A 56,469-nucleotide genomic window follows, 5' to 3' on the forward strand; every position below is an offset into this window, starting at 1 on the left:
CCCGAGCAAACCGATCGGCCCGGTCTACGACAAAGCCGAAGCGGAAAAACTCGCCGCCGAGAAAGGTTGGGCCATCGCTCCGGACGGCGACAAGTTCCGTCGTGTGGTGGCCAGCCCACGGCCAAAACGCATCTTCGAGATCCGTCCGATCAAGTGGCTGCTGGACAAGGGCAGCATCGTCATCTGCGCCGGTGGCGGCGGGATTCCGACCATGTACGACGAGCACCGCAACCTCAAGGGCATCGAGGCGGTGATCGACAAAGACCTGTGCTCGTCGCTGCTCGCCGAGCAACTGGAAGCCGACTTGCTGGTGATCGCCACCGACGTCAACGCGGCGTTCATCGACTACGGCAAGCCGTCGCAGAAAGCCATCGCCGAAGCCCACCCGGATGAACTGGAACGCCTCGGTTTCGCCGCTGGCTCCATGGGGCCGAAGGTGCAGGCAGCCTGCGAATTCGCGCGTCATACTGGCAAGGTCGCGGTGATCGGTTCGCTCGCGGACATCGAAGCGATCGTCCAGGGCACTGCCGGCACACGCGTCAGCACGGCGAAGCCGGGCATCAGCTATCGATAATTAGAAACTCAAGGGCAGGCCCAGGGGGCTGCCCTTCTCCCATGCCTTGATCAGGAGAAACCCATGGCCATATTCAACCCCGGTCATTTGCACATCGAGCGACATGCGTTGACGCCAGATGACGTCAGTTACGACCTGTGCCTCGACTATGAAGTGTTCACCGATCCGCAAAAAGGCAAAGGGATACAGTTCACCCTGCACGGCAATATGCAGGGCAAGGACATGAAGGAAGCGTTTTTCCTGCCCAAGGAAGAGGCTTACAACTTCGCCCGCGACGTGACCCGGATTGCCGAGAAATACGGGATTCCAAAGGCTCACAGCCAGATCGGTTCGGTGCACAAACATTACGATCTGATGTTTGAGGACATCCGGCAGAAGTTGAATATGCAATCCGGGGATCCGGTTAATCCCGAGCATTTCGAGTAACCCCAAAAGCCCCCTCACCCTAACCCTCTCCCAGAGGGAGAGAGGACTGACCGAGTTGCTCGCTCAAGGTACACCGACCTGAAATAGCGAGCCGAACTCAAGTTTTGAAAAGCCCCCAATCTGCTCCCTTTCCCCCTCGCCCCTCTGGGGAGAGGGCTGGGGTGAGGGGTAGATCTCCAGCACGACAACAATCTCAAGATTTCACCCCAGTCCCCCATCAAGGCATACTTGCCCCCCTCCGCATTCCAGAACACTGAACCGCCCCATGCGTATCCACGTCAGCTTCATCGACCGCGTCGGCATCACCCAGGAAGTCCTGGCTATCCTCGGTGGGCGCAATCTCAATCTGGATGCGGTGGAGATGATTCCGCCCAACGTCTACATCGATGCACCGACCTTGAGCCCGCAAGTGCTCGAAGAGCTCAAAGATGCGTTGTTCCGGGTGCGCGGCGTGGAGGCCGTGGTGGTGGTCGACATCCTCCCTGGTCAGCGTCGGCACTTGCAGCTCGATGCGCTGCTCGCGGCGATGACCGATCCGGTACTTGCCCTCGATAGCGCCGGCAAGGTGCTGCTGGCCAACCCGGCACTGATTGCGCTGTACGGGCGTGAACCGGCGGGGGAAAGTGTCTCTGAGCTGTTCAACGATCCCGGCCTGCTGGAAACCCTGCTCGAACAAGGCTTCCGCCTGCCGCTGCGTGAGATCACCGTCAATGGCCAGACCCTGCTGCTCGACGCCACACCGATCACCGACGCCGGCGCGCTGCTGACCCTTTATCAGCCAAACCGCATCGGTGAACAGCTCTCGGCATTGCACCATGACCACGCCGAAGGCTTCGATGCGCTGCTCGGCGAATCCCCGGCGATCCGCACGCTGAAGGCCCGCGCGCAACGAGTCGCAGCCCTCGACGCACCGCTGCTGATTCAAGGCGAAACCGGCACCGGTAAAGAACTGGTGGCCCGCGCTTGCCACGCGATCAGTGCGCGGCACAGTGCGCCGTTTCTCGCGCTGAACTGCGCGGCGCTGCCGGAAAACCTCGCCGAGAGCGAACTGTTCGGCTACGCCCCCGGTGCCTTTACCGGCGCGCAACGTGGCGGCAAACCGGGGCTGATGGAACTGGCCAACCAGGGCACGGTGTTTCTCGACGAGATCGGCGAGATGTCGCCGTACTTGCAGGCCAAGTTATTGCGCTTTCTGAATGACGGCAGCTTCCGTCGGGTCGGCGGTGATCGCGAGGTGAAGGTCAACGTGCGGATCCTCAGCGCCACGCACCGCGACCTGGAAAAAATGGTCAGCGAAGGCCTGTTCCGCGAAGACCTGTTCTACCGCCTCAACGTGCTCAACGTTGAAGTGCCGCCGCTGCGTGAACGCGGTCAGGACATCCTGCTGCTGGCGCGTTACTTCATGCAGCAGGCCTGTGCGCAGATTCAGCGCCCGGTCTGCCGCCTCGCGCCCGGCACCTATCCGGCGCTGCTCGGCAACCGCTGGCCGGGCAACGTGCGGCAGTTGCAGAACGTGATCTTCCGCGCCGCGGCGATCTGCGAAAGCAGCCTGGTCGATATTGGTGATCTCGACATCGCCGGCACCTCGGTGGCGCGGCAGACCGACAGCGACGTCGACAGCCTTGAACAAGCCGTCGAATCCTTCGAAAAATCGCTGCTGGAAAAACTCTACGTCAGCTACCCCTCAACCCGCCAACTGGCCAGCCGCCTGCAGACTTCGCACACGGCAATCGCCCATCGCCTGCGCAAGTACGGCATCCCCAATAAACCGTAAGCCGCACGCGGTCAAAAATGTGGGAGCGGGCTTGCTCGCGAATGCGGTGGGCCATTCAACAGTGATGTCGACTGACCTGACGCTTTCGCGAGCAAGCCCGCTCCCACAGGGGGTTCATGTGACGGATTCGAAATCCGTTCAAAACCGACCTCCATCTGTACTGAAAGCGCTACAGCGGAACGATATCGATACACCATCCTCCGACCGCCGCTGCGCAAGGCTTTGATCCGCTTCAGCTTTTCTCCCCGCCCCAAGCTGTAGCGATTTCGCTACAGAAGCCCCATGCCCATCACAACCAGAAACATATAACTATTTGATTTATATAGACAAATACAATCTGGCCGCGTTCTTGCTAAGTAACCGCTCATAAAATCAGGGCTTTCATGCCCAAGCCTTCCACCGCGTCCACCAGACGAGTCTGGCCCCCTTAGGAGTTTCCATGAGCGAGTTGCGTTTTACTGAAGATCACGAATGGCTGCGCACCGAAGCTGACGGCAGCGTTACTGTCGGCATCACCGCTTTCGCGCAGAACGCTTTGGGCGACGTGGTGTTCGTGCAACTGCCTGAGCTGCAGGCTTACGAAAAAGGCGCCGAAGCCGCCACCGTGGAATCGGTGAAAGCCGCCAGCGGCGTGTACATGCCGCTCGACGGTGAAGTTGTGGAAGTGAACCCGGCACTGGACGGCAGCCCGGAACTGGTCAACGAAGATCCGCTGGGCGAAGGCTGGTTCTTCCGCTTCCAGCCAAGCGACGCCGCCGCTGTCGGCAAACTGCTCGATCAAGACGCCTACGACCGCCTGATCAAAGCCCAAGCCGAAGCCTGAGGAGTAACGACATGACCCAAGTAAACCTCAGCACTGCCAACGAATTCATCGCCCGTCACATCGGCCCGCGCGCCGGTGACGAGCAAGCCATGCTCAACAGCCTCGGCTTCGACTCGCTCGAAGCGCTGAGCGCCAGCGTCATCCCGGAAAGCATCAAGGGCACCAGCGTGCTCGGCCTGGACGACGGCCTGAGCGAAGCCGATGCACTGGCGATGATCAAATCGATCGCCGGCAAAAACCAACTGTTCAAGACCTACATCGGCCAGGGCTACTACAACTGCCACACGCCGTCACCGATCCTGCGCAACCTGTTGGAAAACCCGGCCTGGTACACCGCTTACACCCCGTACCAGCCGGAAATTTCCCAGGGCCGTCTCGAAGCGCTGCTGAACTTCCAGACCCTGATCAGCGATCTCACCGGCCTGCCGATCGCCAACGCTTCCCTGCTCGACGAAGCCACCGCCGCTGCCGAAGCCATGACCTTCTGCAAACGCCTGAGCAAGAACAAGGGCAGCCATCAGTTCTTCGCCTCGATCCACAGCCACCCGCAAACCCTCGACGTGCTGCGCACCCGTGCCGAGCCGCTGGGCATCGAAGTGGTGGTTGGCGATGAGCGTGAACTGAGCGACGTCACGCCGTTCTTCGGCGCGCTGCTGCAATACCCGGCGAGCAACGGTGATGTGTTCGACTACCGCGAACTGACCGAGCGCTTCCACGCCGCCAACGCGCTGGTGGCCGTGGCTGCTGATCTGCTGGCCCTGACTTTGCTGACCGCTCCGGGCGAGTTCGGCGCCGACGTCGCCATCGGTTCCGCGCAACGCTTCGGCGTGCCGCTGGGCTTCGGTGGCCCGCACGCGGCTTACTTCTCCACCAAGGATGCGTTCAAGCGTGACATGCCGGGCCGTCTGGTCGGCGTTTCGGTTGACCGCTTCGGCAAACCGGCCCTGCGTCTGGCGATGCAGACCCGCGAGCAACACATCCGCCGCGAGAAGGCCACCTCGAACATCTGCACCGCACAAGTGCTGCTGGCCAACATCGCCAGCATGTACGCCGTGTACCACGGCCCGAAAGGCCTGACCCAGATCGCCAACCGCGTGCATCACCTGACCGCGATTCTGGCCAAGGGCCTGAGCGCACTGGGCGCTCAAGTCGAGCAGACAAGCTTCTTCGACACCCTGACCATCGCCACCGGCGCACACACCGCCGCGCTGCACGACAAGGCGCATGCCGCGCAGATCAACCTGCGGGTGATCGACGCCCAGCGTCTGGGCCTGTCGGTGGACGAAACCACCACTCAGACTGATATCGAAACCCTGTGGGGTCTGTTCGCCAACGGCAAGGCCCTGCCGGACTTCACTGCACTGGCTACTTCGGTGCAAAGCACCATCCCGTCCACGCTGGTACGCCAATCACCGATCCTCAGCCACCCGGTATTCAACCGTTATCACTCGGAAACCGAGCTGATGCGCTACCTGCGCAAACTGGCGGACAAGGACCTGGCACTGGATCGCACCATGATCCCGTTGGGCTCGTGCACCATGAAACTCAACGCCGCCAGCGAAATGATCCCGGTGACCTGGGCCGAATTCGGCGCCCTGCACCCGTTCGCCCCAGCAGCGCAGAGCGCCGGCTACCAGCAACTGACCGACGAACTGGAAGCGATGCTCTGCGCCGCCACCGGTTACGACGCGATCTCGCTGCAACCGAACGCCGGTTCGCAAGGTGAGTACGCAGGCCTGCTGGCGATTCGCGCGTACCACCAGAGCCGTGGCGACGAGCGCCGCGACATCTGCCTGATCCCGTCGTCGGCCCACGGCACCAACCCGGCCACCGCCAACATGGCCGGCATGCGCGTGGTGGTGACCGCGTGCGATGCGCGCGGCAACGTCGATATCGAAGACCTGCGCGCCAAAGCCATCGAGCACCGCGAACACCTCGCGGCGCTGATGATCACCTACCCGTCGACTCACGGCGTGTTCGAAGAAGGCATCCGCGAAATCTGCGGAATCATTCACGACAACGGCGGCCAGGTGTACATCGACGGCGCCAACATGAACGCGATGGTCGGCCTCTGCGCGCCGGGCAAATTCGGCGGCGACGTCTCGCACCTGAATCTGCACAAAACCTTCTGCATTCCGCACGGCGGTGGCGGCCCGGGCGTCGGCCCGATCGGCGTCAAGTCGCACCTGACCCCGTTCCTGCCGGGTCACGGCCAGATGGCACGCAAGGAAGGCGCGGTCTGTGCGGCGCCGTTCGGCAGCGCGAGCATTCTGCCGATCACCTGGATGTACATTCGCATGATGGGCGGCGCCGGTCTGAAGCGTGCTTCGCAACTGGCGATCCTCAATGCCAACTACATTTCCCGTCGCCTCGAAGAGCACTATCCAGTGCTGTACACCGGCAGCAACGGGCTGGTGGCGCACGAATGCATCCTCGACCTGCGTCCACTGAAAGACAGCAGCGGCATCAGCGTCGATGACGTTGCCAAGCGCCTGATCGACTTCGGTTTCCATGCCCCGACCATGTCGTTCCCGGTCGCCGGCACGCTGATGATCGAGCCGACCGAAAGTGAATCCAAGGAAGAACTGGACCGCTTCTGCGACGCCATGATCCGCATCCGCGAAGAAATCCGCGCGGTGGAAAACGGCACGCTGGACAAGGACGACAACCCGTTGAAAAACGCCCCGCACACTGCTGCGGAACTGGTCGGCGAGTGGACCCACCCGTACAGCCGTGAGCAGGCCGTTTATCCGGTAACGTCGTTGATCGAAGGCAAATACTGGCCGCCGGTCGGTCGTGTCGACAACGTGTTCGGCGACCGCAACCTGGTCTGCGCCTGCCCGTCGATCGAAAGCTACGCTTAACCGAAGGAGGGGCAGGTTTACCTGCCCCGATTTTCAGCAACACCATAGATCCCAATGTGGGAGCGGGCTTGCTCGCGAATGCGGTGTATCAATCGCCATCAATGTTGCCTGACACACCGCATTCGCGAGCAAGCCCGCTCCCACAGGGGATTTGTGTCCAGCCTCGAGCTTGCGCCAATTCCTATAACAAGAAACCGGAGAACCACTCATGTCGTTAAGCGTGTTCGACCTGTTCAAGATTGGCATCGGCCCTTCCAGCTCCCACACCGTCGGCCCGATGCGTGCCGCTGCGCGCTTCGCCGAAGGCCTGCGCCGCGATGACCTGCTGTCGGCCACCAGCACCGTCAAAGTCGAGCTGTACGGCTCGCTCGGTGCTACCGGCAAGGGACACGGCAGCGACAAAGCCGTGCTGCTTGGCCTTGAAGGTGAACACCCGGACACCGTCGATACCGAAACCGTCGCCGCACGCCTGCAGGATATTCGCGGCAATGGCCGGCTGAATCTGCTCGGAGAACACAGCATTGCGTTCAACGAGAAAGAACACCTGGCGATGATTCGCAAGCCGCTGGCCTATCACCCCAACGGCATGATCTTTCGTGCCTTCGATGCGGCAGGTATTCAGATCCGCAGCCGCGAGTACTACTCGGTGGGCGGTGGTTTTGTGGTCGATGAAGACGCGGCCGGGGCCGACCGCATCGTTGAAGACGCCACCCCACTGACCTTCCCGTTCAAAAGTGCCAAGGATTTGCTCGGTCACTGCGCCACCTACGGGCTGTCGATCAGCCAGGTGATGCTGACCAATGAAAGTGCCTGGCGCCCTGAAGCGGAAACCCGCGCCGGTCTGCTGAAAATCTGGCAAGTGATGCAGGACTGCGTCGCCGCTGGCTGTCGCAACGAAGGCATTCTGCCGGGCGGGCTGAAGGTCAAACGCCGGGCGGCGGCATTGCATCGGCAACTGTGCAAGAACCCGGAATCGGCGTTGCGTGATCCGCTGTCGGTGCTCGACTGGGTCAACCTGTACGCCCTGGCGGTCAACGAAGAAAACGCCAACGGTGGTCGTGTAGTCACCGCGCCGACCAACGGCGCGGCGGGCATCATCCCGGCGGTGCTGCATTACTACATGCGCTTTATCCCGGGTGCGAACGATGACGGCGTGGTGCGCTTTCTGCTGACCGCCGCCGCCATCGGCATTCTGTACAAGGAAAACGCCTCGATCTCCGGCGCCGAAGTCGGCTGTCAGGGCGAGGTCGGTGTGGCCTGCTCGATGGCCGCCGGCGCGTTGTGTGAAGTGCTCGGCGGCAGCGTGCAGCAAGTCGAGAACGCGGCGGAAATCGGCATGGAACACAACCTCGGCCTGACCTGCGACCCGATTGGCGGGCTGGTGCAGGTGCCGTGCATCGAGCGCAACGCCATGGGCTCGGTGAAGGCCATCAACGCGGTGCGCATGGCCATGCGCGGTGACGGGCAACACTTCGTCTCCCTCGACAAGGTCATCCGCACCATGCGCCAGACCGGCGCCGACATGAAAAGCAAATACAAAGAGACCGCCCGCGGCGGTCTGGCAGTCAACATCATCGAATGCTGATTTATGTCCTCTCTTTGGGAGAGGACCGCACTTAGCCCCCTCTCCCTCGGGAGAGGGCTGGGGTGAGGGGCTTTTGATCTTGATCTAAATCTAGCCCCATGCCCCCAAACTCAAACTTTCAAGGAGCCACGCATGTCCACCGAACAACTGTCGAAAACCCCGCTGCACGCTCTGCATATCGAACTCGGCGCCCGCATGGTGCCGTTCGCCGGCTACGACATGCCGGTGCAATACCCGCTGGGCGTGATGAAAGAACACCAGCACACCCGTGAGCAGGCCGGGCTGTTCGATGTCTCGCACATGGGCCAGATCCGCCTGACCGGCGCCAATGCCGCCAAGGCTCTGGAAACCCTGGTGCCGGTGGATATCATCGACCTGCCGGTGGGCATGCAGCGCTACGCAATGTTCACCAACGACAACGGCGGCATCCTCGACGACCTGATGGTCGCCAATCTCGGTAACGACGAGCTGTTCCTGGTGGTCAACGCCGCGTGCAAGGATCAGGATCTGGCGCATCTGCAAAAACACATTGGCGATCAGTGCACCATTACGGAGCTGTTCGAAGCGCGCGCGCTGCTGGCGTTGCAAGGCCCGGCTGCGGTCACCGTGCTGGCGCGTCTTGCGCCAGAGGTGGCTAAGATGACGTTCATGCAGTTCAATCGCGTGCAACTGCTGGGCGTGGATTGCTTCGTCAGCCGTTCGGGCTACACCGGTGAAGACGGTTTCGAAATCTCGGTGCCCGCCGCCGATGCAGAAAAACTCGCCCGCGCCCTGCTGGCCGAACCGGAAGTTCAGGCCATCGGCCTCGGCGCCCGCGACTCACTGCGCCTGGAAGCCGGCCTGTGCCTGTACGGGCACGACATGAACACCGAGACCACGCCGATCGAAGCCAGCCTGTTGTGGGCAATCTCCAAGCCACGTCGTGCCGATGGCGCGCGGGCCGGTGGTTTCCCGGGGGCGGAAAGAGTTTTTGCTCAGCAGCAGAATGGCGTCGCGCGCAAACGCGTCGGTCTGCTGCCACAGGAACGTACGCCGGTACGTGAAGGCGCAGAAATCGTCAACGAAGCGGGCGAAATCATCGGCAGCGTGTGCAGCGGCGGCTTCGGCCCGACCCTGGGCGGGCCGTTGGCGATGGGTTACCTCGACAGCGCTTATGTCACCCTAAATACGCCAGTCTGGGCCATCGTTCGTGGGAAAAAGGTGCAAATGCTTGTAAGCAAAATGCCATTTGTTCCACAACGCTACTATCGTGGTTGATTGACTGTTTCTATAAGTAACGCGATTGCGTTATGCGTGCACTAATGTGTAACGCAATCGCCACAAAAAAGTGCATTTTCTAACATTTGATTCGATTATGAACTTTACTTATAACGTTCGAAAACTTTTGAACAAGCTAATCGTCTAAGCCGCACTAGCAGACTGACTAACTGCCAGCAGGGACAGTAAAACCGGGGCCTTCGCGGGGCTTGTTTTTTCTCACGTAGTTGGCGTAGAGTTTGTCCACTGTGTTTGCATGGGTCAGCTTGGAATCGTGACCTGGGCAGTAGCCTACAAGTTAGCTACATCCCGCTCGACGTCTTCTTACTCTCCTGCAACCAGCCCCAGTACTCTTTCATGAGAAAGAGGCTGTCATCAATTTATGCGTCAAAGGAAATAAGAAATGTCCCAACGTCAGAGCGGTACCGTCAAGTGGTTTAACGACGAGAAAGGTTTTGGTTTTATCACTCCAGAAAGCGGTCCGGATCTGTTCGTGCATTTCCGCGCTATTCAGGGCAACGGCTTCAAGAGCCTGAAAGAAGGCCAGAAAGTGACCTTCGTTGCTGTGCAAGGCCAGAAAGGCATGCAGGCTGATGAAGTACAAGCAGAAGGTTAATCTTCTGTAACGAAAAAGCCCCTGATATTGATATCAGGGGCTTTTTTGTGCGCGCGAATCCGTAAAATGGCGCTTCATTTTGCGTCCAGAGGCTGCCATGTCGAAGAACCTGCTCACTCCCCAGGGCGACTTTCCTGCTGTTGGCCTCGGCCGGCGCCTGGCCGCGATGTTCTATGACTTCCTGTTGTGCACTGCCCTGCTGATCGTCACCGGATTCGTCTACAAGTTGATCCAGGCAGCGATCATCGGTGAAGAACGCCTGCGCGTGCTGACCGACGCCGGAAAAATGGATGGCGATCCGCTGTATTCCACAGTGTTGCTGTTGGTGCTGTTTGCGTTCTTCGCCAAGTTCTGGACCCACGGCGGGCAGACACTGGGCATGCAGGTATGGGGCATCCGCGTACAGAACGCCGATGGCAGCGCGATCAGCCTGTGGCAGGCGCTGCTGCGCTTCATGGTATCGATCGCTTCGTGGCTGTGCGCAGGGCTTGGATTCTTCTGGTCGCTGTACGACAAGCAGAAGCGCACCTGGCACGACATCTATTCCGATACCCGCGTGGTGCGGATTCCGAAGAAGACCAAATAGTTTCCAGACACCAGATACCAATGTGGGAGCGGGCTTGCTCGCGAAGGCGGTGTATCAGTCACCTTTTGCATCGACTGATACACCGCCTTCGCGAGCAAGCCCGCTCCCACAGGTTTTGCGTGTTGCCTCAACGAGCTTAAGCGTTACCCGCCAGCTTCATCCGCGCCGCCTGGGTGAAATCCAGCATGCGCTTCAACGGACGGATCGCCTGCGGAATCAGCGCCGGATCGACAAAGATCTCGTTCGTCCCTTCCTTCAGGCTCTTGAGCGTGCGCTCAAGGGTGTTCATGGCCATCCACGGGCAATGTGCGCAACTGCGGCACGCCGCGCCGTTACCGGCGGTTGGCGCCTCGATGAAGACCTTGTCCGGGCACAGCTGCTGCATCTTGTAGAAGATGCCACGGTCGGTGGCGACGATCAGAGTCTTGTTCGGCAGGCTTTGCGCGGCAGCGATCAACTGACTGGTGGAACCTACTGCATCCGCCAGTTCGATCACCGAGGTCGGCGACTCCGGATGCACCAGAATCGCGGCGTCCGGGTACAGCGCCTTCAAGTCTTCGAGCTGCTTGGACTTGAACTCTTCGTGGACGATGCAGGCACCGTCCCACAGCAGCATGTCAGCGCCGGTCTTGCGCTGGATGTAGGTGCCCAGGTGCTTGTCCGGGCCCCAGATGATGGTCTCGCCGTTGTCCATCAGGCTTTCGACGATCTCCAGTGCGCAGCTCGACGTTACCACCCAGTCAGCACGGGCTTTGACCGCGGCCGAGGTATTGGCATACACCACCACCGTACGCTCCGGGTGCTGATCGCAGAACGCCGAGAACTCGTCCACTGGGCAACCGAGGTCCAGCGAGCAGGTCGCGTCCAGGGTGGGCATCAGCACGCGTTTTTCCGGGTTGAGGATCTTCGCGGTCTCGCCCATGAACTTCACGCCGGCGACCACCACGGTCTTGGCCGGGTGAGCGTTGCCGAAGCGCGCCATTTCGAGGGAGTCAGACACACAGCCGCCGGTTTCTTCGGCCAGGGCCTGAATCACCGGATCGCAATAGAAGTGGGCCACCAGCACCGCGTCCTGAGCCTTGAGCTCGGCGGCGATGGCGGAACGGTAGTAGGCCTCTTCCTCGGCAGTCAGCGGTTTGGGCTGTTTGGCATCGAGGTGGGCTTGAACCAGAAGGCGTTCGGAAATCTGTGTCATGTTCGCAAGACCTGCAGGCGCTTTCGCGCGAAAGTCGAGTATACACCCGGCTCCGGACCACTTGAGGGTACCGCCGGGAGAGTGAGTATTATCAGGCACGGACAGCGTTGAAGCTGCGCAAGGCTACAGAATATCCCGTTGATACAAAAGATGATTCTGACCTGTGTCAGCGCAGGCAACGATCAAGGGAGAGGTGCCTGAATCGCAGGCAAAAAAAAACCCGGAAATCCTCACTTTCGTGGGCCTTCCGGATTTTCTAAACCGCCAAATATGGTGGGTCGTGTGGGATTCGAACCTACGACCAATTGGTTAAAAGCCAACTGCTCTACCAACTGAGCTAACGACCCGCTGTGTGGTGGCGCGTATAATACTGATTTTTAAGGACTATTCAACACCTTTTTGAAAAAAATCAAAAATAAGGTGTTGGATCGCTTACACCGGCCGCTGCGAAGCCTTCTGCACGCAGGCGGCAGCTGTCGCATTTGCCGCACGCGCGGCCGTCATCGTCCGCCTGATAGCAGGAAACAGTCAGGCCGTAATTCACGCCCAGCTTCACGCCCGCCTGGACGATCTGCGCCTTGCTCAGGTTCTGCAGCGGTGCCTGGATGCGGAAACCGTTGCCTTCCACGCCCGCTTTGGTCGCCAGGTTGGCCATGCGCTCGAACGACTCGATGAACTCCGGACGGCAATCCGGGTAACCGGAATAGTCCACCGCGTTGACCCCGATAAAGATGTCACGCGCGCCAAGCACTTCAGCCCAGCCCAGTGCCAGCGACAGGAACACCGTGTTGCGCGCCGGTACGTAGGTCACCGGGATGCCCTCGCCCAGCTCTTCCGGGATGTCGATGCTGGTGTCGGTCAGTGCCGAGCCGCCCATGCCATTCAGGTTCAGGCCGATCACTTTGTGCTCGACCACACCCAGATCGCGAGCGACGCGCGCGGCGGCATGCAGCTCTGCATGGGAGCGCTGGCCGTAATCGAAACTCATGGTGTAACAGGCGAAACCTTCGGCTCGGGCCATTGCCACGACCGTGGCCGAATCCAGACCGCCCGACAGTAAAATCACTGCACGCTGTTCGGTGGTGTTCAGTTGTTCAGTCATCTCAGCGCCCCGGCTCGTCATTCCAAAGATACTTGTGCAGCTGTAATTGCAGACGCACCGGCAGGTTGTCTGCCACCACCCAGTCCGCCAGATCCCTGGCATTGAGGTCATGATGACTTGGGGAAAACAGCACTTCACCCGCACGTTGATCGAGACCGTACTGGATCAGTTTGGAAACCGCCCAGTCATAGTCGTCCCGCGAACAGATGACAAACTTCACCTGATCGTTGGGCGTCAACAGTTCGATGTTTTCGTAGCGGTTGCGGTGCGCCTCTTTGGAGTCCGGTGTCTTCAAGTCGACCACGCGACTGACGCGCGAATCTACCGCCGAGATATCGAGTGCACCACTGGTTTCCAGTGACACTTCGTAACCGGCATCACACAATTGCTTGAGCAACGGGATGGCATTGGGCTGCGCCAGCGGTTCACCGCCGGTCACACAGACGTAGCGCGGGCGAAACCCGGCCACTTGTTCGAGGATATCGTCGAGGGTGCGGATCGTACCGCCGCTGAACGCATAGGCGCTGTCGCAGTATTGGCAACGCAATGGGCAACCGGTCAGGCGCACAAAAACCGTGGGCAGCCCGGCAGTCCGCGTTTCCCCCTGCAACGAGTAGAAAACTTCGGTAATTCTCAATGTGTCTTGCATAGTCGCCACGGGCGTAACAGCTAAACAGGCTGTCCGCCTCCGTCAGGCACTTCAGACAACCCCGCCAACGCGTAGATCACCAGAAGCGTGTTTCAGAAAAAGGGCGTGAATTCTAACGAAAAAACCCGCGACAAGCGCGGGTTTCTTCCAAACGGGTCAAACACACTTACATGCGTTGCAGATCGCGTTGGGCCAACTGAGCAGCGGAGGTCCCCGGGTATTGGGAAACCACCTGTTGCAGAATGCCTTTGACCTTGTCGGTGTGACCGAGGCGGCGCTCTACATCAGCCAGCTTGTACAGCGAATCCGGCACTTTGGCGTGCTTGGGATAGAGCTGAGAAACTTTGGCAAAAGCCTGACCTGCACCTTGCAGATCGCCCTTGGCCAGATTCACTTCGCCCAACCAGTACTGGGCATTGCCCGCGTATTGGCTGTTCGGGTATTTACGCAGGAATGCCGAGAAAGCCTGGCTGGCCTTGTCGAAATCCTTGGCTTTGATCAGGTCGAAAGCGGCATCGTAATACAGCTTTTCCTTGGCCGGATCACCCGGTTCGCTACTTGCAGCAGGTGCCTGGGCAGCAGCCCCGGCGCCAGCGGCAGCACCGGCAGCAGCACTTGCATCGCCACCGGCAGAAGAATTCTCAGGAGTCGCGGCAGGTGCAACACCGGATCCTATGCGCCGATCAAGATCCTGGTATCGCTCCAGGGATTCCTGTTTCATGCGCGCAACCTGATTCTGCAGTTCTTCGATCACACCTTGTTGGCGGGATATCTGATCCTGCATCTGTTGCAGTTGGTTGAACAGCATGCCCTGTGCCGAGGCAGGGGCCGAAGCCGCTCCCCCGGCATAGGCGCCGTTCGTACCGTAACCCGCAGGCGGATAGCTGCTCCCGCTATTGTTATAACCGGAGTTGTCATCGACCACAGGAACCGCAGCCCACACCGCAAGCGGTGCGAGACTGAGAGCCAGAACAGTTACAGCACGACGGCACGTTCGCATATCGAATTACTTACGCAGTTCGACGCGACGGTTTTGAGCCCAGGACTGCTCGTCGTTGCCGGTAGCAACTGGACGCTCTTCGCCGTAGGAAACCAGTTCCAGCTGAGCTGGGGAAACACCTTGCAGTACCAGGTAGCGCTGAACGGCTTTCGCACGACGCTCGCCCAGTGCCATGTTGTACTCACGAGTACCACGTTCGTCGGTGTTGCCTTCCAGAACAACGCGAGCGCCGTTTGCTTTCAGGTCTTTGGCGTGAACGTCCAGAGCGCGCATGGCTTCTGGCTTCAGGTCCGAGCTGTCGTATTCGAAGTAGAAGGTGGTGATTGCGCGCAGAGCAGCTTCTTCGCTCAGGGAACCGTCAACGGCACCAGTGTTTGCGCCGTAACCAGCGTTTGGATCAACAGCGCCTTCACCGGCGTTGTCGCCGCCTTTGGACGAGCAACCTACAGCTACAGCCATGGCCAGAGCCAGCGCAGCAAATTTACCAAACTTCAGCATTTCCATCGTGAAACTCCTAATGAACCCCAGTGTGTTAAGTAAAACGTAAAGCGCCGCGTCAGTTCAGGTAAGGGGACCAGGACGGTTCTCTGACTTCGCCTTGTGCGGTAGGAAGCGGGAGCCTCACGCGTCCATTAATGGACACGAGCATCAAGACTCCCCGGCCCTGCTGGCGGGTGGCGTAGATTACCATGGTGCCGTTGGGCGCAACAGTAGGTGACTCGTCCAGAGTGCTATCAGTGAGGATCTTTACACTACCTCGCTGCAAATCCTGGGCCGCCACCTTGAAATTGGTGAAACCATCCTGGCGATGGATCATCACCAGCGTCTTTTCATCAGCCGACAGCTTCGGGTTGGCGTTGTAGTTGCCAATGAACGTCACACGCTCGGCACCGCCGCCGCTGGCGCTGGTTTTGTAGATCTGCGGCTTGCCACCACGGTCCGAGGTGAAGTAGATGGTCGAACCATCCTTGCCCCAGTACGGTTCGGTGTTGATGCCAGGACCTGCCGTCACACGAGTGATCTGACGCGAACCCAGGTTCATCACATAGATGTCAGGGTTGCCGTCTTTCGACAGTACGAAAGCCAGGCGATTGCCATCCGGCGACCAGGCTGGAGCGCCGTTCAGGCCTTCGAAGTTGGTGATCTGCTCACGGCGACCGGTGTCGATGTTCTGCATGAAGATCCGTGGACGCTTCTGCTCGAACGACACGTAGGCGATGCGCTTGCCATCCGGTGCGAAACGCGGCGACAGGATCGGCTCGCGCGATTGCAGCAGAGTTACCGCACGGGCACCGTCGTAGTCCGAACGCTGCAGGGTGTAGCGAGTGTTCTTCTCGGAGAAACGCTCGGCTGTCACGTACAGCAGACGGGTCGAAAACGCACCTTTGATACCGGTGAGTTTTTCGAACGACTGGTCAGAGATGAAGTGCGCCATGTCACGCAGTTGCTCGGTGGTACCAGAGACACTGCCGTCAGCCACTTTCTGCTCGGTGGCCACGTTGAACAGTGCCCACTGCACCTGCAGACGACCGCCTGCTGGAGCAATGCTGCCGACCATCATGTATTGAGCACCCACCGCCTTCCAGTCACGGAAGATGATTTCGCTCGGCTGGCTTGGCTGGCTGATCATGTTTTGCTTTGGAATCGGCGAGTAGTAGCCCGAGTTCCGCAAATCGTTACCAATGATTTCGGCCATGTCGTCCGGCAGCACGGCACCGCCCTGCATGCCGAACGGTACGACGGCGATCGGGGTGGCCCGATCGCTGCCGCTGGTGACCAGAATGTTCTTTTCATCAGCCATCGCGATCCCTGCCATGCAGCAGATCACGACCAGCATTCCTCGAAGAAGGTTTCTCACAAGGCTAGATCCTCAGGTGTGAATGTCATCTTGAATGAACGATACGGAGCGAAATCGCTCGGCTTCATTCCCTGCATTTCTGTCAAACGTCCAATATTCTTCACTGCCGCGACTGCCGACGCATCGAACGGACCATCGCCACTGGACTTGGCCACGCTGACCGAAGTCACCGTACCGTCCGGCAACATGCCGATTTGCAGCACGACCGTCATGCCTTTGCGTGCCGAAGGAGGACGCGCCCACCCTTCCGCTGCTCGCGCACGAATCAGGTCATCGAAACTGCCCGCGACTTCGTCACCCTGTTCATCGGCCAAGGCCTGCTGACGCTGTGGCGTGTCGGAAAGCAAATCTGCCAGGGCCTGAGCCTTTTTCTCTTCAGCGGATTTACGTGCCGCTTCCTGCGATTTCTTCTTCGCAGCATCGGCAGCAGCTTTCTTCTTCGCTTCGTCGGCGACTTTCTTCTTCGCCTCTTCAGCTTCAGCTTTTTTCTTGGCGTCTTCGGCGGCTTTCTTCTTCGCGTCTTCGACAATCTTCTTCTTGGCTTCTTCAGCGGCCGCTTTCTTGGCCTCTTCTTCAGCCGCCTTCTTGGCTTCTTCTTCGGCTTTCTTCTTGGCTATATCAGCCAATTGTTTCTCTTCTGCCTTCTTGGCCTCGGCTTTCTTCGCATCGTCGGCTTTCTTGGCTTCATCAGCCTTTTTCGCCTCGTCCGCTTTCTTCGCCTGATCGGCCTTCTTGGCTTCCTCGGCCTTTTGAGCCGCTTCTTCTTTCTTTTGTTCCGCAGCCTTCACCGCTTCCTGCTCGACCTTTTTCTGTTCCATCTGCTCGACTTCGGTCTGGCGCGCGGCGGATTTCTTCGCCTCACCCGCAATCTTCTGATTGGTCTGGGTGGTTGCCTGACTTTTCGATTTCAGTTGGTACAGGGTCGCCTGGACAATCGGCTTGGCCGGCGGCAACTCGGGTGTAAAGGCGAAACTGACGAACAGCATGCCGAACACCAGCACGTGCAGGACAATCGCCAGAACACTAGGCCAGAAGTAGCTTTCCGAGGCGGACGGCTCTCGCTGTTGCTGCATCAGGGGGCCTCGGTAATCAAACCAACATTACCGACCCCGGCTTTCTGCAACCCGCCCATGGCACCCATCACGGCGCCGTAGTCGACCGACTTGTCGCCTCGGATAAAGACCTGGGTACGCTTGCCGCCTTCGGTGCCGGCGCGAATGATCTTGGTCACCGCGTCAGTCATCTGCGGCAGGGTCATTGCCCTGTCCTGCTGCTTTTCAGTATCGACTTCACTGCCAAGGTTCCAGTAGTAGGTCTTGTCAGCCTTGATCGAAATGGTCAGCACCTGAGTGTTGTTGTCCTGCGGCAAGGCTTCGCTGGAAACCTTGGGCAGATCCACTTTCACGCCCTGATTGAGCATCGGCGCGGTCACCATGAAGATAACCAGCAGCACCAGCATCACGTCGATGTATGGCACCACGTTCATCTCGGCGACCGGCTTGCGCTTGTTTCGGGCTCGAGCGATTAAAGCCATCGGGAAATACCTGCTTATTCTTCGCTGGTGTGCACTTTGCGGTGCAGGATCGCCTGGAACTCATCGGCGAAGGTGTAGTAGCGGCTCAGCAAGGTTTCGCTGCGGGCAGAGAAACGGTTGTAAGCGATAACGGCCGGGATCGCGGCGAACAGGCCGATCGCGGTGGCGATCAGGGCTTCGGCGATGCCCGGGGCCACGGTGGCCAGGGTCGCCTGCTGGGCGCTGGCCAGACCGCGGAAGGAGTTCATGATGCCCCACACGGTACCGAACAGACCGATGTACGGACTGACCGAACCAACGGTGGCGAGAAACGGCAGGCTCTGCTCCAGCTTCTCTTCCTCGCGGGAGATGGCAACGCGCATGGCACGGGCCACACCTTCCATCACCGCTTCGGGATCGACGCCTGGCTGCTGACGCAGACGGGAGAACTCCTTGAAACCGGCACGGAAGATCTGCTCCACGCCCGAATCCGGATCCGGGTTGCTGCCGGCCTGACGGTACAGCTTGGACAGATCGATACCCGACCAGAAGCGCTCTTCGAAGCTCTCCAGGGCGCGTCGACCGGCACGCAGCAGATTGCTGCGCTGAAAGATCATGATCCATGAGGTCACCGATGCGGCCACCAGGGTCAACATTACCAACTGCACCACGATGCTGGCATTGCTGACCAGGCTCCACATGGAGGAATGGTCGACGACGTTAGCTTCCACGCTTTATCTCCTGCTTTGAGTGTGTACCCGTGCCGCCCGCGTCGGCAAAGGCCGCACGCAAGGATTCGGGCATGGCCCGGGGTTTCAAACTGTCGGTGCGCACGCAGGCCACCAGAAACTGCCCTTCACAGAGCAGCGCATTATCCGTGGCCCGCCTGACCTGCTGTTTAAAGCGCAGGCTGGCACGGTTCAATTCGATTACATCAGCGCTTACCAGCAGTTCATCGTCCAGTCGCGCCGGCGCGTGGTAGCGCGCTTCGCTGGAATGCACGACAAACAACAGGTCCTCCCCGGCCAGTTCCGACTGGGCAAAGCCCAGCGTCCGGAGCCGCTCGGTTCGAGCCCGTTCCATAAACTTGAGGTAATTAACGTAATACACGATGCCGCCCGCATCGGTGTCCTCGTAATAAACGCGACAACGATGTGCGAACGGCTCAAGCCCGTTTTGCGCGCGCATACTCTAGTGCTTACTCCTCGGGTTGCCAATCCGGCCAGGCAACTGTTTTTTCAGTGTTTAAGGCTTTACCGCAAAAGTACCGTCCTGTGACAGTACAAACGCTGAATAAATCGCCAAAAAATGTGTATCAATCGTCCACGGCATCGAGAAACTCGTCTGCCACGGGCATTTCACCCATTCGTGACGGAATGTTTAAACCGAAATGCAGGTACGCATGCCGTGTCACCACCCTGCCCCGTGGCGTACGCATGATGTAACCCTGTTGAATCAGGTACGGCTCCAGCACATCTTCGATGGTATGGCGCTCTTCACTGATCGCCGCCGCCAGACTGTCGATACCCACCGGGCCGCCATCGAACTTCTCGATCATGGTCAGCAGCAGGCGCCGGTCCTGATGGTCGAAACCGTGTTCATCGACATCCAGCAGGTTCAACGCCAGATCGGCCACCGACTTGGTGATATGGCCCTTGGCGCGCACTTCGGCAAAATCGCGCACCCGACGCAGCAGGCGGTTGGCGATTCGCGGCGTACCACGGGCACGACGAGCGATTTCGAAAGAACCCTCCGGATCCAGTGGCAGACCGAGAATAGCCGCAGACCGACTGACAATCGTCGCCAGATCCGCCGTGCTGTAGAACTCCAGACGCTGGACGATACCGAAGCGGTCACGCAATGGGTTGGTCAGCATGCCGGCACGGGTCGTGGCGCCAACGAGAGTGAACGGTGGCAGATCAAGCTTGATCGAGCGCGCCGCCGGCCCTTCGCCGATCATGATATCGAGCTGGAAATCTTCCATGGCCGGGTACAGCACTTCTTCGACAATTGGCGACAGGCGATGGATTTCGTCGATGAACAACACGTCGTGCGGTTCCAGATTGGTCAGCAGTGCCGCCAGATCTCCCGGACGCTCAAGCACCGGGCCGGACGTGCTCTTGATCGACACGCCCATTTCCTGGGCAATGATGTTGGCCAGCGTGGTTTTACCCAGACCCGGCGGGCCGAAGATCAGCGTGTGATCCAGCGATTCACTGCGACCACGCGCCGCTTGGATGAACAGTTCCATCTGCTCGCGCACGGCCGGCTGGCCAATATAGTCGGCCAGACTGACCGGGCGAATGGCCCGATCCTGGACTTCTTCGCGCTCGCGCGGGCTGTGCGCGGCGGCGATCAGACGATCAGCTTCAATCACTTAAATCATTCCCTTCAGGGCGCGGCGGATCAGGTCTTCACTGCTCAAATTCTTGTCCTTGATGGCGGTAATCGCCTTGCTCGCTTCCTGCGGCTTGTAGCCCAGGGAAATCAGCGCGCTGACCGCATCGTTTTCAGCGGTGTTGACCGGCGCCGGGCCGTCCGGCTGATTCGGCACCAGGGCGAACATGGCCGGCGAGGTTTCCCAGGCCTTGAAGCGATCCTTCAGTTCAACCAGCAGGCGCTCAGCGGTTTTCTTGCCGACCCCCGGGACCTTGGTCAGCGCCGAGGTGTCCTGGGATTGCACGCAGCGAATCAGTTCATCGACTTCCAGGCTCGACATCAAGGCCAAGGCCAGTTTCGGCCCGACACCATTGAGACGGATCAACTCGCGAAAAAAGTCTCGCTCACGCTTGCCGGCGAAACCATAGAGTAACTGCGCGTCTTCGCGTACGACCAAATGGGTGTGCAGCGTCAGCGGTTCACCGACCGACGGCAGACGATAAAGGGTGGTCATGGGCACTTCCAGCTCATACCCGAGGCCGTTTACATCCAGAATCAGGTGCGGCGGCTGTTTCTCAGCCAGGGTGCCGCGCAAGCGTCCAATCACGTTTCAGATCCTTGAGCGTTGGCCAGCCGTGGGCTGGCGACAGATGGAAGGCGGGAATCGGGCCGACGACCCAGGCGCGAAATCCGCATTCCGCAAAAATGATTGCTGATGCTATCAGAGACGCAGGCGCCCGCCACGACTGCGTGCGGTACCCAGGCCATGCGGCAGCAGACTGGAACGGGTGTGCGCGTGACAAATGGCGATAGCCAGGGCATCCGAGGCATCGATCTGCGGTTTGCTGGTCAGCTTGAGCATGTGCATGACCATCATCTGCACCTGTTCTTTATTGGCGGCGCCGGTGCCGACCACAGCTTGCTTGACCTGGGTGGCGGTGTATTCGGCAATCTCCAGGCACTCTTCAGCGCCAGCCACAATCGCCGCGCCGCGAGCTTGCCCAAGTTTGAGCGCCGAGTCGGCGTTTTTCGCCATGAACACTTTTTCGATGCCCATGGTCACCGGGCCATAGGTCTGAATGATTTCACGCACGCCGCGATAAACGATCTGCAGCCGCTCATGCAACTCACCGGCGCCGGTACGGATGCAGCCCGAGGCCACATAGATGCAGCCGCCGCGGCCGGTATCGCGAACAATCCCGTAACCGGTGATGCGCGAGCCGGGGTCGATACCCAGAATTAAAGTCATAACGCCTGCGGAGTCGGTAAAAACAAGAAATTCAAAACAGCGAATAACCAATGTGGGAGCGGGCTTGCTCGCGAAGGCGGTGTGTCATTCAGCATTGATGCTTGCTGATACGCCGCCTTCGCGAGCAAGCCCGCTCCCACATTGAAGCCTAGTCGCTCTTAACCGAGCTGAGCGGCCACATCTTCCGGAATGTCCGCGTTGGAGTAGACGTTCTGCACGTCATCCAGATCCTCGAGCATGTCGATCAGCTTGAGCACCTTCTCCGCGCCTTCCAGATCCAGTTCGGCGCTGGTGGTCGGCTGCATGACGATTTCTGCGTCGTCACCCTTGAACCCGGCCGCTTCCAACGCGTTACGCACCGCGTAGAAGCTGGTGAACGAAGTGAACACATCGATCGAGCCGTCTTCATGGCTGACCACGTCGTCGGCATCCGCTTCCAGCGCCGCCTCGGTCAGGGCGTCTTCGTCGACACCCGGGGCGAAGCTGATCTGCCCTTTGCGTTCGAACAGGTACGCAACCGAACCGTCGGTGCCGAGGTTGCCGCCACATTTGCTGAACGCATGGCGCACGGCAGCTGCGGTACGGTTGCGGTTGTCGGTCATGCACTCGACCATCACCGCCACGCCGCCCGGGCCGTAACCTTCATAGGTCAGCTCTTCAACGTTGTCCGCTTCGGTCGCACCGGCGCCACGCGCAACGGCGCGGTCGATGATATCGCGGCTCATGTTCGCACTGAGGGCCTTGTCCAGGGCCAGGCGCAGACGCGGGTTGGAACCCGGGTCGCCGCCGCCCTGACGGGCCGCAACGGTCAGCTCACGGATCCACTTGGTGAAGATCTTGCCTCTCTTGGCATCCTGACGTTCTTTGCGGTGCTTGATGTTCGCCCACTTGGAATGACCTGCCATAACTCGCTCCGAATTCTCTTGAAACGTTGCCCGCCCTGCTCACGCAGCGGCCAGCAAACAAAAAATCTCGACCTGCTCTCTATAGAAAGAAAAAAGGCGCATCCGAAGATGCGCCTTCAGGCCCGTCTTACTCAGCCTTTGGCGTTTCGCGCAAACGAATGTGCAGCTCGCGCAGTGCCTTGGCATCTACCACACCCGGGGCTTGCGTCATGACGTCCGCAGCGCTCTGGGTTTTCGGGAAGGCGATCACTTCACGGATCGACTGGGCGCCGGTCATCAGCATCACCAGACGGTCCAGACCGAAAGCCAGACCACCGTGCGGCGGTGCACCGTACTTCAGCGCGTCAAGCAGGAAGCCGAATTTCTCTTCCTGTTCCGCCTCATTGATACCCAGCAGACGGAACACCGCTTGTTGCATTTCCTTGCGATGGATACGGATCGAACCGCCACCCAGCTCGGTGCCGTTGAGCACCATGTCGTAGGCGCGGGACAGAGCGCCGGCCGGATTGGCTTCCAGCTCTTCTGGGGAGCACTTCGGCGCGGTGAACGGGTGGTGCAGCGCCGAGAAGCTGCCGTCGTCGTTTTCTTCGAACATCGGGAAGTCGACGACCCACATTGGCGCCCACTTGCAGGTCAGCAGGTCGAGGTCGTGACCGAGCTTGATACGCAGCGCGCCCAGGGCTTCGCTGACGATCTTGGCCTTGTCGGCACCGAAGAACACGATGTCGCCGTCAACCGCACCGACGCGATCGAGGATCACGTTCAGGTTGGCTTCAGGGATGTTTTTCACGATCGGCGATTGCAGACCTTCAACACCGGCAGCGCGCTCGTTGACCTTGATGTACGCCAGGCCCTTGGCACCGTAGATGCCGACGAACTTGGTGTAGTCGTCGATCTGCTTGCGCGGCATGCTCGCCCCGCCTGGAACGCGCAGTGCAGCGATACGGCATTTCGGATCGTTGGCCGGGCCGCTGAACACCTTGAATTCGACTTCTTTGAGTTGATCGGCAACGTCGACCAGTTCCAGCGGGTTACGCAGGTCCGGCTTGTCGGAACCGTAACGGCGCATGGCTTCTTCAAAGGTCATGTGCGGGAATTCGCCGAATTCCAGATCCAGCACTTCCTTGAACAGGTTGCGGATCATGCCTTCGGTCAGGCCCATGATGTCTTTTTCGTCGAGGAAGCTGGTCTCGATGTCGATCTGAGTGAACTCAGGCTGACGGTCGGCACGCAGGTCTTCGTCGCGGAAGCATTTGGCGATCTGGTAGTAACGGTCGAAACCGGCAACCATCAGCAGTTGCTTGAACAGCTGAGGCGATTGCGGCAGCGCGAAGAACGAACCGGCGTGAGTACGGCTCGGCACCAGGTAGTCGCGGGCGCCTTCCGGGGTAGCACGGGTCAGAATCGGCGTTTCGACGTCGAGGAAGCCGTTCTCGTCGAGGAAGCGACGGATGCTGGTGGTCATGCGCGAACGCAGACGCAGCTTCTCGGCCATTTCCGGACGACGCAGGTCCAGGAAGCGGTAGCGCAGGCGGGTTTCTTCGCCGACGTCGGAGTATTCGTTGAGCGGGAACGGCGGGGTTTCCGACTCGTTCAGCACTTCCAGCTCGTAGCCCAACACTTCGATCATGCCCGACGCCATGTTGGCGTTGGTCGCACCGGCCGGACGCAGACGCACCTTACCGGTGATCTTCACGACGTATTCGCTGCGCACGCGATCGGCGGCGGCGAAGCTCTCGGCGCGATCCGGATCGAACACCACCTGAGCCAGACCATCACGATCACGGATATCGAGGAAAATCACCCCGCCGTGGTCGCGACGACGGTGAACCCATCCGCAAAGGGTAATTTCCTGGCCTTCCAGGCTTTCGTTCAGTTGGCCGCAATAATGGCTGCGCATCATGGTAGTGGTTTCGCTTCTCGTAATTCGAAATTCGGTGGAGATCCCGTCGCACTCAAGCACTGCAGAATCTCACGCGTGTCGTTCGACCTGGGCCTGAACCCTAGTCAGATTTGTCGCCACCGGCCAGATTCTTCTTGGCTCCGGTCTTGAAATCGGTTTCGTACCAACCGCTGCCGCTGAGGCGAAAACCCGGCATGGACAGCTGTTTCTTGAGCTCTGGCGCCTGACAGGCAGGGCAGTCGACCAGCGGTGCCTCGCTGATCTTTTGAATGGCTTCCAACTGATGACCACAGGAAGCACATTGATAATCGTACATCGGCATGGGGGTGTCTCGGCGATCAGATTGCCACCGCGCGCAGGGCTTTGCGGCGAAAGAGCGGGATTATATCCATTAAATGCGGGCTGTGCAGCCGTAAGACTGCACAGCCCGCCACGTCATTTCAAGTATTGCCCGTTCAGGGCATGACGGCCGCCGGGGTATCGCGCAGGCCATTCATCACGCACACCACCCGTACCAGACCACTGAAGTTTTTCACCCCGCCGTGGCGCAGGTGCACTTCGCGGTCCACATGTGACAGCAGCGTGCTGACCGAACAGCCGTTGTGCCCGGCCATGTCACCAAGAATGTTCCAGTAAACCTGCTCGAGCCTCAAGCAAGTGGCAAAGCCGTTCAAACGCACTGATCTGGCCAGCGGCCGGATCAACTCAAAATCGAAATCGCTGACAAACGGATCGACCTTCATTTCCCGTTGCGAACCGACGTGCTCGCATCGCCTGTCTCCACCTACCATATCGCTGACACTCCTTTGTCATCGCTGCTTTTATAAAGACAACATCCTGTGCCTTCATAAAAACGCAGACGCAAAGTCAGCGCCAGACGACTAGTTGCCCAGCAGCGTAGGATAAGCCGACATGTTCAGTAAGATTTGAAACAGTATGCGGACATCCACACCTGCGGACGTCCGCGCACCGGACTATCAGGCCTCGAGCAACGCGCGCAACATCCACGCGGTTTTCTCATGCACCTGCATGCGCTGGGTCAGCAAGTCGGCCGTCGGCTCGTCACTGACCTTGTCCAACAGCGGGAAGATGCCGCGAGCGGTGCGAGTGACCGCTTCCTGGCCGTCGACCAACTGCTTGATCATGTCCTCGGCACTTGGCACCCCGACTTCTTCTTTAATAGAGGAGAGACGCGCGTAAGTCGCGTAGGCACCCGGCGCAGGAAAACCCAGAGCGCGGATACGCTCGGCGATCAGATCCACCGCCAGCGCCAGCTCGTTGTATTGCTCTTCGAACATCAGATGCAGGGTCCTGAACATGGGACCTGTGACGTTCCAGTGGAAGTTATGGGTTTTCAGATACAGCACGTAGGTGTCCGACAGCAGCCGCGACAGCCCCTCGACGATGGACTTGCGGTCTTCTTCACTGATACCGATATCGATTGCCATGTTTACCCCCTAAGGCGATTGAATTCATCCAACAGGTGCAGACCCACTCTAGCAAGGCAGCCGCCACCTCGCAGCCAACAATCTTCACTCGCCATGCGACAAATCGACCGGGCAGGTGCCGCTGGCCGGGGTAATTTGAGTAGCTGCAGGCTTTGCTGTTAAATAGGCAGTGTGTCGCTACGCCCCATTTTTCGGGGGTGTCGCGCATAGGCTGATGCCGGGCACGTGTCCAACGCCTCTTTATTGTTCCGAAGCGAACCGTGCGCCTTCAGCTCTTCCTTGTGAGCCGTCATAACGTGAGCCAATCAAAATGTTGAAAATCGTCCACCTGCTAATGGGCGCAGCGGCCTTGCTGCTGTCGTTCATACCTAGCTTGAAATCCGAAGCCGTTCCTTACCTGCAACAACCCGATGCACTTTACCTGGCCTTTTTCGGCCTGCTGAATCTGGTCATCGCTCCAGTGATTCCTTACTGGAACAAAGGCCCGCGCCAGCATCTGCAAAATCTGGTCAGCGCTCTTCTCGTGCTGACTGTCGTCCTGCAAACCCTGACCCTGATCGCACCGATGCCAGTCATCGCCGGTCAACCGGCGGTGTTGTTCAGCCTGGTGATCGCTCTGGTTGCCGTGGTCCTGCATCTGGCCATCAGCTTCTACAAGTCTTCACCGGCCGCCGCACCAACTACCTATGACATGAGCAACCGCGATACCGGTACCGTCAAGTGGTTCAACACCTCCAAAGGCTTCGGCTTTATCTCCCGGGATTCCGGCGATGATATTTTCGTGCACTTTCGTGCAATCCGTGGCGAAGGCCACCGCGTACTGGTCGAAGGCCAGCGCGTGGAGTTCTCGGTGATGAATCGGGACAAAGGCCTGCAAGCCGAGGACGTGATCGCCGCCCTGCCGCGTCGCTGATCCAAGGCAATAAAAAACCGCGAACAGCCAGGCTGCTCGCGGTTTTTTTACGCCTGCATAAAGGTGTTGGCATCAGTAATGCGGTGGTGGCGCCTCTTCCTCGAAAGAATCGAACTGCCCGACCATCTCCTCCTGACGCTTGAGCAACGCCGCCATTTGCAGTTGCAAGCGCTCGATCACCCGCTGCTGCGCCACCAGTTCGTCGTTCAACGCCTGAATGGTGTCATCCTGAAAAGCCAGACGGCTTTCCAGATCGGTGACGCGTTCTTCAAGGTTCATGGTTCAACCCTCCAGAAACGTGAAGTGTTCGGTCAGCACCAGACGCAGCCGCTCACGAATGCTCGCGACCTGCTCGGCGCTGTAGGGTTTGGCCGGGTGTTTGCCCCAGACCGGCGCCGGCCATGCCGCATCGTCACGCTTGCGCACGATCACATGCATATGCAACTGGCTGACAACGTTGCCCAGCGTCGCGACGTTCAGCTTGTCGGCATCGAACAAGTCCTTGAGCAACTCGGCCAGCGCCGTGGTTTCCTGCCACAACTGCTGCTGGTCGGCGACATCCAACTGAAACAACTCGCTGATATCGTCGCGACGAGGCACCAGGATGAACCACGGGTAATTGGCATCGTTGGACAGCAGCAGCCGGCAGAGCGGGAAATCGCCGATGGTCAGGGTGTCCTGTTGAAGTCGTGAATCTAAAGCAAACACTGCGTGCACTCCCGGCTGATCTACACAATTCAGCTTAGCGGCCATCCAGACAGGCATGACGCCAAGCGACAGGCAGGCAGCATACCTGCGAATGCGCCGGGCTTCACGATGAGCGTGCCAGGACAGACATTGCTCAACGCTCCTGCATGCGACATTTTCGGGCGGCACGCACCATGACGGAACCGACTGCGCGGTGCAGCACAATGAAATGACCAGAAAAGCCCAAAGCGTTCATCCCCTGCTCCCGCTCAAACTGTATGAATCCGGAACAACTGGAAAAATTTTTGCACCAAAAACGCACAGCGCGTCTACGCTCAGTGCGTCGGGCATCCGCCGAATACTCACCGGCGGGGTGAACCGGTAACGTTTTTCGTTGTCCCGCGCACGAACCTGCTCGACAACACCAAGCAAGGGATGGCGTCAAGCCCTGATAAAGAAGGGCTTGAGGCCCTGTATTTATGAGGTTTTTACAGCGAGTGACGAGTGTTCAGAAAAATAACCGCATAGAGAAAGCGGTTTGTGCACGCTTGTTGCATTCGTACCCATATGGACTATAAGCGCACCACGGGAAGTGGGAGCCTTAGGCCCAACAAAAACAGTGGCAGGGTTGCCCGATGGAGATTCAAGTGTTTTGCCAGGGACTCTTTTTTAGCGATGCAAAAGGCTAGAAAAACAGCGAGAAAGTTGTCGATCCGATTGCATCGGTACTGTGAATTTGCGACATCTACAAAGCCATCTGCGACAGCGTCGTAAAGAAGGTGAAAGGTTGGATTAGCAAGTATCGCCAACATTGTCGGCGTGATATAAGTTTGCGCCGACACAAAAAGAAAGAGCCGCCCAGATAATAAAACAGGTGGGACGGCAGTACTCTTCTAAAAACCAAAGGAGCAAATCACGATGCGCGTGATGAAGTGGAGCATGATCGCCCTGGCTGTTGCAGCAGGCACCTCGCAGTTCGCAATGGCATCTTCGCAGGATGACGCCAAAGGGTTCCTGGAAGACCAGAGTCTGAAACTGAAGACTCGTATGGAATACATGAACCGCGATTACAAAAATGGTGCCGGTAACGTTGCAAAGAAAGACGGCACCCCGGGTTTTGAAAGCGGCTATCGCCAGGACACCGGTGTCAGCCAACTGCTGACCTACGAATCGGGCTTCACTCAAGGCACCGTAGGTTTCGGTCTCGACGCCATGGCCATGGGTTCGGTCAAGCTGGACGGTGGCTCGGGTCGTCGTGGTAACGGCCTGTTCGCGATTGATAGCGACGGCAACGAAGAGAAATCCCAAGGCAAGATCGGCGGCGCTGTCAAATTCCGCGTTTCCGACACTGTGCTGAAATACGGTCAGCAATTCGTTGCCAGCCCGGTCTTCGCCACTGACGACAGCCGTCTGTTGCCAGAAGTGGCTACCGGTACCTTGATCACTTCCAAAGAGATCAAAGGCCTGGAACTGAGCGCAGGTCGCTTCACCGCCCTGAGCAAGCAAACCGGCATGGGCCGCGACAGCATCGGCGGCCTGCCTGATGAGAACGGCAACGGTGGCAAGGGCCTGACCAGCATCAACATCTTCGGCGCCAGCTATGCCTTCACCGACAATTTCACCGGTGCATTGGCCGCTTCGGATGCCGACCAGTACTTCAAGAAGCAATACATCAATCTGAACTACACCCTGCCTATCGCCGAAGACCAGTCGCTGAACTTCGACTTCAACGGTTATAAAACCGAAGGCGAGAAGCGTGGCAACCTGGTCAGCGCCATTGGCGACGAAACCCCTGACAACGACACCCGTGGCGTAGACAACAAACTGTGGTCCCTGGCAGCAGCCTACAGCCTCGGCGCGCACAAGTTCACCATCGCTCACCAGCGCTCCAGCGGCGACAATGCCTACTACTATGGCGTTGACGGCAATAGCACCATCTTCGTTGCCAACTCCATTCAGATCTCCGACTTCGTGGGCCGTGAAGAACGCTCCTGGCAAGCTCGTTACGACCTGAACATGAAGACTTATGGCGTTCCTGGCCTGAGCTTCATGACCCGCTACGTGAAGGGTGACAACATCAAGACCAACGGTCTGGGTGAAGGTAAAGAAAACGAGTGGAACGCCGAGTCCAAGTACGTGATCCAGGAAGGTCCAGCCAAGGATCTGTCGTTCCGTCTGCGTTACGCCATGTACCGTTCGAACGGCGCGTACAGCGGCTACGCGTCTGACAACAACGACACCCGTCTGATCGTCGAGTACCCACTGAACATCCTCTAATCGGGATATGCAGCTGACGTACTGTAGAGCTTTGCTCTAACAAGAACCGCTCACCTGACTCAGGTGAGCGGTTTTTTTATGAATCAAGTTTGCCCTGCCTTCCTGTTTCTGACCGTACAAACAATAGTAGCTAGCTACTTATTAGCCAACGAACATCTAGATCAGACATAAAAAACCCAAGAGTGCGGACAGCTCTTGGGTTAGTCCACTCATTAACTGACCGCGAGGCCAAGTATCAGTGGTATTACTGAACAGCCGATTCCTGAACTACTCGAATAACCCGCTGTGGAAACGGAATATCAATACCGGCAGTTTTCAAACGGTCACGCGACTGTTCGTTAAACATGAACATCACGTCCCAATAGTCTGCAGTTTTAACCCACACACGCAGGGAAACAGTGATCGAACTGTCACCCAACGTCGAAATGACCGCTTGTGGCGCAGGGTCCTGCAATACGCGCTCATCCTTGGCCAGATCCAGCAGCACCTGACGGGCCTTTTGCAGATCTGCTTCGTAATCCACACCCACGTCGAACACCACTTTGCGGGTTGGCTGACGGTTGGTATTGGTGATGATGCCGTTCGACAGATTGCCGTTCGGGACGATGATGGTCTTGTTGTCACCGGTACGCAGCACGGTGTGGAAAATCTGGATGCTGTCGACCGTACCCGCCACACCTTGCGCTTCGATCCAGTCACCGATGCGGAATGGACGGAACAACAGAATCAACACGCCGCCGGCGAAATTCGCCAGGCTACCTTGCAATGCCAGACCGATCGCCAGACCGGCCGCACCGATCGCGGCCACGAACGAGGTGGTTTCCACGCCGATCATCGAAGCGACGCTGACAATCAGCAGCACCTTGAGGATGATGTTCGCCAGACTGCTGATGAAGCCTTGCAGCGCCAGGTCGGCATTGCGCAGGGCCAGCAGACCGCCGAGTTTTTGCGTGACCTTGTTGATCAGCCACCAGCCGATGGCCAGGGTAATCACTGCCAGCAGCACGCGACTGCCGTATTCCATGATCATCGGAATCCACGCCTGGGACGCCTTGACCAGGTTGTCTACCTCAGCATTCAAATCCATCTTCCATCTCCTGATTTCCGGCTACCCGGGCTGTACACATATAAAAAGTGGGAGCGGGCTTGCTCGCGAAAGCGCTGTGTCATTCAACAATGAGTTGCCTGACACACCGCTTTCGCGAGCAAGCCCGCTCCCACAGCCATCTGACCGGACTTAGTCGCGGAAGTTGTTGAACTGCAGTGGCATGCCGAATTCCTTGGCGCGCAGGGCCGCGATGGCTTCCTGCAGGTCATCACGCTTCTTGCCGGTCACACGCACCTGCTCGCCCTGAATGGCGGCCTGCACCTTGAGCTTGGCGTCCTTAATGTGAGCGACGATTTTCTTCGCCAGCTCCTTGTCGATGCCTTCTTTGAGAATGGCGTCCTGCTTCATCAACTTGCCCGAGGCGTAAGCATCTTTGACTTCAAGGCACTGCACATCGATCTTGCGCTTGGTCAGGGCCAGCTTCAGGATCTCGATCATCGCTTCCAGCTGGAACCCGGCTTCAGCGGTCAGGTTGACGGTCAGGTCCTTTTCCTTGAACTCGAAGCTGCCCTTGCCTTTCAGGTCATAGCGACGATCGAGTTCCTTCACGGCGTTCTCGACCGCGTTGGTCAGCTCGTGTTTGTCCAGTTCGGATACCACGTCGAACGACGGCATGTAGTCTCTCCAATAAAAAGGCGCGCTCGATGAGGATGGAGCGCGCTTGGCTTGCGGTTAAAATCCGGCTCATTATAACGGGTCTTTTCCCACCGATACGGCGAGCCTTGCATGCCAGTACCTTACCGAGTGAAAAACTGATGTCCACCCCCTGGCACGTTCTCGGCGCCGGCAGCCTCGGCACCCTGTGGGCCACGCGTCTGGCGCGGGCCGGGCTGCCGGTGCGGCTGATCGTGCGGGATGCCGAGCGCTTGCGCAGCTATCAGGCGGCCGGTGGTCTGACGCTGGTCGAACACGGCGCAGCCACGACCTATGCCGTCCCCGCGCAAACGGCGGACGACCCGGAGCCGATCCGCCGCCTGCTGGTCGCCTGCAAAGCCTATGACGCCGAAAGCGCCGTCGCCCGCCTCGCCCCGCGCCTGAGCGCAGATGCCGAGCTGATCCTGCTGCAGAACGGTCTCGGCAGTCAGGACGCCGTCGCAGCGCAGGTACCGCAGGCACGCTGCATCAGCGCCTCCAGCACCGAAGGCGCGTTCCGCGATGGCGACTGGCGCGTGGTGTTTGCCGGCCACGGTTTCACCTGGCTGGGTGATGCCGGCCATCCGGTGGCGCCGATCTGGCTGGACGATCTTGATGCGGCGAAAATCCCCCACGAGTGGAGCACCGACATCCTCACCCGGCTGTGGCGCAAACTGGCGCTCAATTGCGCGATCAATCCGCTGACCGTGCTCCATGATTGCCGTAACGGCGGGCTGGAGCAGCATCAATGCGAAGTCGCCACGCTGTGCAGCGAGCTGGCCGAATTGCTGGAGCGTTGCGGTCAACCGGCAGCCGCGGTCAATCTGCAACAGGAAGTCGAGCGGGTGATTCACGCCACCGCAGCCAATTACTCGTCGATGTATCAGGACGTGACCAACCAGCGCCGCACCGAAATCAGTTACCTGCTGGGCCACGCCTGCAAAGTCGCCACCCGTCACCAGTTGAACCTGCCACACCTCAATCAATTGCAGCAACGTCTGGTCGGCCATCTGCGCAGCCTTGGATTGCCCAGCGACTGAGCAGCGGCTACGCTGGCCACTTGTTCCTTTGCTGCGATAAACCTGATGCCATTGCGCCAGCGCCTTGAAAACCTGCCGGTCGGCCAGAAACTGCTGGCCGCCCTGCTGGTGTTGCTGACCACCGTCCTGCTGGTCGCCAACCTGACCTTTATCAGCGCCGCCTATTACATCTCCCAGGAAAGCATGGCGCCGCAAGCTTTGCAGACCATCGGCCGGCTGATCTCCAACCCGAGCCTGGTCGCACAAGCCCTCGAGTCGCCGAAAAGCGCCGAACGCCTGCTCAAGGAACTCGACAGCTATTCGCCGCTGCGCGCCGCCGCGTTGTATGACGGCAAGGGTGACCGCATCGCCCAGGTGCAGCGTGGCGACAAGCTCAATCTGCCGGAACGCTATCGACACGTCGAAGCCTGGCAGCTCACCGAGTTTCGCAGCAATCAGTTGATCACCCTGCCCCGTCCCGGCACCGCGCCCGGGCACTTGCTGCTGGTCGCCAGCAGTGAACTGCCGATGGCGTTCTACACCGGCACCCTGACTGCCAGTCTCGGCATCCTGATTTTCAGTGTGCTGCTGTGGCTGGTGATTGCCCGGCAGATCAAACGCCTGATCACCCGCCCGATCCATGAGCTGGAAGAGCTCTCGCGTCAGGTCACTCGCGAAGAGAACTATGCCCTGCGCGCCTCACGCGGCAACCACGATGAAATCGGCAGCCTCGCCGAGGCGTTCAACACCATGCTCTCGCGCATCGAGGCTCGCGAACAGCAGCTCAAGCGCGCCCGCGATGACTCGCAGGCCGCCTACGATCAGGCCCAGGGCCTGGCCGAAGAAACCCGCCACACCAACCGAAAACTGGAGCTGGAAGTCCAGGTTCGGAGCAAGATCGAGAAGAAGCTCACCGGCTTCCAGAACTACCTCAACAGCATCATCGACTCCATGCCCTCGGCGCTGATCGCCCTCGACGAGCAGCTCTACGTGACCCAGTGGAACCAGGAAGCCAGCGCCCTCTCCGGCACGCGCCTGGATGAAGCGCTGAACCAGCCGATCTTCCTCGCCTTCGAACCGCTCAAGCCGTTTCTGCCGCAACTCAAGCAGACCGTGGAAGAGCACACCGTGGCGAAGATCGAACGGGTGACCTGGTTCAAGGATGACGAACCCAAGCACTACGCCCTGACCTTTTATCCGCTGATGGGCGGCGCCGGGCGCGGTGTGGTGATCCGTATCGACGACATCACCCAGCGCCTGTCGCTGGAAGAAATGATGGTGCAGTCGGAAAAAATGCTTTCGGTCGGTGGCCTCGCCGCCGGCATGGCCCATGAGATCAACAACCCGCTCGGCGCGATCCTGCACAACGTGCAGAACATTCGCCGGCGGCTGTCGGCGGATCTGCCGAAGAACCTCGAAACCGCTGAACAACTCGGCATCGAACTGGACACGGTCAACCGTTACCTGCAAAGCCGCGAAGTACCGAAATTGCTCGACGGCATCCAGCAGGCCGGCGCCCGCGCGGCAAAAATCGTCACGCACATGCTCAGTTTCAGCCGCCGCAGCACCCGGCAAATGGCCCCGTGCGATCTGCCCGCACTGATCGATCAAGCGGTGGAAATTGCCGGCAACGACTTCGATCTGGCGATCGGTTTCGACTTCAAGGGCCAGGCGATCATCCGCCAGTTCGACCCGGCGCTCGGCCCGGTGCCGGGCACTGCCAACGAACTGGAACAAGTGTTGCTCAACCTGCTGAAAAACGCTGCACAAGCCATTCATCAGCGCGAAGACGACAGCGAGCCGGGGCGGATCATCCTGCGCACCAAACTCAATCCGCCATGGGCCGAGATTCAGGTCGAGGACAACGGCATCGGCATGAGCGAAAACGTGCGCAAACGCACCTTCGAGCCGTTCTTCACCACCAAGGAAATCGGCCAGGGCACAGGGCTGGGGCTGTCGGTGTCGTACTTCATCATCACCAACAACCACAAAGGCCAGATGGAAGTGCAATCGGCGCCGGGCCAGGGCACCTGCTTCACCTTGCGCCTGCCACTGACCCAACCGGCGACCATCGCCGCCGAAACCAATCAACTACCGAGGTAACCCATGGGCTTTCGCTTGTCGAAGATCTACACCCGCACCGGCGACACCGGCGAAACCGGCCTGGGCGATGGCCGCCGCGTCCCCAAGGATCACCCGCGGATCGAAGCGATTGGCGAAGTCGATACGCTGAACAGTCAGGTCGGCGTGCTGCTGGCCGGGCTGATCGCCGAGCGCGAGGCGTTCCCGGGGCTGAATGAGCTGATCGACGTGCTCGCGCCTTGCCAGCATCGTCTGTTTGACCTCGGCGGAGAGCTGGCGATGCCGGAATATCAGGCGCTGAACACGGCAGAAATCGAGCGCCTGGAAGCGGCGATCGATGTGTGGAACGAGGAATTGGGGCCGCTGGAGAATTTCATTCTGCCCGGTGGGTCGATGCTGATTGCCCAGGCCCACGTGTGCCGCAGTCTGGCGCGCAGTGCCGAGCGCCGTTGTCAGCATTTGAATGCAATTGAGCCATTGGCCGGGGTTGGTTTGGCGTATATCAATCGGTTGTCGGATCTGTTGTTCGTCGCCGCAAGGTTGATTGCGCGGCGGCAGGGGATTGCGGAGATTTTGTGGCAGCCTGCTGCGAAGCCTTCAGAAATCTAGCGCCTGTAAGGACGCCTTCGCGAGCAAGCCCGCTCCCACAGTTGATTGCATTCATCCAGTTGGAATGCAGTCAAATGTGGGAGCGGGCTTGCTCGCGAAGAGGCCATCAGCCTCACAACATAATCAAGCTTCCGGCCAGAACGCCCGAATCCCCGCCACACCCTGCGCGCCAACACCCCAAGCCTTCTCGCGCTCCGCCGGGCCAACCCCGCCGAGCAAGAACACTGGCTTGCCAAAGCCCTCGATCAACGCCGCAGCCTGCTCCCAGCCCAACGGCTGCGCATCCGGATGGGTCAAGGTTGGTTGAACCGGCGACAGGGTGACGAAATCCACGCCCATCTGCTCGGCCAGCGCCAGTTCTTCAGCGTTATGGCAGGACGCCGCCAACCAGCGCTCGGCCGGCAACGGTCGCCCTGCTGCGGCGTATTTGCGCAGTTGCGCGGCGGTGATGTGCCAACCGGCCGACGGGAAATCGCCGAGCCATTCGAACGGCCCCTTGATCATCAACTGCGCCTTGCCGGCACACAGACCGGCTGCATCCACCGCCAGATCGCGGTATTTGGGGTCATAGCCGTTCGGCGCGCGCAACTGGATCAGTTTGATCCCGCCGGCAATCGCCTTCTGAATGCCGCGCAGCAAGGCCGGGGCTTCCAGATCGTCCGGGGTGATCAGGTATTCGCCGGGCAGACGCGCCGCGGCCACGATCGGCTGATTGGCCGCCGGGAACTCGTAGTTCAGCAGATCCTTGGCGGTCACCCAGGCCAGTGGCTGACCTTCGGCACCGTGCGGCTCACCGGTGAACTGAGACACTTCCCAGACATCCAGCAGTACCTGCTTGTCCGGGTAATCGTGGCGCACCTTGATCAGTGGACGAGCGGCGCCAACGACAATGCCCAGCTCTTCCTGCAGCTCGCGCGCCAAGGCGCTTTCGACCGATTCGTCAGCCTCGACCTTGCCGCCGGGAAATTCCCACAAGCCGCCCTGATGCTGGGTGTCGGCACGACGGGCGATGAGGATTTTGCCGCTGTCGTCACGAATGACGGCAGCCGCGACGTGTACACGTTTCACGGATTCAACTCCTCCAGTCCAGCCTTTTGCCACGCCTTGAAGGCGGGCCATTGGTAGACGGTTTCAACATAGGCTTCATCAACCGCCGGCAACTGCACCTGGTAAGTCCGCAGGCGCACGGCAATCGGGGCGAAGAACGCGTCAGCCAGGCTCACCCGGCCAAACAGATACGGCCCAGGCTCCGTGGCGGCAGCACGGCATTCAGCCCACAGCGCGAGCATGCGTTCGATATCGACCTTCACCTCTGGCGGCACCGGGTTGAGCGGTGCGTCGTGGCTCAGGTTGAACGGCATGTGATTGCGCATGGCGAAAAAGCCACTGTGCATCTGCGCGCAGGCGGACCGCGCCTGGGCACGGGCGAACAGGTCGGTTGGCCAGAGCTGTTCGGACGGGAACTGCTCGGCCAGGTATTCGGCGATCGCCAGAGAGTCGGCGATGGTGCCGCGAGAAGTTTGCAGCAGCGGCACCTTGGCGGTCGGCGAATGCTTGAGCAGCTTCTCGCGGGTGTCGGGCTTGCCGAGTTTGATCAGTTCTTCGCTGTAGGGTGCGCCGGTCAGCTCCAGCGCCAGAGCGGCGCGCAGGGACCAGGAGGACAGCAGTTTGTCGCCGATGATCAGGTGCAGGGACATGGTGTGGCGCCTTTTCGTCAGTGGAAAGCTTCAAGACTTGTAGTGACTGGGCCGACGCTTTCGCGGGCAAGCCCGCTCCCACAGTAGTTTCGGTCGTGCACAAATCTCGTGTACACCACAGAACCCTGTGGGAGCGGGCTTGCCCGCGAAGAGGTCGGCAGCCCACCCTCACCCTTTGGATCAGGTGCGGTATTCGGCGTTGATCTTCACGTACTCATGCGACAGGTCGGTGGTCCAGATGGTTTCGCTGCAATCACCGCGACCCAGTTCGATACGGATGGTGATCTCTTCCTGCTGCATCACCGCCGAACCCTGTGCCTCAGTGTAGGTCGCTGCGCGTGCGCCACGGCTGGCGATGCACACGTCGCCGAGGAACACGTCGATCTTGCTCACATCCAGATCCGGCACGCCGGCACGGCCGACGGCGGCGAGAATGCGGCCCCAGTTCGGATCGGAGGCGAACAGCGCAGTCTTGATCAGCGGCGAGTGGGCCACGGTGTAACCGACGTCCAGGCATTCCTGATGATTGCCGCCACCGTTGACTTCAACGGTGACGAACTTGGTCGCGCCTTCGCCGTCACGCACGATGGCCTGGGCCACGTCCATGCACACTTCGAACACCGCCTGTTTCAGCTTGTTGAACAGCTCGCCTTCGGCACGGGTGATTTCCGGCAGTGCAGCCTTGCCGGTGGCAATCAGCATGCAGCAGTCGTTGGTCGAGGTATCGCCGTCGATGGTGATGCGGTTGAACGACTTGTTCGCGCCGTCGAGCATCAGGTTGTGCAGTACGTCGCGGGAAACTTTGGCATCGGTGGCGATGTAGCCGAGCATGGTCGCCATGTTCGGGCGAATCATGCCTGCACCTTTGCTGATGCCGGTGACGGTAATGGTCACGCCATCATGCTCGAACTGGCGGCTGGCACCCTTGGGCAGGGTGTCGGTGGTCATGATGCCGGTGGCGGCGGCTTCCCAGTTGTTTTCCGACAGATCGTCCAGCGCCGCTTGCAGCGCGCCTTCGATCTTCTCGACCGGCAGCGGCTCACCGATCACGCCGGTGGAGTACGGCAGGATCTGGCTGGCATCGACACCGGTCAGCTCGGCCAGTTTCGCCGTGGTGCGCTCGGCAGCCGCCAGGCCCGGCTCACCGGTACCGGCGTTGGCATTGCCGGTGTTGGTCAGCAGGTAACGCACGTCGTTGTGCACGCGTTTTTTCGCCAGGATCACCGGCGCGGCGCAAAAGGCGTTCAACGTGAACACACCGGCCACGGTCGAACCTTCGGCGCAGCGCATCACTACCACATCCTTGCGCCCAGGGCGCTTGATGCCGGCCGAGGCAATACCGAGTTCAAAACCGGCAACCGGGTGCAACGTTGGCAAAGGACCAAGACCAACAGCCATGAATGCGCTCCTTACTCAATGATGTCAGCACCGCTCACAGGGATGGCGGTGGTGTAAATGGCAAAACGCCGCGACGGCAGGAGCCGGTCGCGGCGCGGGTATTTCAGCGATTGAAACGGGGGTTACTGGATCTGCCCGTGGCAATGCTTGAATTTCTTGCCCGAACCGCAGTAGCACAGTTCGTTGCGACCCAGCTTCTGCTCGTTGCGCACCGGCGCGGTGGCGAGGGCGACATCGACCTCTTCACCCAATACTTCCGGCTGCTCCAGACCAGGGGCCTCGGCGTGTTCGAACTGCATGCGCGCGGCCAGTGCTTCGGCTTCCTCACGCAGGCGTTGCTCTTCGGCTTCCGGATCTTCGCGGCGCACCTGAACGTGCGACAGCACACGGATCGAGTCGCGCTTGATCGAATCCAGCAGCTCGGAGAACAGCGTGAACGACTCGCGCTTGTATTCCTGCTTCGGGTTCTTCTGAGCGTAGCCACGCAGGTGGATGCCGTGACGCAGGTGATCCATGGTCGACAGGTGGTCTTTCCACAGATCGTCGAGCACGCGCAGAACGATTTGTTTCTCGAACGAGCGCAGTGCTTCGGCACCGGCCTGATCTTCTTTCTCGTTGTACGCTGCCATCAGCTCGACCATCAGCTTCTCGCGCAGGGTCTCTTCGTACAGGTGATCGTCTTCGTCGAGCCATTGCTGGATCGGCAGTTTCACCCCGAAGTCGCTGGCAATCGACGCTTCCAGACCGGCCACGTCCCACTGCTCTGGCAGCGATTGCGGCGGAATGTGCGCGCTGACGGTGGCGTTGAGCACATCCTGACGGAAATCGGCGATGGTTTCACCGATGTTGTCGGCGGCCAGCAACGTGTTACGCATGTGATAGATCACTTTACGCTGTTCGTTGTTGACGTCGTCGAACTCGAGCAGTTGTTTACGGATATCGAAGTTGCGACCTTCCACCTTGCGCTGCGCCTTCTCGATCGCGTTGGTCACCATGCGGTGCTCGATCGCTTCGCCCGGCTGCATGCCCAGGGCTTTCATGAAGTTCTTCACCCGGTCAGAGGCGAAGATGCGCATCAGGCTGTCTTCCAGCGACAGGTAGAAGCGGCTGGAACCGGCATCACCCTGACGACCGGCACGGCCACGCAACTGGTTGTCGATACGACGGGATTCGTGACGCTCGGAGGCGATCACCTGCAGACCGCCGGACTCCAGCACCTGCTGGTGACGCTTCTGCCAGTCGGCCTTGATCTGGGCGATCTGCTCGGGGCTCGGGTTTTCCAGCGCCGCGACTTCCACTTCCCAGTTACCGCCCAACAGGATGTCGGTACCACGACCGGCCATGTTGGTGGCGATGGTCAGGGCGCCCGGACGACCGGCTTGCGCGATGATCTCGGCTTCTTTTTCGTGGAACTTGGCGTTCAGCACCTTGTGTTCGATGCCTTCCTTGTTGAGCAGGTTGGACACATGCTCGGAAGTTTCGATGGTCGCGGTGCCCACCAGGATCGGACGGCCCTGGGCCATACCTTCCTTGATGTCGTTGATGATCGCCGCGTATTTCTCTTCGGCGGTCAGGAACACCAGGTCGTTGAAATCTTTACGCGCCAACGGCTTGTTCGGCGGAATCACCATGACCTGCAGGCCATAGATCTGGTGGAATTCGAACGCTTCGGTGTCGGCGGTACCGGTCATGCCGGACAGCTTGGTGTACAGACGGAAGTAGTTCTGGAACGTGGTCGAGGCCAGGGTCTGGCTCTCGGCCTGAATGTTCAGACCTTCCTTGGCTTCGATGGCCTGGTGCAGGCCTTCGGACAGACGACGACCCGGCATGGTACGACCGGTGTGTTCGTCGACCAGTACGACCTGACCGTCCTGCACGATGTATTCGACGTTGCGGTGGAACAGCTTGTGCGCACGCAGACCCGAATAGACGTGGGTCAGCAGGCCCAGGTTATGCGCCGAGTACAGGCTCTCGCCTTCAGCCAGCAGGCCGACGCCGGTGAGCATTTCTTCGATGTACTGGTGACCGGCTTCGTTGAGTTCGACCTGACGGGTCTTCTCGTCGATGGTGTAGTGACCGGCCTTGGTGACCTGGCCTTCGACTTCTTCGACGTGCAGTTCCAGCTGCGGGATCAGTTTGTTGATCTCCATGTACAGCTTGGAACTGTCCTCGGCCTGACCGGAAATGATCAGCGGGGTACGGGCTTCGTCGATGAGGATGGAGTCGACTTCGTCGATCACGGCAAAATTGAGTTCGCGCTGGAATTTCTCTTCCATGCTGAACGCCATGTTGTCGCGCAGGTAGTCGAACCCGAATTCGTTGTTGGTACCGTAGGTGATGTCGGCAGCGTAGGCGGCGCGCTTCTCTTCCGGCGGCTGGAACGGCGTCACGACGCCGACGGTCAGGCCGAGGAATTCATACAGCGGGCGCATCCAGTTGGCGTCACGGCGGGCCAGGTAGTCGTTCACGGTTACAACGTGCACGCCCTTGCCGGACAGCGCGTTGAGGTAAACGCCCAGGGTCGCTACGAGGGTTTTACCCTCACCGGTACGCATTTCGGCAATCATGCCTTCATGCAAGGTCATGCCGCCGATCAACTGGACGTCGAAGTGGCGCATGCCCATGACGCGCTTGCCGGCTTCACGGGCGACCGCAAAGGCTTCAGGCAACAGCTTGTCGAGGGATTCCCCTTTGGCGATACGGGCCTTGAACTCATTGGTCTTGGCGCGCAATTGATCGTCCGAAAGGGCCACCATTTGCTCTTCGAAGGCATTGACGAGCTGCACCGTCTTGAGCATGCGTTTGACTTCACGCTCGTTCTTGCTTCCAAAAAGTTTCTTTAACAAAGGCGCAAACATATCGGCAGGATCTTCCACACTAAAGGGATGGAGGGCGGCCCCGTGAGTCGCCCGTGCAGCCCTCATGGCCGCATGCGAACGAGCATTCTACCCGGAAACGGTGGTGAGGAAAGTGGCGATATTCCACGATGCTGGCACTGCGCTTTGACGGGGCTCACTTAAAATAAGGGCGTTTTGCTCAACTTCAACCCATCAAGGCAAGAAGTTAGTTGTTGATTTAATGGGTAAAGCAGGGACAAAAGCAATGGGCGAGTGGTTCCGTTGCTTTCTGCTAACATGGCGCTTCTGTTACTTCAGGTGTTCGATCATGGCATTTCGCCCCCTTACAGCCAGAGCGCCCGCCGTTCTGCTACGCGAAGCCAAGCCGCTCAAAGCCATTCTTGGTCATGCCCAACGCCTCGCTCATCTGCAACGCCTGCTTGAAAGCCAGCTGCAACCTGCCGCCCGCGCACATTGTCATGTGGCCAAGTGGCGTGAAGGCGAACTGTCGCTGGTGGTCACCGACGGCCATTGGGCGACACGCCTGCGCTACCAGCAAAAACGCCTGCAACGGCAATTGCAGCTGTTCGAAGAGTTCGCCAACCTGACGCGAATCAAATTCAGTGTGCGACCACCGATCGTCCAGCCTGGGGCTGTCGGGCACACGATGGACCTGTCGAGCAATGCGGCGGCGACCATTCAGTCCACGGCGGACGGGATCAGCGATCCCGCTTTGCGTGCGGCACTTGAGCGCCTGGCGGCACACGCCAAAGACAAAACCTGATCTCAATCCAGAAAACTGACACTTATCCGATGTGAGAGCGGGCTTGCTCGCGAAGGCGTCCTTTCAGTCAACATTATTGTTGACTGGCAGACCGCTTTCGCGAGCAAGCCCGCTCCCACAGTTTGGATCAACGCCGTTTGCTGCCACCGAGCAACGACCCCATCAAGCCGCGCACCAGTTGTTTACCCAGATTATTGGCCGCCTGACGCATGGCTGACTTCAACGCCTGCCCCGCCGCCGTGCCCAGAAACTCTCCGGCACGATCAGCCAGGCTCGGCTCTTCGGCTGCCGGCTTACCCGCTGGCGCATCCGCCTCCGGCGCCAGATCCTTGCGGCCCATCAGGATTTCATATGCCGACTCACGATCGATCGGTTTGTCATATCGGCCCTTGAACGGCGACCCGGCGATCAGCATCGTGCGTTCGGTTTCGCTCAACGGCCCGATCCGCGACTGTGGCGGCGCCACCAGCACCCGCTGGACCATCTCCGGCGTGCCTTTTTCCTGCAGCGTCCCGACCAGTGCTTCACCGATGCCCAGCTCGGTCAGTACCGACAAGGTATCGAACGCCGGATTCGGCCGGAAGCCATCGGCTACCGCTCGCAGGGATTTCTGTTCCTTGGCAGTGAACGCACGCAAGCCGTGCTGAATCCGCAGGCCAAGTTGCGCGAGCACGTCATCCGGCAGGTCGCCCGGCGACTGGGTGACGAAATACACGCCGACACCTTTCGAGCGAATCAGCCGCACCACCTGTTCCAGACGCTCCTGCAACGCCTTGGGCGTATCGCCGAACAACAAATGCGCTTCATCGAAGAACAGCGCCAGCAGCGGTTTGTCGGCATCGCCGCGCTCCGGCAACTGCTCGAACAGCTCGGCCAGCAGCCACAGCAGGAACGTCGCGTAGACCTTCGGTGCCTCATGCACCAGACGGCTGGCATCGAGCAAATGAATCCGCCCACGACCATCGGCGGCCGGTTGCAGAATGTCTTCCAGTTGCAGCGCCGGTTCGCCGAACAACGCTTCAGCGCCCTGCTGCTCCAGAGTCGCCAGCCGGCGCAATAGTGCCTGACTGGAACCGGTGGTCATCAGCGCCGCGTCTTCGCCGAGCAGCTGCGGGTTGTCCTTGAGGTGATTGAGCAGCGCCTTGAGGTCTTTCAGGTCGAGCAGCAACAGGCCTTCGCGGTCGGCCACTTTAAACGCCGCGTACAGCGCCGACTGCTGGCTGTCGGTCAGCTCCAGCAGGCTGCCGATCAGCAGCGGGCCCATTTCACTCAAAGTCGTGCGCAACGGATGACCGGACTCCCCGTGAATATCCCACAGCGTCACCGGATAAGCCTGCGGTTTGTGGTCGAGCCAGGGCATCCCGGCGATGCGCTCGGCGACCTTGCCCTGCGGATTGCCGGCGGCGCCCAGGCCGCACAGGTCGCCTTTGATGTCGGCGGCGAATACCGCGACCCCGGCGTCACTGAATGCTTCGGCAAGGCGTTGCAAAGTCACGGTCTTGCCGGTCCCGGTCGCACCGGCAATCAGTCCGTGGCGGTTGGCCAGGCGCATGGCCTGAGCAATCGGTTGCCCCGCCAGATCGGCGCCGATAACGACTTGCGATGTGTCAGGCATTTTGTCACCTATGGTTAATCTTTAATCCGCTGTGGCCGATAGATAAGGGCGAGAACCTGACTGAAAAGTCGGTCGGACATTTCCCTAAGGAGAGTCGGAAATATCAGTTTGTTTCACCCTTGCCCATATTGCGCGTCTTTATAAAAGCACGCCCAGGACATTAAGACCTTAGCGGAACCCCAAGCCATGAACAAAAACCTGCGCTTCAGCCATAAAATTTTGCTTGCCGCCGCCCTCATCGTCATCGCCGCTTTCGCCTCGTTCACGCTGTACAACGACTGGCTGCAACGCAACGCGATCCGCGATGACCTGAACAACTATCTCAACGAGATGGGCGAAGTCACCGCCGATAACATCCAGACCTGGCTCAACGGGCGCATTCTGCTGGTCGAGAACGCCGCCCAGAATATTGCCATCAATCCGGACCCGGCCAACGTCGCCAGCCTGCTGGAACAGAAATCCCTGACCTCGACGTTCATGGCCACTTACCTCGGCGATGCCACCGGTCACTTCACCATCCGTCCGGACGTGAAGATGCCGGACGGTTTCGATCCTCGGGTGCGCCCTTGGTATAAAGGGGCCGAGAGCAGCAGCGCGTCGACCCTGACCGAACCGTACATCGACGCCGCCACCGGCCAGTTGATCATCTCCATCGCCACCGCCTCGAAAAAGGCCGGTCAGAGCGTCGGCGTGGTGGGCGGCGACCTGAGCCTGCAAACCCTGGTCGACACCCTCACCGCCCGGGACTTCTCCGGCATGGGCTACGCGTTCCTGGTCAGCGCCGACGGCAAGATCCTTGTGCACCCGGACAAGGCACTGGTGATGAAATCACTCAAAGAAGCCTATCCGCAGGACACCCCGCGCATCAGCAGCGACTTCAGTGAAATCACCGTCGATGGCAAGACCCGCATCGTCAGCTTCGCGCCGATCAAAGGCCTGCCGTCGGTCAACTGGTACATCGGGCTGTCGGTGGACAAGGACAAAGCCTTCTCGATGCTCAGTGAGTTCCGCACCTCGGCGGTGATTGCCACGGTGATTGCGGTGGTGATCATCATCGCGTTGCTGGGCATGCTGATTCGCCTGCTGATCCAGCCACTGCACGTCATGACCCGCGCCATGGAAGACATCGCCGACGGCGAAGGCGACCTGACCAAGCGCCTGACCATCGTCAATAACGATGAGTTTGGCGTGCTGGGTACCGCATTCAACCGTTTCGTCGAGCGTATTCACGGATCAATCCGCGAAGTGTCGTCGGCCACCGGGCAGGTCAACGAGGTCGCGCTGCGCGTGGTCGCGGCGTCCAACTCGTCGATGTACAACTCCGACCAGCAGGCCTCGCGCACCAGCAGCGTCGCCGCCGCGATCAATCAACTGGGCGCCGCCGCCCAGGAAATCGCCCGCAACGCCGCGCAAGCCTCGAACCAGGCCAGTGATGCCCGCGGCCTCGCCGAAGACGGCCAGCAAGTGGTGGATCGCAGCATCAAGGCGATGAATCAACTGTCGAGCATGCTCAGCGCCTCCAGCAGCAACATCGAGTCGCTGAACAGCAAAACCGTGAACATCGGGCAGATCCTCGAAGTGATCACCAGCATCTCCCAGCAGACCAATCTGCTGGCGCTCAATGCCGCCATCGAAGCGGCGCGTGCGGGTGAGGCCGGACGCGGTTTTGCCGTGGTCGCCGACGAAGTGCGCAACCTGGCGCACCGCACTCAGGAATCGGCGCAGCAGGTGCAAACCATGATCGAGGAGCTGCAAGTCGGCGCCCGTGAATCGGTGAGCACCATGAGCGACAGCCAGCGCCACAGCCAGGACAGCGTGGAAATCGCCAACCTCGCCGGCGAACGCCTCAACAGCGTGACCCAGCGTATCGGCGAAATCGACGGGATGAACCAGTCGGTGGCAACAGCGACCGAGGAGCAGACGGCGGTAGTCGAGTCGATCAACGTCGACATCACCGAGATCAATACGCTGAACCAGGAAGGCGTCGAGAACCTGCAGGCGACGTTGCGCGCCTGTTCGGATCTGGAGCAGCAGGCTTCGCGCCTGAAGCAGCTGGTCGGTAGCTTCCGCATCTAAGATCAAAAGCCTCCCCCCTCACCCCAACCCTCTCCCCCCTGTATGTACCGGAGACATGGTGGACAGGTGTTCGGAGACATGGTGGACACTTTTTAATAGACACATTGCTCATCGCCAAGGAGATGACCTGTGTCTTGGGAAGAGGTGTCCACCGTGCAACTTCGCTCGGAATTCGTGTTTTTGGCTCGGCAAGAGGGGGCCAATATTCGGCTGCTTTGCCGTCGATTCAATATCAGTCCAAGCACTGCTTACAAATGGCTAAACAGGTTTGAAGCCTCAGGTGTTGAGGGATTGATCAACCAGTCTCGGCGACCGAAAACGTCACCCAAACGCTGTGTTGATGAGGTTGAGCAGCAGATTCTGACCGTGAGTCAGGAGTACGCGGCTTGGGGCGCTCGCAAGCTCAAGCGCGTGTTGGAAGACAACGGCGCAGTGATGCCTTCTGTCAGCACCGTGCATGCGGTTTTAAAGCGTCACTCGCGCGTTGATCCAAAGGCCGCTGAGATCAAGCCATTTATCCGGTTCGAGCATGAAGCTCCCAATGATCTTTGGCAGATGGACTTCAAGGGCCATATCAGCTTGGGCCAGGGCCGTTGCCATCCGTTGACGATACTGGACGATCATTCACGGTTTTCGCTGTGCATCGCTGCGTGCGCGAACGAGCAGCGCCAAACCGTTCAGGAGCATCTAATCCGGACCTTTCGGCGCTACGGCCTGCCTTTGCGCATGACGATGGACAACGGTTCGCCTTGGGGTGACCAGACAGGTGTTTATACCGCACTGGAGATCTGGCTGATGAGCCAAGGCATCAAGGTCGGCCACTCCCGACCTTATCATCCGCAGACCCAAGGAAAGCTGGAGCGCTTTCACCGCAGCCTTAAAAGCGAAGTTCTGCAAGGCCAGTTGTTCATCGATCTCGATGGCGCGCAACGAGCGTTTGATAGCTGGCGTGATATTTACAACCAGAAGCGCCCGCATCAGGCGCTGGACATGCAGGTTCCTGCGGCCCGCTACAGCAGTAGTCCACGGGAATATCAGGAGCAACCCGCGGCGCCGGAGTACAACGATGGCGATGTGATCAGGAAGGTTCAGGTGAAGGGCGAGATCTACTGGGGAAACCGTGAATACACAGTCGGAAAGGCTTTTCACGGGAGGTCAGTAGCTATCCGGGAAACGACGGAGGATGGCATCCACGATGTCTACTGGGGTAAACATCGTATAGCCAAAATCGACTTGAACTTGCAGATTGTCACAGCAGGTAAGAAGATCTAAAACCGTCCACCATGTCTCCGAACATGTGTCCACCATGTCTCCGGTACATACACCCCCAAGGGGCGAGGGGAAAGGGAGCCGATCTTCAAGCTTTTCAAGACCTGAGTTCGACTCCGACTTTCAGGTCGATGTATCAAGCCAAAACACCACGGTCAGTCCCCTCTCCCTCAGGGAGAGGGTTAGGGTGAGGGCCGTTTCAGCTCTACCGCGTATTCCCGACCGAACATCTATTCTGGATGGAGGTCAACCAAGGGAGTGGAACGCAGCGGAGGGTTGATCACTGTGCATATCGCCGACATCACCATGTTCTACGCCCCGGCCAGCGGCGGCGTACGCACCTATCTGGACGCCAAGCATCGCCGGTTGGGGGGCAAAACGGGCATTCGTCATAGCCTGCTGATTCCCGGCGCGCATTTCGGTGAAAACGACGGTATCTACACCGTGCCCGCACCCGCCCTACCCTTCGGCAAAGGCTATCGCTTCCCGCTGCGCCTCGCGCCATGGCGCAATGTCCTGCAGGGTTTGCAGCCGGATCTGATCGAAGTCGGCGACCCGTACCTCACCGCGTGGGCGGCGCTGGATGCACGGCGCCAGCTGGATGTACCGGTGATCGGCTTTTATCACTCGGACCTGCCGCTACTGGTCGGCAATCGCATGGGCCATTGGGTCACGCCGAACGTCGAGGCGTACGTCACCAAGCTCTATGGCAACTTCGATCGAGTGCTGGCGCCCAGCCAGGTGATGGCCGACAAGCTCACTGGTCTGGGAGTGCGCAATGTATTCGTGCAGCCATTGGGCGTGGATCTGCAAACCTTTCACCCTGACGCCCGCGACAACGGCCTGCGCGCCGAACTGGGAATTGCCGAAGACACGCGCCTGCTGATCTTTGCCGGGCGCGGTTCCAAAGAGAAGAACCTGCCGGTGCTGCTCAAATGCATGCAGCGCCTCGGCCCACGCTATCACCTGCTGCTGGTTGGCTCGTCGATGCCGGCCGTGGTCCCGGACAATGTCAGCGTGATCGACGGGTTCTGTCCCGCCGCCACCGTGGCCCGGTTGATGGCCAGCGCCGACGCCCTGATCCATGCCGGTGACCAGGAAACCTTCGGCCTGGTGATCCTCGAAGCCATGGCCTGCGGGATTCCGGTAGTCGCCGTGGCGGCCGGGGCGTTTGAAGAGATCGTCACCGAAGACTGCGGCTTGCTTTGTGCGCCGAACAACCCGCAAGCCATGGCCAATGCCGTGCGCGAGCTGTTCAGTCGCGGCTGTGTGAAACTCGGCCAACAGGCGCGGCAACACGTCGAACGGCGTTATTCCTGGGACAGTGTGGTCGACAGCCTGCTCGGCCATTACCACGCGGTGCTCGGTCACTCGCTGCCCAGGGTGGCCAATGGCTGATTCCTTGAATGACCGCGCAGTGCTGCTGGTGCTGCACGACGTGGCACCGTCGACGTGGGCGGATTATCGGCCATTTGTCGAGGCGGTCGACGCAATGGGCGGCGTGCCGATGACCTGGCTGGTCGTTCCGGATTTCCATGGCCACGACGCGCTTGAGGATCATCCCGCGTTTTGCCGAATGCTCGGCGAGCGGCTGGCCCGTGGCGATGAACTGGCCTTGCACGGCTATTACCATGACGACCGCGAGCCAGCGCCAGCCACACCCCGCGACTGGTTCATGCGCCGAATCTACACCCACGAAGGGGAGTTTTATCGCCTGTCCCGCGAAGCCGCCCTGGCGCGACTGCGCGACGGCATCGAACTGTTCCGGCGCAATGGCTGGCCGTTGCACGGCTTCGTCGCCCCGGCCTGGTTGATGAGCGAGGGCACGCGCCAGGCCCTTCGCGAAACACCATTGAGCTACACCAGCGACCCGCAACATCTTTATCAATTACCGGATTTCACCGCCATCAACGCCCCGGGTCTGGTGTGGAGTGCGCGCAGCGCCTGGCGCCGGGGCCTGTCAAAAATCGTCAGCGAGCAACGCGAACAGCAGTGGCGCGACGCCGCGGTGATTCGTCTAGGCTTGCACCCGGTAGACATGCGCCACGCCTTCGCGCGTGATTACTGGCTACGAACCCTTGAACGGCTGCTGGCAGAAGGACGCACGCCCATGACCAAAATCGCCTGGCTCACTGAGCAACGCGAGCGAATGGAGCGCGCTGCATGAGTCGCGGCATTGTGTTGTTGATCGGCCTGCTCGCTGCTGTACTGATCCCGGTGTTGCTCGGCGGCGGCGAGATCGGTGCGCGCCTGCAAAATTTCCCCCTGCAATGGCTGCTGATCATGTTCGGCATGATTCTGCTCTGCTGGGGCATCAACACCCTGCGTCTGCGCCTGCTGCTGGGTGATCAGCGCGATCAGGTAACGCCGCTGAAAAGTCTCGGCGTGGTCATGGCCGCCGAGTTCGCCTACTGCGCCACCCCCGGCGGCAGTGGCGGACCGCTGACGATCATGGCGTTGCTGGCGCGCTGCGGCGTACGCCCGGCCCGTGGCAGCGCAGTGTTTGCCATGGATCAGTTGAGCGATCTGCTGTTCTTTCTCTGCGCCCTGAGCGGCATCCTGATTTACGCGTTGTTTCAGCATCTCAGTGACCGCTTGGAGTGGTTGCTGATGGTCAGCGCCGTGTCGCTGTTCGGTGGGCTGTTCAGTTGCGTGCTGCTGGCGCGCTACCACCGCCGCCTGATCCTTCTGAGCGGACGCCTGCTTGCCCGCCTCAACGTGCAACCGGCCACGCGTCGGCGCTGGGCGCGCAAGCTGCTGCATTTTCTCGACGCGTTTATCGACACCCTCAAGTTGCCGTGGCAAACCCTGGTCAAGGTGTTCGCCCTGACCTGCATGCACTGGCTGCTACGCTACAGCGTGTTGTATCTGGCCCTGCGCGGACTGGGCGCGGATCTGCAGTGGGCCTGGAGTTTTCTGGTGCAGATGCTATCGCTGGGGGCTGGTCAAATGAGCCTGTTGCCCGGTGGTGCGGGCGCCGCAGAGCTGACCTCGGCGGCGCTGCTGGCGCCGATGGTCGGCAAATCCACTGCGGCGGCAGCGATTCTGATCTGGCGGGTGGTGACGTTCTATTTCTATCTGGTGGTGGGCGGCCCGGTGTTTCTATTGATGCTGGGGCGGCCGCTGCTCAAGAAGCTGTTGAAGATCAGGCAGGCTTCTCAGGTTCGTCCGCCTGCTCCTTGAGCTGCTCCCACAGCTCGGCGGCGCCGGGAAACTCGGTGCCGTCTTCCGGGCTCAGGTCATCCGGGTCGTAGCGGCTCAAACAGCCCTCCCCCAGGGTGGCCGGCGCTTTCGAAGTGGCTTTGTCCAATGGGTCGCTCACGGGCAGTTCCTCAAGGGCTGAAACGAAAAAAGGGCCTGGGACGATTGAACGCCCAGGCCCTTCTTTATTCAAGTACGCGCAGGTTCGATCAGAACACCACGGTCTTGTTGCCGTGCACCAGCACACGGTCTTCGAGGTGATAACGCAAGCCTCGGGCCAACACCATCTTCTCGACGTCACGGCCGAAACGCACCATGTCTTCGATGCTGTCGCTGTGGCTGACACGCACCACGTCCTGCTCGATGATCGGACCGGCGTCCAGCTCTTCGGTCACGTAGTGGCAAGTCGCGCCGATCAGCTTCACGCCGCGCAGCGACGCCTGATGGTACGGCTTGGCGCCGACGAACGACGGCAGGAAGCTGTGGTGAATGTTGATCACCTTGTGCGCGTATTCGCGGCACAGGGCCGGCGGCAGGATCTGCATGTAGCGCGCCAGCACCACCACTTCGGCATCGTGCTGTTTGACCAGACGCGAGACTTCGGCGAACGCCGGCTCCTTGTCCTGCGGATTGACCGGGACATGGTAATAAGGAATGCCGTGCCACTCGACCATGCTGCGCAGGTCATTGTGGTTGGAAATCACGCAGGAGATTTCGCAATCGAGCTCGTCGCTGTGCCAGCGGTGCAGCAAGTCGGCCAGGCAGTGGGATTCGCGGCTGGCCATCAGCACCACGCGTTTCTTCTGCTCGGTGTCGGTGATGCGCCAGTCCATCGAGAACTCTTCGGCGATCGGCGCAAACTTCTCGCGCAGCACTTCAATACCGAACGGCAGCGAATCGGCGCGGATCTCGTGACGCATGAAGAACCAGCCGTTCTGATTATCCGAGTGGTGGCTCGCTTCGGTGATCCAGCCGTTGTGGGATGCCAGAAAGTTACTGACTTTGGCAACGATGCCAACGCGGTCAGGGCAGGAAATCACCAACCGAAAGGTGCGCATGGGGGGAAAACTCCAGAACTTCGCAAAGGCGGCCATTCTAGCGACTGTGCGCGGAAACTGCAGTATTGATGACCACATGTCCGCAGGCAGGCCCGATTCGCGGCGTCTGAAGCCACGCGCGGCGAAACCATAGTCCTGCAGTGAAGCTGTTCGGCCAGATAATTGTGAATATTCGTGATGACTGCATCACATTATTTAAATGACCATTCAATTTACCGGTTATTCCTTGCAACTAATTCAAATAAAAAAACCGGTTAAATGTTTACTTGATGAAACAGCCTGACTATTATTGCGGCACTGTCCCCTGCCATTCAACACATCTGCATAAGGTAGTTACCATGTCCTTGATCAACGAATATCGCGCCACCGAAGAAGCAATCAAAGAGCTGCAAGCGCGTTTGAAGAACCTGTCGCAAGACGACAAACTGCAAGCCGAGCTGGAATTCGAAGGCAAACTGCGTACCCTGATGGGCGAATACTCCAAGTCCCTGCGCGACATCATCGCCCTGCTGGATCCGGAATCGAAAACCAAAGGCACCCGTGGCGCCGCAGTAAAAACTACCGGCACCAAGCGCGCGCGCAAAGTTAAACAATACAAAAACCCGCATAACGGCGAAGTCATCGAAACCAAAGGTGGCAACCACAAGACTCTGAAAGAGTGGAAAGCCAAGTGGGGCGGTGACGTGGTTGAAGGCTGGGCTACCCTGCTGGGCTAAGCCGCAACGCCTGTCGCAGACTGATTCTGCGGCCCATGAAAAACGCCAGCATACGCTGGCGTTTTTTTATGCCCGGCATTTCATGGGCACACTATGTTCGATTTCAAAGATTCAAACGTTTGCGCAATGCCTGGACATAATTCTGCCACTCATTGAGCACTTGATTCTGTATCGGCGTAGCACTAAGCGCCCATTGCTGCGCGGCCTCGGCAAAAGATTGCAGGGTATTAGGCGCGCCCATTTGCGGCTCGGACAAACGCTGCTGACAGAATATTCTCCAGCGTTCTTGCTCCTCGAAATTCAACGTGTCGGGAAAGTTGCGTGCGCGATATCGAAAGAGTAATTCCGGCAGACGTTCATCATCGAACGGCCAGTGCTCTTGCGCTAATTGCGCCGGATCCGCCGTTCTCACTTGCTCGCATAGACGCCGATCGCGATCACCGATAAATCCATCGTACAACTGCTGTTCCGGATCTTCGCTGGGCGTGAAGTCTTCGCTGGCGTAAATCGCCGCGACTTTATCTTTCCAAACTTGTTGTGCGTCACTTAGCCGCAGTGCACGTGCCTGATACAGCGCCATGTCCAGGCCCAGACGCTGCTGATCGTCGGCACGCAACACCGACAACGGCGCCACCACCGGGCAGCGATTGATGTGAATCAGTTTCAGCGGCACCGGCAGTTCACCCTCGGCGAGGTCGTCGCGGCGGGTGTACAGGCGCCGGCGCAGGGTTTCGGCGTCCAGGTCCAGCAAGCCTTGCGGATCAAGGTGCAGGTCACAGACGATCAGCGCATTGCGATTACGCGGATGCCAGGCCAATGGCAGCACCACACCGACATAGTGCCGCGCCGCCGAGAAGCGTCCGGAGATATGCACCAGCGGTTGCAGCAGGCGAATCTGATCCATGACCTTCTGTTTGCTGCGCAATTGAAACAGCCAGTCATACAACTTCGGCTGTTTCTCGCGGATCAACCGCGCCAGCGCAATGGTGGCGCGCACGTCCGAGAGCGCTTCGTGCGCATGCCCATGGTCGATGTGGTTGGCCGCCGTCAGGCGTTCGAGCTTGAGGGTGACCTTGCCTTCGTCGTCGGTCGGCCAGACCAGGCCATCCGGGCGCAACGCATACGCGGCGCGCACCACATCGATCAGGTCCCAGCGACTGTTGCCGCCCTGCCACTCGCGGGCATACGGGTCGAAGAAGTTGCGGTACAGGCTGTAGCGGGTCATCTCGTCGTCGAAACGCAAGGTGTTGTAACCCGCACCGCAAGTGCCGGGCGCCGCCAGTTGCGCGTGTACGCGGGTCATGAAGTCGGCTTCGCTCAAACCCTGTTCGGCGAGACAGCTCGGGGTGATACCGGTAATGGCGCACGCCGCCGGGTGCGGCAGGATGTCGTCGCTGGGCTGGCAGTAGAGGTTGACCGGTTCGTCGATTTCATTGAGGTCGTGGTCGGTGCGAATCCCGGCGACCTGCAGCGGACGGTCGTTGCGCGGATTGATGCCGGTGGTCTCGTAGTCGTACCAGAAGATTGAAGTCACGGGCGGTTCCTGAACTGAAGATCGGCAAAGTCTAGGCGTTGAACCGCGGTCGCGGCCAGCGCTGTGTCATTCAACCACCGCGCATCACACGATGTGCAATACATAGTTATGTCGTTTTCCCCCAAGAGGCTGCTAGCATCGGACCGACTTCGCATCCCGATCCGGCCCCATCAGGTAGCCCATGCTCGAGAACACAGCACTGCCACGGAAAGCACCGCTGAACCCGCCACTCGATACCCGCTATCAAGTGGAAACCCCGGAGGGCATCGACCTGCCGTTGCGCCCGGCCGGTCTGATGGTGCGCAGCCTCGCCTTCGGTATCGACCTGGGCATTCGCGGGGCCATCCTCGGCGTGCTGTTTCTGCTGCTGGCGTTTCTCGGCCAGCTCGGCATGGGTCTGGGTTCGCTGCTGCTGTTTGCCGTCAGCTGGTGGTACATGGTGCTGTTCGAAGTGTTGCGTCAGGGCCGTTCGCCGGGCAAGCAATGGATGGGCCTGCGGGTGATCCACGATGACGGCACACCGATCGGCTGGTCGGCCTCGCTGCTGCGCAACCTGCTGCGTTTTGTCGACCTGCTGCCGTTCGGTTATTTCCTCGGCGCCATCAGTTGCCTGCAACACCCGACCTTCAAGCGCCTGGGCGACATCGCAGCCGGCACCCTGGTGGTCTACAGCGAACGCGCCCTGCTCCGCCCGCAGTTACCTGACGCCCAGCCACGCAGCTCGCCCGTGCCGCTCAACCTCGGCGAACAACGCGCCTTGCTCGCCTTCGCCGAACGTCAGGCTGAACTGTCGCCGGCGCGGGTCAATGAGCTGGCCGCGCTGCTCGCCCAACCGCTGCACATCTCGGCGCCCAAAGCGGTCAGCGAACTCAACGGTATCGCCTGCGGCTTGTTGGGGCCGACATGAAGCAGAGTCTTTTCGAAACTCGCCACAAGGCCGAATGGGAGCGCTTCACCCTGGCCCTCGAACGCCTCGAACATGGCAAGGACACCTCGCAGGCAGCCAGTTTCCCCAAGGCTTATCGACGCCTCTGCCAGCATCTGGCGCTGGCACAGGCGCGTGGCTACAGCAGTTTTCTGATCGACTCGCTGCAACAACTGGTGTTGCGCGGCCACCAGCAGCTGTATCGGCACCGCCGTCGATTCGGCGCCAACCTCCTGGGTTTCATCCTCGCTGACTTTCCTCGACTGGTGCGTGCCGAATGGCCGTTTGTGCTGGCCGCTGGTCTGGTGTTTTTCGGCAGCCTGATCGGCTTTGCCTTGCTGGTGTATGCCTTTCCCGAACTGATCTACAACCTGATCCCCGCCGAACAGGTGCGCGACATGCAGAGCATGTACGACCCGGTGGCCGGGCACCTCGGGCGCTCGGCCGAACGGGCGGCCAGCGAAGACTGGGTGATGTTCGGCTATTACGTGATGCACAACATTGGCATCGCCTTTCAGACTTTCGCCAGCGGTTTGCTGCTGGGCGTCGGTAGCGCGTTCTTCCTGTTCTATAACGGCTTGATCATCGGCGCGGTGGCCGGGCACCTGACCGAAATCGGTTTTGGCCAGACGTTCTGGTCGTTCGTGATCGGCCACGGCGCCTTCGAGCTGAGCGCCATTGCCCTGGCGGGCGCGGCGGGGCTAAAGCTCGGCTGGGCAGTGATCGCACCGGGGCGGCTGACCCGTGGTGAAGCGCTGGTGCAGGCGGCGCGCAAAAGCGTGCTGCTGGTGTGTGGGGTCATGCTGTTCCTACTGATCGCAGCGTTCATCGAAGCGTATTGGTCGTCGAAGACCGGGGTCACACCGCCGATCAAATATGCGGTCGGTGCCGCATTGTGGCTCGCAGTAGCGGCCTATCTGCTGTTCGCCGGAAGGACACGCCATGCGCCTGAGTGACGCCACCGTGGCGATCCGCCCGCGCAGCACTTGGGAAGCCATGGACCTGGGCGTGCTCATGAGCCAGCAGCATCGACGCCTGCTGATGACCAGTTGGGCCATCGTCACCCTGCCGCTGTTCGCGGTGCTGACGTTGTTGCTATGGGATTCGCCGTCGCTGGCGGTATTCATTTTCTGGTGGCTGAAACCAGCCTACGAACGCCTGCCGCTGTACATCCTGTCCAAAGCCCTGTTCGGCGAAACACCGACACTGAAACAGGCCCTGCGCGAATTTCCACGGTTGCTCAAGCCGCAACTGCTGGCCAGCCTGACCTGGCGCCGGCTGAGCCTGAGTCGCAGCTTCCTGCTGCCGGTGGTGCAACTCGAAGGTCTCGACGGCACGGCCCGTCAGCAACGCTTGCAGGTGTTGCTGCAACGCAATGCCGGCGCCGCGCAATGGCTGACGATCATCGGCATGCATCTGGAGACCGCACTGTGGATCGGTCTGATGGTGCTGTTCTATATGCTGCTGCCACAGCAGATCGAAACCGACTGGGACTGGCAATCGCTGATCCTCGACGCCGATCACCACTGGCGTTGGCTGGAGCACCTGACCAACGCTTTCTACGCGCTGGTGCTGGTGGTCTGGGAACCGATTTATGTCGCCTGCGGTTTCAGCCTGTATTTGAACCGGCGCACCGCACTGGAAGCGTGGGACATCGAGCTGGTGTTCCGCCGTTTGCGCCAGCGCCTGAACAGCAGCGCTCTGGGTTTGCTGTTGACGGTCTGTCTTTTGCTGCCGGCGGTGCCACCCGTATGGGCTGCAGCCGATCCCGCCAGCGCACCGGAGGCACCCCGCCTGTTGCACCAACCGCTGACCAGTCAGGCTGCGCACGACAGCATCAAGGCGCTGCTCGAACAACCACCGTTCAAGAACAAGGAAAGCGTGACCCGCTATCGCTTTGGCGACGATCCGGCAGCCCCGGCCGAAGCCAAACCCGGTGAGGCGCCGCAATGGCTGAAAACCCTGCTCGGCTGGCTGGACAGTCAGCGCTTCAATGCGCTGGCCGGCCTGATTGAAGTGTTGTTGTGGGGAGCGTTGATCGCCGCTGTGGGCTGGCTGATCTGGCGCTATCGCGAGTTCCTGCGCACCTTCGTCAGCCGTCGGCCGAAGCTGCGCGCCCGCATCAGGCCACCTGCACCGCAGCAAGCGTTTGGCCTGGACCTGAGCCCGCAAACCCTGCCCGACGACATCGCCGCCAGCGCCGAACAACTCTGGCAGACCCAGCCGCGCGCGGCGCTGGGCTTGCTGTATCGCGGCTTGCTCAGCCGTCTGCTGCACGATTTTGCCCTGACCTTGAAACCTGCCGACACCGAGCATCAGGTGCTG

The 56,469-nt window shown here is 59.8% G+C and carries 54 protein-coding genes, 1 tRNA gene and 1 pseudogene (2 of these 56 only partly in view); 25 read left to right on the forward strand and 31 right to left on the reverse strand.

Annotated features, from left to right (window positions below; translation table 11 throughout):
* The 9 genes from arcC to E4T63_RS21460 all read left to right on the forward strand — a co-directional run.
* Nucleotides 1-574: the 3' portion of a carbamate kinase gene (gene arcC, locus E4T63_RS21410; protein WP_135296418.1), read on the forward strand. It extends 356 nt beyond the left edge of the window; only the last 574 of its 930 coding nucleotides appear in the window; the start codon falls outside the window, past its left edge; it ends in the stop codon at nt 572-574.
* A gap of 63 nt (nt 575-637) precedes the next feature.
* Nucleotides 638-1,000: a DUF5064 family protein gene (locus tag E4T63_RS21415; RefSeq protein ID WP_041068604.1), complete on the forward strand. Its 363-nt coding sequence runs from the start codon at nt 638-640 to the stop codon at nt 998-1,000.
* Between the two features lie 265 nt (nt 1,001-1,265).
* The gene (locus tag E4T63_RS21420; protein ID WP_027612544.1) at nt 1,266-2,774 is read left to right on the forward strand and encodes a sigma-54-dependent transcriptional regulator; all 1,509 of its coding nucleotides are present in this window, start codon (nt 1,266-1,268) and stop codon (nt 2,772-2,774) included.
* Nucleotides 2,775-3,213: 439 nt separating this feature from the next.
* Nucleotides 3,214-3,597, forward strand: coding sequence for a glycine cleavage system protein GcvH (gene gcvH / locus E4T63_RS21430; protein ID WP_027612543.1), 384 nt, complete (start codon nt 3,214-3,216; stop codon nt 3,595-3,597).
* An 11-nt stretch (nt 3,598-3,608) separates the two neighbouring features.
* A complete protein-coding gene (gcvP, locus tag E4T63_RS21435) occupies nt 3,609-6,461 on the forward strand; it encodes an aminomethyl-transferring glycine dehydrogenase (RefSeq protein WP_135296420.1) in 2,853 nt (950 codons plus the stop codon).
* A 208-nt stretch (nt 6,462-6,669) separates the two neighbouring features.
* On the forward strand, nt 6,670-8,046 hold the full coding sequence (locus E4T63_RS21445; RefSeq protein ID WP_027612541.1) for an L-serine ammonia-lyase: 1,377 nt from the start codon (nt 6,670-6,672) through the stop codon (nt 8,044-8,046).
* Nucleotides 8,047-8,178: 132 nt separating this feature from the next.
* The gene (gene gcvT / locus E4T63_RS21450; RefSeq protein ID WP_135296421.1) at nt 8,179-9,303 is read left to right on the forward strand and encodes a glycine cleavage system aminomethyltransferase GcvT; all 1,125 of its coding nucleotides are present in this window, start codon (nt 8,179-8,181) and stop codon (nt 9,301-9,303) included.
* Nucleotides 9,304-9,706: 403 nt separating this feature from the next.
* Nucleotides 9,707-9,919 (forward strand): cold-shock protein, encoded by a 213-nt coding sequence (locus E4T63_RS21455; RefSeq protein WP_007934683.1) that lies wholly within the window; start codon nt 9,707-9,709, stop codon nt 9,917-9,919.
* A gap of 97 nt (nt 9,920-10,016) precedes the next feature.
* Nucleotides 10,017-10,505, forward strand: a complete 489-nt coding sequence (locus E4T63_RS21460; RefSeq protein ID WP_115989038.1) for an RDD family protein — start codon at nt 10,017-10,019, stop codon at nt 10,503-10,505.
* 136 nt (nt 10,506-10,641) lie between these two features.
* Here E4T63_RS21460 and nadA read toward each other — a convergent pair whose 3' ends face one another.
* The 19 genes from nadA to E4T63_RS21560 all read right to left on the reverse strand — a co-directional run bounded on the left by nadA (nt 10,642) and on the right by E4T63_RS21560 (nt 25,706).
* On the reverse strand, nt 10,642-11,700 hold the full coding sequence (gene nadA / locus E4T63_RS21465) for a quinolinate synthase NadA (RefSeq protein WP_135296422.1): 1,059 nt from the start codon (nt 11,698-11,700) through the stop codon (nt 10,642-10,644).
* Between the two features lie 271 nt (nt 11,701-11,971).
* Nucleotides 11,972-12,047: transfer RNA gene (locus E4T63_RS21470), tRNA-Lys, on the reverse strand.
* A gap of 62 nt (nt 12,048-12,109) precedes the next feature.
* Complete coding sequence (gene queC, locus E4T63_RS21475) at nt 12,110-12,802, reverse strand: 7-cyano-7-deazaguanine synthase QueC (protein ID WP_135296423.1); 693 nt, start codon at nt 12,800-12,802, stop codon at nt 12,110-12,112.
* 1 nt (nt 12,803) lies between these two features.
* Complete coding sequence (queE, locus tag E4T63_RS21480) at nt 12,804-13,451, reverse strand: 7-carboxy-7-deazaguanine synthase QueE (RefSeq protein WP_027612537.1); 648 nt, start codon at nt 13,449-13,451, stop codon at nt 12,804-12,806.
* 166 nt (nt 13,452-13,617) lie between these two features.
* Nucleotides 13,618-14,451, reverse strand: coding sequence for a tol-pal system protein YbgF (gene ybgF / locus E4T63_RS21485; protein WP_027612536.1), 834 nt, complete (start codon nt 14,449-14,451; stop codon nt 13,618-13,620).
* Nucleotides 14,452-14,457: 6 nt separating this feature from the next.
* Nucleotides 14,458-14,955, reverse strand: a complete 498-nt coding sequence (gene pal, locus E4T63_RS21490; protein WP_003178634.1) for a peptidoglycan-associated lipoprotein Pal — start codon at nt 14,953-14,955, stop codon at nt 14,458-14,460.
* Nucleotides 14,956-15,007: 52 nt separating this feature from the next.
* Nucleotides 15,008-16,288 carry a Tol-Pal system beta propeller repeat protein TolB gene (tolB, locus tag E4T63_RS21495; protein ID WP_164747834.1) on the reverse strand — a complete coding sequence of 427 codons (1,281 nt, stop codon included), beginning with the start codon at nt 16,286-16,288 and terminating at the stop codon, nt 15,008-15,010.
* A gap of 17 nt (nt 16,289-16,305) precedes the next feature.
* Entirely contained in the window at nt 16,306-17,382 is a 1,077-nt protein-coding gene (gene tolA, locus E4T63_RS21500) for a cell envelope integrity protein TolA (protein WP_097085954.1), read from the reverse strand.
* Nucleotides 17,382-17,834: a protein TolR gene (gene tolR, locus E4T63_RS21505; RefSeq protein WP_161794900.1), complete on the reverse strand. Its 453-nt coding sequence runs from the start codon at nt 17,832-17,834 to the stop codon at nt 17,382-17,384. Before tolR ends, tolA begins: the two co-directional genes overlap by 1 nt.
* Before the next feature lie 23 nt (nt 17,835-17,857).
* Entirely contained in the window at nt 17,858-18,553 is a 696-nt protein-coding gene (gene tolQ, locus E4T63_RS21510; protein ID WP_007912733.1) for a protein TolQ, read from the reverse strand.
* Nucleotides 18,543-19,010 carry a tol-pal system-associated acyl-CoA thioesterase gene (gene ybgC, locus E4T63_RS21515; RefSeq protein ID WP_003227519.1) on the reverse strand — a complete coding sequence of 156 codons (468 nt, stop codon included), beginning with the start codon at nt 19,008-19,010 and terminating at the stop codon, nt 18,543-18,545. Before ybgC ends, tolQ begins: the two co-directional genes overlap by 11 nt.
* A gap of 127 nt (nt 19,011-19,137) precedes the next feature.
* Nucleotides 19,138-20,199, reverse strand: a complete 1,062-nt coding sequence (ruvB, locus tag E4T63_RS21520; RefSeq protein WP_135296424.1) for a Holliday junction branch migration DNA helicase RuvB — start codon at nt 20,197-20,199, stop codon at nt 19,138-19,140.
* Nucleotides 20,200-20,808 (reverse strand): Holliday junction branch migration protein RuvA, encoded by a 609-nt coding sequence (ruvA, locus tag E4T63_RS21525; protein ID WP_003227522.1) that lies wholly within the window; start codon nt 20,806-20,808, stop codon nt 20,200-20,202.
* Between the two features lie 114 nt (nt 20,809-20,922).
* Nucleotides 20,923-21,450, reverse strand: a complete 528-nt coding sequence (gene ruvC / locus E4T63_RS21530) for a crossover junction endodeoxyribonuclease RuvC (RefSeq protein ID WP_007962095.1) — start codon at nt 21,448-21,450, stop codon at nt 20,923-20,925.
* Nucleotides 21,451-21,608: 158 nt separating this feature from the next.
* Nucleotides 21,609-22,355: a YebC/PmpR family DNA-binding transcriptional regulator gene (locus E4T63_RS21540; protein ID WP_007912738.1), complete on the reverse strand. Its 747-nt coding sequence runs from the start codon at nt 22,353-22,355 to the stop codon at nt 21,609-21,611.
* Between the two features lie 127 nt (nt 22,356-22,482).
* Nucleotides 22,483-24,258 (reverse strand): aspartate--tRNA ligase, encoded by a 1,776-nt coding sequence (aspS, locus tag E4T63_RS21545; protein WP_003227530.1) that lies wholly within the window; start codon nt 24,256-24,258, stop codon nt 22,483-22,485.
* A gap of 100 nt (nt 24,259-24,358) precedes the next feature.
* Nucleotides 24,359-24,580, reverse strand: a complete 222-nt coding sequence (locus E4T63_RS21550) for an FmdB family zinc ribbon protein (RefSeq protein ID WP_003227532.1) — start codon at nt 24,578-24,580, stop codon at nt 24,359-24,361.
* Nucleotides 24,581-24,713: 133 nt separating this feature from the next.
* A complete protein-coding gene (locus tag E4T63_RS21555; protein WP_027612532.1) occupies nt 24,714-25,049 on the reverse strand; it encodes a ribbon-helix-helix domain-containing protein in 336 nt (111 codons plus the stop codon).
* A gap of 186 nt (nt 25,050-25,235) precedes the next feature.
* Nucleotides 25,236-25,706 (reverse strand): Dps family protein, encoded by a 471-nt coding sequence (locus E4T63_RS21560; RefSeq protein WP_007912745.1) that lies wholly within the window; start codon nt 25,704-25,706, stop codon nt 25,236-25,238.
* 310 nt (nt 25,707-26,016) lie between these two features.
* Between E4T63_RS21560 and E4T63_RS28830 the strand changes: the two genes are divergently transcribed.
* On the forward strand, nt 26,017-26,619 hold the full coding sequence (locus E4T63_RS28830; RefSeq protein WP_027612531.1) for a cold-shock protein: 603 nt from the start codon (nt 26,017-26,019) through the stop codon (nt 26,617-26,619).
* Between the two features lie 72 nt (nt 26,620-26,691).
* Here E4T63_RS28830 and E4T63_RS21570 read toward each other — a convergent pair whose 3' ends face one another.
* Nucleotides 26,692-26,898: a SlyX family protein gene (locus E4T63_RS21570; RefSeq protein ID WP_007962092.1), complete on the reverse strand. Its 207-nt coding sequence runs from the start codon at nt 26,896-26,898 to the stop codon at nt 26,692-26,694.
* 3 nt (nt 26,899-26,901) lie between these two features.
* The gene (locus tag E4T63_RS21575) at nt 26,902-27,327 is read right to left on the reverse strand and encodes an HIT family protein (protein ID WP_027612530.1); all 426 of its coding nucleotides are present in this window, start codon (nt 27,325-27,327) and stop codon (nt 26,902-26,904) included.
* Nucleotides 27,328-28,224: 897 nt separating this feature from the next.
* On the opposite strand from E4T63_RS21575, the gene E4T63_RS21580 reads away from it, so the two are divergent.
* A complete protein-coding gene (locus E4T63_RS21580; RefSeq protein WP_098965276.1) occupies nt 28,225-29,583 on the forward strand; it encodes an OprD family porin in 1,359 nt (452 codons plus the stop codon).
* A gap of 244 nt (nt 29,584-29,827) precedes the next feature.
* Here E4T63_RS21580 and E4T63_RS21585 read toward each other — a convergent pair whose 3' ends face one another.
* Together E4T63_RS21585 and E4T63_RS21590 are read right to left on the reverse strand one after the other, a co-directional pair.
* The gene (locus E4T63_RS21585) at nt 29,828-30,670 is read right to left on the reverse strand and encodes a mechanosensitive ion channel family protein (RefSeq protein WP_027612528.1); all 843 of its coding nucleotides are present in this window, start codon (nt 30,668-30,670) and stop codon (nt 29,828-29,830) included.
* A gap of 150 nt (nt 30,671-30,820) precedes the next feature.
* Entirely contained in the window at nt 30,821-31,306 is a 486-nt protein-coding gene (locus E4T63_RS21590) for a YajQ family cyclic di-GMP-binding protein (RefSeq protein WP_003227548.1), read from the reverse strand.
* A 140-nt stretch (nt 31,307-31,446) separates the two neighbouring features.
* Here E4T63_RS21590 and E4T63_RS21595 point away from each other — a divergent pair, with 140 nt between their 5' ends.
* The 3 genes from E4T63_RS21595 to E4T63_RS21605 are packed head-to-tail and all read left to right on the forward strand — an operon-like array spanning nt 31,447 to nt 35,034.
* Nucleotides 31,447-32,364, forward strand: a complete 918-nt coding sequence (locus tag E4T63_RS21595; protein ID WP_135296425.1) for a putative 2-dehydropantoate 2-reductase — start codon at nt 31,447-31,449, stop codon at nt 32,362-32,364.
* A gap of 45 nt (nt 32,365-32,409) precedes the next feature.
* Complete coding sequence (locus E4T63_RS21600) at nt 32,410-34,446, forward strand: sensor histidine kinase (RefSeq protein WP_135296426.1); 2,037 nt, start codon at nt 32,410-32,412, stop codon at nt 34,444-34,446.
* Nucleotides 34,447-34,449: 3 nt separating this feature from the next.
* Nucleotides 34,450-35,034 carry a cob(I)yrinic acid a,c-diamide adenosyltransferase gene (locus E4T63_RS21605; protein WP_135296427.1) on the forward strand — a complete coding sequence of 195 codons (585 nt, stop codon included), beginning with the start codon at nt 34,450-34,452 and terminating at the stop codon, nt 35,032-35,034.
* A 123-nt stretch (nt 35,035-35,157) separates the two neighbouring features.
* Here E4T63_RS21605 and E4T63_RS21610 read toward each other — a convergent pair whose 3' ends face one another.
* From E4T63_RS21610 to secA, 4 genes are all read right to left on the reverse strand, one after another.
* Nucleotides 35,158-36,102, reverse strand: coding sequence for a Nudix family hydrolase (locus tag E4T63_RS21610; RefSeq protein WP_135296428.1), 945 nt, complete (start codon nt 36,100-36,102; stop codon nt 35,158-35,160).
* Nucleotides 36,099-36,731: a glutathione S-transferase family protein gene (locus tag E4T63_RS21615; RefSeq protein WP_098965281.1), complete on the reverse strand. Its 633-nt coding sequence runs from the start codon at nt 36,729-36,731 to the stop codon at nt 36,099-36,101. The genes E4T63_RS21610 and E4T63_RS21615 overlap by 4 nt, the downstream gene beginning before the upstream one ends.
* 180 nt (nt 36,732-36,911) lie before the next feature.
* Complete coding sequence (gene argJ, locus E4T63_RS21620) at nt 36,912-38,129, reverse strand: bifunctional glutamate N-acetyltransferase/amino-acid acetyltransferase ArgJ (RefSeq protein ID WP_097085964.1); 1,218 nt, start codon at nt 38,127-38,129, stop codon at nt 36,912-36,914.
* Nucleotides 38,130-38,251: 122 nt separating this feature from the next.
* Nucleotides 38,252-40,987 (reverse strand): preprotein translocase subunit SecA, encoded by a 2,736-nt coding sequence (secA, locus tag E4T63_RS21625; protein WP_027612522.1) that lies wholly within the window; start codon nt 40,985-40,987, stop codon nt 38,252-38,254.
* A 307-nt stretch (nt 40,988-41,294) separates the two neighbouring features.
* Here secA and E4T63_RS21630 point away from each other — a divergent pair, with 307 nt between their 5' ends.
* Nucleotides 41,295-41,750: a DUF721 domain-containing protein gene (locus E4T63_RS21630; RefSeq protein WP_135296429.1), complete on the forward strand. Its 456-nt coding sequence runs from the start codon at nt 41,295-41,297 to the stop codon at nt 41,748-41,750.
* Between the two features lie 127 nt (nt 41,751-41,877).
* Here the strand turns inward: E4T63_RS21630 and E4T63_RS21635 are convergent, their stop codons facing one another.
* Nucleotides 41,878-43,365 (reverse strand): helicase HerA-like domain-containing protein, encoded by a 1,488-nt coding sequence (locus tag E4T63_RS21635; RefSeq protein WP_135296430.1) that lies wholly within the window; start codon nt 43,363-43,365, stop codon nt 41,878-41,880.
* A 330-nt stretch (nt 43,366-43,695) separates the two neighbouring features.
* On the opposite strand from E4T63_RS21635, the pseudogene E4T63_RS29065 reads away from it, so the two are divergent.
* From E4T63_RS29065 to E4T63_RS21660, 6 genes and pseudogenes are all read left to right on the forward strand, one after another.
* Nucleotides 43,696-44,535: pseudogene (locus E4T63_RS29065) on the forward strand (cache domain-containing protein); the annotation flags it as partial.
* A gap of 141 nt (nt 44,536-44,676) precedes the next feature.
* Nucleotides 44,677-45,441 (forward strand): methyl-accepting chemotaxis protein, encoded by a 765-nt coding sequence (locus tag E4T63_RS29070; protein ID WP_371043227.1) that lies wholly within the window; start codon nt 44,677-44,679, stop codon nt 45,439-45,441.
* 129 nt (nt 45,442-45,570) lie between these two features.
* Nucleotides 45,571-46,713, forward strand: a complete 1,143-nt coding sequence (locus E4T63_RS21645) for an IS481 family transposase (protein WP_135295291.1) — start codon at nt 45,571-45,573, stop codon at nt 46,711-46,713.
* Between the two features lie 303 nt (nt 46,714-47,016).
* Entirely contained in the window at nt 47,017-48,108 is a 1,092-nt protein-coding gene (locus tag E4T63_RS21650) for a glycosyltransferase family 4 protein (protein ID WP_177416215.1), read from the forward strand.
* Complete coding sequence (locus E4T63_RS21655; RefSeq protein ID WP_135296431.1) at nt 48,101-48,877, forward strand: DUF2334 domain-containing protein; 777 nt, start codon at nt 48,101-48,103, stop codon at nt 48,875-48,877. Before E4T63_RS21650 ends, E4T63_RS21655 begins: the two co-directional genes overlap by 8 nt.
* Nucleotides 48,874-49,893 (forward strand): lysylphosphatidylglycerol synthase transmembrane domain-containing protein, encoded by a 1,020-nt coding sequence (locus E4T63_RS21660; RefSeq protein WP_096795101.1) that lies wholly within the window; start codon nt 48,874-48,876, stop codon nt 49,891-49,893. Before E4T63_RS21655 ends, E4T63_RS21660 begins: the two co-directional genes overlap by 4 nt.
* On the opposite strand, the gene E4T63_RS28570 is transcribed toward E4T63_RS21660, so the two are convergent.
* The gene (locus tag E4T63_RS28570; protein ID WP_167797083.1) at nt 49,856-50,032 is read right to left on the reverse strand and encodes a hypothetical protein; all 177 of its coding nucleotides are present in this window, start codon (nt 50,030-50,032) and stop codon (nt 49,856-49,858) included. The two genes, E4T63_RS21660 and E4T63_RS28570, sit on opposite strands and share 38 nt — an antisense overlap.
* Before the next feature lie 88 nt (nt 50,033-50,120).
* Nucleotides 50,121-50,969, reverse strand: coding sequence for a formyltetrahydrofolate deformylase (gene purU, locus E4T63_RS21665; protein ID WP_003227580.1), 849 nt, complete (start codon nt 50,967-50,969; stop codon nt 50,121-50,123).
* A gap of 338 nt (nt 50,970-51,307) precedes the next feature.
* On the opposite strand from purU, the gene mvaT reads away from it, so the two are divergent.
* A complete protein-coding gene (gene mvaT / locus E4T63_RS21670; protein WP_003227581.1) occupies nt 51,308-51,685 on the forward strand; it encodes a histone-like nucleoid-structuring protein MvaT in 378 nt (125 codons plus the stop codon).
* 103 nt (nt 51,686-51,788) lie between these two features.
* Here mvaT and sbcB read toward each other — a convergent pair whose 3' ends face one another.
* Nucleotides 51,789-53,219, reverse strand: a complete 1,431-nt coding sequence (gene sbcB / locus E4T63_RS21675) for an exodeoxyribonuclease I (protein WP_098965286.1) — start codon at nt 53,217-53,219, stop codon at nt 51,789-51,791.
* 181 nt (nt 53,220-53,400) lie between these two features.
* On the opposite strand from sbcB, the gene E4T63_RS21680 reads away from it, so the two are divergent.
* The 3 genes in view from E4T63_RS21680 to E4T63_RS21690 are tightly spaced (each overlapping or abutting the next) and all read left to right on the forward strand, a layout consistent with a single transcriptional unit that may run on beyond the window.
* Nucleotides 53,401-54,126: an RDD family protein gene (locus E4T63_RS21680; protein ID WP_098965287.1), complete on the forward strand. Its 726-nt coding sequence runs from the start codon at nt 53,401-53,403 to the stop codon at nt 54,124-54,126.
* A complete protein-coding gene (locus tag E4T63_RS21685; protein WP_098968447.1) occupies nt 54,123-55,100 on the forward strand; it encodes a stage II sporulation protein M in 978 nt (325 codons plus the stop codon). Before E4T63_RS21680 ends, E4T63_RS21685 begins: the two co-directional genes overlap by 4 nt.
* Nucleotides 55,087-56,469, forward strand: the 5' portion of a protein-coding gene (locus E4T63_RS21690) for a DUF4129 domain-containing protein (protein ID WP_098965288.1). The gene runs 165 nt beyond the window's last position; 1,383 of the gene's 1,548 nt are visible here — the first part of the coding sequence; the start codon lies at nt 55,087-55,089; its stop codon lies beyond the right edge, outside the window. Before E4T63_RS21685 ends, E4T63_RS21690 begins: the two co-directional genes overlap by 14 nt.

Source organism: Pseudomonas fluorescens, from assembly GCF_004683905.1.
In the GTDB taxonomy this organism is placed as follows: domain Bacteria; phylum Pseudomonadota; class Gammaproteobacteria; order Pseudomonadales; family Pseudomonadaceae; genus Aquipseudomonas; species Aquipseudomonas putida_A.

Excerpts from the sequence above, each read along its gene's own strand:
- E4T63_RS21415 (WP_041068604.1), top strand. The coding sequence starts at position 638 with ATGGCCATATTCAACCCCGGTCATTTGCACATCGAGCGACATGCGTTG.
- E4T63_RS21445 (WP_027612541.1), top strand. The coding sequence starts at position 6,670 with ATGTCGTTAAGCGTGTTCGACCTGTTCAAGATTGGCATCGGCCCTTCC.
- E4T63_RS21555 (WP_027612532.1), bottom strand. The coding sequence starts at position 25,049 with ATGGTAGGTGGAGACAGGCGATGCGAGCACGTCGGTTCGCAACGGGAA.
- pal (WP_003178634.1), bottom strand. The coding sequence starts at position 14,955 with ATGGAAATGCTGAAGTTTGGTAAATTTGCTGCGCTGGCTCTGGCCATG.
- argJ (WP_097085964.1), bottom strand. The coding sequence starts at position 38,129 with ATGGCTGTTGGTCTTGGTCCTTTGCCAACGTTGCACCCGGTTGCCGGT.
- E4T63_RS21635 (WP_135296430.1), bottom strand. The coding sequence starts at position 43,365 with ATGCCTGACACATCGCAAGTCGTTATCGGCGCCGATCTGGCGGGGCAA.
- E4T63_RS21630 (WP_135296429.1), top strand. The coding sequence starts at position 41,295 with ATGGCATTTCGCCCCCTTACAGCCAGAGCGCCCGCCGTTCTGCTACGC.
- E4T63_RS21655 (WP_135296431.1), top strand. The coding sequence starts at position 48,101 with ATGGCTGATTCCTTGAATGACCGCGCAGTGCTGCTGGTGCTGCACGAC.
- queC (WP_135296423.1), bottom strand. The coding sequence starts at position 12,802 with ATGACTGAACAACTGAACACCACCGAACAGCGTGCAGTGATTTTACTG.
- E4T63_RS21460 (WP_115989038.1), top strand. The coding sequence starts at position 10,017 with ATGTCGAAGAACCTGCTCACTCCCCAGGGCGACTTTCCTGCTGTTGGC.
- E4T63_RS21680 (WP_098965287.1), top strand. The coding sequence starts at position 53,401 with ATGCTCGAGAACACAGCACTGCCACGGAAAGCACCGCTGAACCCGCCA.
- E4T63_RS21600 (WP_135296426.1), top strand. The coding sequence starts at position 32,410 with ATGCCATTGCGCCAGCGCCTTGAAAACCTGCCGGTCGGCCAGAAACTG.
- nadA (WP_135296422.1), bottom strand. The coding sequence starts at position 11,700 with ATGACACAGATTTCCGAACGCCTTCTGGTTCAAGCCCACCTCGATGCC.
- E4T63_RS21585 (WP_027612528.1), bottom strand. The coding sequence starts at position 30,670 with ATGGATTTGAATGCTGAGGTAGACAACCTGGTCAAGGCGTCCCAGGCG.
- gcvT (WP_135296421.1), top strand. The coding sequence starts at position 8,179 with ATGTCCACCGAACAACTGTCGAAAACCCCGCTGCACGCTCTGCATATC.
- gcvH (WP_027612543.1), top strand. The coding sequence starts at position 3,214 with ATGAGCGAGTTGCGTTTTACTGAAGATCACGAATGGCTGCGCACCGAA.
- E4T63_RS21560 (WP_007912745.1), bottom strand. The coding sequence starts at position 25,706 with ATGGCAATCGATATCGGTATCAGTGAAGAAGACCGCAAGTCCATCGTC.
- E4T63_RS21650 (WP_177416215.1), top strand. The coding sequence starts at position 47,017 with ATGTTCTACGCCCCGGCCAGCGGCGGCGTACGCACCTATCTGGACGCC.
- E4T63_RS21605 (WP_135296427.1), top strand. The coding sequence starts at position 34,450 with ATGGGCTTTCGCTTGTCGAAGATCTACACCCGCACCGGCGACACCGGC.
- ybgF (WP_027612536.1), bottom strand. The coding sequence starts at position 14,451 with ATGCGAACGTGCCGTCGTGCTGTAACTGTTCTGGCTCTCAGTCTCGCA.
- E4T63_RS28830 (WP_027612531.1), top strand. The coding sequence starts at position 26,017 with ATGTTGAAAATCGTCCACCTGCTAATGGGCGCAGCGGCCTTGCTGCTG.
- E4T63_RS21590 (WP_003227548.1), bottom strand. The coding sequence starts at position 31,306 with ATGCCGTCGTTCGACGTGGTATCCGAACTGGACAAACACGAGCTGACC.
- purU (WP_003227580.1), bottom strand. The coding sequence starts at position 50,969 with ATGCGCACCTTTCGGTTGGTGATTTCCTGCCCTGACCGCGTTGGCATC.
- E4T63_RS21550 (WP_003227532.1), bottom strand. The coding sequence starts at position 24,580 with ATGCCGATGTACGATTATCAATGTGCTTCCTGTGGTCATCAGTTGGAA.
- E4T63_RS29070 (WP_371043227.1), top strand. The coding sequence starts at position 44,677 with ATGTACAACTCCGACCAGCAGGCCTCGCGCACCAGCAGCGTCGCCGCC.
- tolA (WP_097085954.1), bottom strand. The coding sequence starts at position 17,382 with ATGCAGCAACAGCGAGAGCCGTCCGCCTCGGAAAGCTACTTCTGGCCT.
- aspS (WP_003227530.1), bottom strand. The coding sequence starts at position 24,258 with ATGATGCGCAGCCATTATTGCGGCCAACTGAACGAAAGCCTGGAAGGC.
- E4T63_RS21570 (WP_007962092.1), bottom strand. The coding sequence starts at position 26,898 with ATGAACCTTGAAGAACGCGTCACCGATCTGGAAAGCCGTCTGGCTTTT.
- E4T63_RS21420 (WP_027612544.1), top strand. The coding sequence starts at position 1,266 with ATGCGTATCCACGTCAGCTTCATCGACCGCGTCGGCATCACCCAGGAA.
- tolB (WP_164747834.1), bottom strand. The coding sequence starts at position 16,288 with ATGCTGGTCGTGATCTGCTGCATGGCAGGGATCGCGATGGCTGATGAA.
- queE (WP_027612537.1), bottom strand. The coding sequence starts at position 13,451 with ATGCAAGACACATTGAGAATTACCGAAGTTTTCTACTCGTTGCAGGGG.
- E4T63_RS21615 (WP_098965281.1), bottom strand. The coding sequence starts at position 36,731 with ATGTCCCTGCACCTGATCATCGGCGACAAACTGCTGTCCTCCTGGTCC.
- ruvC (WP_007962095.1), bottom strand. The coding sequence starts at position 21,450 with ATGACTTTAATTCTGGGTATCGACCCCGGCTCGCGCATCACCGGTTAC.
- E4T63_RS21580 (WP_098965276.1), top strand. The coding sequence starts at position 28,225 with ATGCGCGTGATGAAGTGGAGCATGATCGCCCTGGCTGTTGCAGCAGGC.
- E4T63_RS21595 (WP_135296425.1), top strand. The coding sequence starts at position 31,447 with ATGTCCACCCCCTGGCACGTTCTCGGCGCCGGCAGCCTCGGCACCCTG.
- mvaT (WP_003227581.1), top strand. The coding sequence starts at position 51,308 with ATGTCCTTGATCAACGAATATCGCGCCACCGAAGAAGCAATCAAAGAG.
- ybgC (WP_003227519.1), bottom strand. The coding sequence starts at position 19,010 with ATGCGCGCGCAAAACGGGCTTGAGCCGTTCGCACATCGTTGTCGCGTT.
- E4T63_RS21685 (WP_098968447.1), top strand. The coding sequence starts at position 54,123 with ATGAAGCAGAGTCTTTTCGAAACTCGCCACAAGGCCGAATGGGAGCGC.
- secA (WP_027612522.1), bottom strand. The coding sequence starts at position 40,987 with ATGTTTGCGCCTTTGTTAAAGAAACTTTTTGGAAGCAAGAACGAGCGT.
- E4T63_RS21660 (WP_096795101.1), top strand. The coding sequence starts at position 48,874 with ATGAGTCGCGGCATTGTGTTGTTGATCGGCCTGCTCGCTGCTGTACTG.
- gcvP (WP_135296420.1), top strand. The coding sequence starts at position 3,609 with ATGACCCAAGTAAACCTCAGCACTGCCAACGAATTCATCGCCCGTCAC.
- E4T63_RS21540 (WP_007912738.1), bottom strand. The coding sequence starts at position 22,355 with ATGGCAGGTCATTCCAAGTGGGCGAACATCAAGCACCGCAAAGAACGT.
- E4T63_RS21455 (WP_007934683.1), top strand. The coding sequence starts at position 9,707 with ATGTCCCAACGTCAGAGCGGTACCGTCAAGTGGTTTAACGACGAGAAA.